Source organism: Pseudoalteromonas sp. SG45-5 (assembly GCF_014164085.1).
In the GTDB taxonomy this organism is placed as follows: domain Bacteria; phylum Pseudomonadota; class Gammaproteobacteria; order Enterobacterales; family Alteromonadaceae; genus Pseudoalteromonas; species Pseudoalteromonas aliena.
The window spans coordinates 1-57671 of record NZ_JACJEM010000003.1 but is presented as its reverse complement, the minus strand read 5'-3'; the positions used below and the strand labels follow the sequence as shown (position 1 = coordinate 57671).

Annotated in this window: 58 protein-coding genes, 1 other RNA gene and 1 pseudogene (1 of these 60 running past the window's edge); 40 read left to right on the top strand and 20 right to left on the bottom strand. The window is 38.6% G+C overall.

What is annotated here, in order from left to right; translation table 11 throughout:
* The 7 genes in view from H5119_RS01350 to H5119_RS01320 are tightly spaced (at most 24 nt apart) and all read left to right on the top strand, a layout consistent with a single transcriptional unit that may run on beyond the window.
* On the top strand, window positions 1–763 hold the 3' portion of the coding sequence (locus tag H5119_RS01350) for a chemotaxis response regulator protein-glutamate methylesterase (RefSeq protein ID WP_182700922.1). It extends 398 nt beyond the left edge of the window; only the last 763 of its 1161 coding nucleotides appear in the window; its start codon lies beyond the left edge, outside the window; the stop codon is at window positions 761–763.
* Window positions 756–1520 carry a flagellar motor protein gene (locus tag H5119_RS01345; protein WP_077537261.1) on the top strand — a complete coding sequence of 255 codons (765 nt, stop codon included), beginning with the start codon at window positions 756–758 and terminating at the stop codon, window positions 1518–1520. Before H5119_RS01350 ends, H5119_RS01345 begins: the two co-directional genes overlap by 8 nt.
* Before the next feature lie 5 nt (window positions 1521–1525).
* The gene (locus H5119_RS01340; protein WP_182700921.1) at window positions 1526–2479 is read left to right on the top strand and encodes a flagellar motor protein MotB; all 954 of its coding nucleotides are present in this window, start codon (window positions 1526–1528) and stop codon (window positions 2477–2479) included.
* Between the two features lie 12 nt (window positions 2480–2491).
* Window positions 2492–3262, top strand: a complete 771-nt coding sequence (locus H5119_RS01335; protein ID WP_182700920.1) for a ParA family protein — start codon at window positions 2492–2494, stop codon at window positions 3260–3262.
* 3 nt (window positions 3263–3265) lie between these two features.
* Window positions 3266–4039 (top strand): chemotaxis protein CheW, encoded by a 774-nt coding sequence (locus H5119_RS01330; protein ID WP_182700919.1) that lies wholly within the window; start codon window positions 3266–3268, stop codon window positions 4037–4039.
* A gap of 24 nt (window positions 4040–4063) precedes the next feature.
* Window positions 4064–4558, top strand: coding sequence for a chemotaxis protein CheW (locus H5119_RS01325; RefSeq protein WP_077537265.1), 495 nt, complete (start codon window positions 4064–4066; stop codon window positions 4556–4558).
* Between the two features lie 16 nt (window positions 4559–4574).
* Window positions 4575–4976: a DUF2802 domain-containing protein gene (locus H5119_RS01320; protein WP_077537266.1), complete on the top strand. Its 402-nt coding sequence runs from the start codon at window positions 4575–4577 to the stop codon at window positions 4974–4976.
* A 41-nt stretch (window positions 4977–5017) separates the two neighbouring features.
* Here the strand turns inward: H5119_RS01320 and H5119_RS01315 are convergent, their stop codons facing one another.
* Together H5119_RS01315 and H5119_RS01310 are read right to left on the bottom strand one after the other, a co-directional pair.
* The gene (locus tag H5119_RS01315; protein ID WP_077537267.1) at window positions 5018–5326 is read right to left on the bottom strand and encodes an EscU/YscU/HrcU family type III secretion system export apparatus switch protein; all 309 of its coding nucleotides are present in this window, start codon (window positions 5324–5326) and stop codon (window positions 5018–5020) included.
* Window positions 5327–5328: 2 nt separating this feature from the next.
* Window positions 5329–7602 (bottom strand): flagellar hook-length control protein FliK, encoded by a 2274-nt coding sequence (locus H5119_RS01310; RefSeq protein ID WP_182700918.1) that lies wholly within the window; start codon window positions 7600–7602, stop codon window positions 5329–5331.
* 113 nt (window positions 7603–7715) lie between these two features.
* On the opposite strand from H5119_RS01310, the gene ccmA reads away from it, so the two are divergent.
* The 10 genes from ccmA to H5119_RS01260 are packed head-to-tail and all read left to right on the top strand — an operon-like array spanning window position 7716 to window position 15436.
* Window positions 7716–8336 (top strand): cytochrome c biogenesis heme-transporting ATPase CcmA, encoded by a 621-nt coding sequence (gene ccmA, locus H5119_RS01305; protein WP_182700917.1) that lies wholly within the window; start codon window positions 7716–7718, stop codon window positions 8334–8336.
* Complete coding sequence (ccmB, locus tag H5119_RS01300; RefSeq protein ID WP_182700916.1) at window positions 8336–9022, top strand: heme exporter protein CcmB; 687 nt, start codon at window positions 8336–8338, stop codon at window positions 9020–9022. Before ccmA ends, ccmB begins: the two co-directional genes overlap by 1 nt.
* Window positions 9022–9759, top strand: a complete 738-nt coding sequence (locus H5119_RS01295; protein ID WP_077537270.1) for a heme ABC transporter permease — start codon at window positions 9022–9024, stop codon at window positions 9757–9759. The genes ccmB and H5119_RS01295 overlap by 1 nt, the downstream gene beginning before the upstream one ends.
* A gap of 2 nt (window positions 9760–9761) precedes the next feature.
* Entirely contained in the window at window positions 9762–9965 is a 204-nt protein-coding gene (gene ccmD / locus H5119_RS01290) for a heme exporter protein CcmD (protein WP_182700915.1), read from the top strand.
* Window positions 9962–10441 carry a cytochrome c maturation protein CcmE gene (ccmE, locus tag H5119_RS01285; protein WP_182700914.1) on the top strand — a complete coding sequence of 160 codons (480 nt, stop codon included), beginning with the start codon at window positions 9962–9964 and terminating at the stop codon, window positions 10439–10441. Before ccmD ends, ccmE begins: the two co-directional genes overlap by 4 nt.
* Before the next feature lie 2 nt (window positions 10442–10443).
* Window positions 10444–12414: a heme lyase CcmF/NrfE family subunit gene (locus H5119_RS01280; RefSeq protein ID WP_182700913.1), complete on the top strand. Its 1971-nt coding sequence runs from the start codon at window positions 10444–10446 to the stop codon at window positions 12412–12414.
* Entirely contained in the window at window positions 12411–12980 is a 570-nt protein-coding gene (locus H5119_RS01275; RefSeq protein WP_182700912.1) for a redoxin family protein, read from the top strand. The genes H5119_RS01280 and H5119_RS01275 overlap by 4 nt, the downstream gene beginning before the upstream one ends.
* The gene (locus H5119_RS01270; protein ID WP_182700911.1) at window positions 12980–13441 is read left to right on the top strand and encodes a cytochrome c-type biogenesis protein; all 462 of its coding nucleotides are present in this window, start codon (window positions 12980–12982) and stop codon (window positions 13439–13441) included. The genes H5119_RS01275 and H5119_RS01270 overlap by 1 nt, the downstream gene beginning before the upstream one ends.
* Window positions 13442–14695 carry a c-type cytochrome biogenesis protein CcmI gene (ccmI, locus tag H5119_RS01265; protein WP_182700910.1) on the top strand — a complete coding sequence of 418 codons (1254 nt, stop codon included), beginning with the start codon at window positions 13442–13444 and terminating at the stop codon, window positions 14693–14695. It abuts the gene before it with no gap.
* A 9-nt stretch (window positions 14696–14704) separates the two neighbouring features.
* A complete protein-coding gene (locus H5119_RS01260) occupies window positions 14705–15436 on the top strand; it encodes a VacJ family lipoprotein (protein WP_182700909.1) in 732 nt (243 codons plus the stop codon).
* Between the two features lie 62 nt (window positions 15437–15498).
* Here the strand turns inward: H5119_RS01260 and H5119_RS01255 are convergent, their stop codons facing one another.
* Window positions 15499–16725, bottom strand: a complete 1227-nt coding sequence (locus H5119_RS01255; RefSeq protein ID WP_182700908.1) for an EAL and HDOD domain-containing protein — start codon at window positions 16723–16725, stop codon at window positions 15499–15501.
* Window positions 16726–17269: 544 nt separating this feature from the next.
* On the opposite strand from H5119_RS01255, the gene putP reads away from it, so the two are divergent.
* Window positions 17270–18748: a sodium/proline symporter PutP gene (putP, locus tag H5119_RS01250; RefSeq protein WP_138585471.1), complete on the top strand. Its 1479-nt coding sequence runs from the start codon at window positions 17270–17272 to the stop codon at window positions 18746–18748.
* A 73-nt stretch (window positions 18749–18821) separates the two neighbouring features.
* Here the strand turns inward: putP and H5119_RS01245 are convergent, their stop codons facing one another.
* Window positions 18822–19139, bottom strand: coding sequence for a YebG family protein (locus H5119_RS01245; RefSeq protein ID WP_182700907.1), 318 nt, complete (start codon window positions 19137–19139; stop codon window positions 18822–18824).
* 313 nt (window positions 19140–19452) lie between these two features.
* Between H5119_RS01245 and H5119_RS01240 the strand changes: the two genes are divergently transcribed.
* A complete protein-coding gene (locus tag H5119_RS01240) occupies window positions 19453–19749 on the top strand; it encodes a helix-hairpin-helix domain-containing protein (RefSeq protein WP_138586988.1) in 297 nt (98 codons plus the stop codon).
* A 109-nt stretch (window positions 19750–19858) separates the two neighbouring features.
* On the opposite strand, the gene H5119_RS01235 is transcribed toward H5119_RS01240, so the two are convergent.
* Complete coding sequence (locus H5119_RS01235) at window positions 19859–20161, bottom strand: DUF6170 family protein (RefSeq protein ID WP_182700906.1); 303 nt, start codon at window positions 20159–20161, stop codon at window positions 19859–19861.
* Between the two features lie 5 nt (window positions 20162–20166).
* On the bottom strand, window positions 20167–20685 hold the full coding sequence (gene dsbB, locus H5119_RS01230; protein ID WP_182700905.1) for a disulfide bond formation protein DsbB: 519 nt from the start codon (window positions 20683–20685) through the stop codon (window positions 20167–20169).
* Window positions 20686–21445: 760 nt separating this feature from the next.
* On the opposite strand from dsbB, the gene fadR reads away from it, so the two are divergent.
* Window positions 21446–22159 (top strand): fatty acid metabolism transcriptional regulator FadR, encoded by a 714-nt coding sequence (gene fadR, locus H5119_RS01225; protein ID WP_182700904.1) that lies wholly within the window; start codon window positions 21446–21448, stop codon window positions 22157–22159.
* Between the two features lie 234 nt (window positions 22160–22393).
* On the top strand, window positions 22394–22999 hold the full coding sequence (locus tag H5119_RS01220) for a peroxiredoxin (protein WP_007378637.1): 606 nt from the start codon (window positions 22394–22396) through the stop codon (window positions 22997–22999).
* 59 nt (window positions 23000–23058) lie between these two features.
* Here H5119_RS01220 and H5119_RS01215 read toward each other — a convergent pair.
* Window positions 23059–23489, bottom strand: a pseudogene (locus H5119_RS01215) (TonB-dependent receptor domain-containing protein); the annotation flags it as partial.
* A 240-nt stretch (window positions 23490–23729) separates the two neighbouring features.
* On the bottom strand, window positions 23730–24209 hold the full coding sequence (gene smpB / locus H5119_RS01210; protein ID WP_138585169.1) for an SsrA-binding protein SmpB: 480 nt from the start codon (window positions 24207–24209) through the stop codon (window positions 23730–23732).
* A gap of 135 nt (window positions 24210–24344) precedes the next feature.
* On the opposite strand from smpB, the gene H5119_RS01205 reads away from it, so the two are divergent.
* Both H5119_RS01205 and H5119_RS01200 read left to right on the top strand, forming a co-directional pair.
* Entirely contained in the window at window positions 24345–24785 is a 441-nt protein-coding gene (locus tag H5119_RS01205; RefSeq protein WP_077537288.1) for a type II toxin-antitoxin system RatA family toxin, read from the top strand.
* A complete protein-coding gene (locus H5119_RS01200) occupies window positions 24782–25105 on the top strand; it encodes an RnfH family protein (protein ID WP_077537289.1) in 324 nt (107 codons plus the stop codon). The genes H5119_RS01205 and H5119_RS01200 overlap by 4 nt, the downstream gene beginning before the upstream one ends.
* Before the next feature lie 56 nt (window positions 25106–25161).
* On the opposite strand, the gene H5119_RS01195 is transcribed toward H5119_RS01200, so the two are convergent.
* On the bottom strand, window positions 25162–25521 hold the full coding sequence (locus tag H5119_RS01195) for an outer membrane protein assembly factor BamE (RefSeq protein WP_077537290.1): 360 nt from the start codon (window positions 25519–25521) through the stop codon (window positions 25162–25164).
* Window positions 25522–25627: 106 nt separating this feature from the next.
* Between H5119_RS01195 and H5119_RS01190 the strand changes: the two genes are divergently transcribed.
* Window positions 25628–25951, top strand: coding sequence for a GIY-YIG nuclease family protein (locus H5119_RS01190; protein ID WP_182700903.1), 324 nt, complete (start codon window positions 25628–25630; stop codon window positions 25949–25951).
* A gap of 187 nt (window positions 25952–26138) precedes the next feature.
* Here H5119_RS01190 and H5119_RS01185 read toward each other — a convergent pair whose 3' ends face one another.
* Entirely contained in the window at window positions 26139–28058 is a 1920-nt protein-coding gene (locus H5119_RS01185; protein WP_182700902.1) for a methyl-accepting chemotaxis protein, read from the bottom strand.
* 145 nt (window positions 28059–28203) lie between these two features.
* The gene (gene ilvC / locus H5119_RS01180) at window positions 28204–29676 is read right to left on the bottom strand and encodes a ketol-acid reductoisomerase (RefSeq protein ID WP_182700901.1); all 1473 of its coding nucleotides are present in this window, start codon (window positions 29674–29676) and stop codon (window positions 28204–28206) included.
* 138 nt (window positions 29677–29814) lie between these two features.
* Here ilvC and ilvY point away from each other — a divergent pair, with 138 nt between their 5' ends.
* From ilvY to H5119_RS01155, 5 genes are all read left to right on the top strand, one after another.
* Window positions 29815–30720, top strand: a complete 906-nt coding sequence (ilvY, locus tag H5119_RS01175; RefSeq protein WP_182700900.1) for an HTH-type transcriptional activator IlvY — start codon at window positions 29815–29817, stop codon at window positions 30718–30720.
* 247 nt (window positions 30721–30967) lie between these two features.
* On the top strand, window positions 30968–31846 hold the full coding sequence (locus tag H5119_RS01170) for a MipA/OmpV family protein (RefSeq protein WP_182700899.1): 879 nt from the start codon (window positions 30968–30970) through the stop codon (window positions 31844–31846).
* Between the two features lie 13 nt (window positions 31847–31859).
* Entirely contained in the window at window positions 31860–32228 is a 369-nt protein-coding gene (locus H5119_RS01165; RefSeq protein ID WP_077538960.1) for a DUF3019 domain-containing protein, read from the top strand.
* 14 nt (window positions 32229–32242) lie between these two features.
* Window positions 32243–32935, top strand: coding sequence for a response regulator (locus H5119_RS01160; RefSeq protein WP_077537297.1), 693 nt, complete (start codon window positions 32243–32245; stop codon window positions 32933–32935).
* A 26-nt stretch (window positions 32936–32961) separates the two neighbouring features.
* Window positions 32962–34203, top strand: coding sequence for an ATP-binding protein (locus tag H5119_RS01155; RefSeq protein ID WP_182700898.1), 1242 nt, complete (start codon window positions 32962–32964; stop codon window positions 34201–34203).
* Between the two features lie 110 nt (window positions 34204–34313).
* Here the strand turns inward: H5119_RS01155 and H5119_RS01150 are convergent, their stop codons facing one another.
* The gene (locus H5119_RS01150; RefSeq protein ID WP_077537299.1) at window positions 34314–34529 is read right to left on the bottom strand and encodes a DUF3820 family protein; all 216 of its coding nucleotides are present in this window, start codon (window positions 34527–34529) and stop codon (window positions 34314–34316) included.
* A gap of 486 nt (window positions 34530–35015) precedes the next feature.
* On the bottom strand, window positions 35016–36587 hold the full coding sequence (locus H5119_RS01145) for a cation:proton antiporter family protein (RefSeq protein WP_182700897.1): 1572 nt from the start codon (window positions 36585–36587) through the stop codon (window positions 35016–35018).
* Window positions 36588–36855: 268 nt separating this feature from the next.
* On the opposite strand from H5119_RS01145, the gene H5119_RS01140 reads away from it, so the two are divergent.
* Together H5119_RS01140 and H5119_RS01135 are read left to right on the top strand one after the other, a co-directional pair.
* Complete coding sequence (locus H5119_RS01140) at window positions 36856–37599, top strand: sporulation protein (protein WP_182700896.1); 744 nt, start codon at window positions 36856–36858, stop codon at window positions 37597–37599.
* A 50-nt stretch (window positions 37600–37649) separates the two neighbouring features.
* Entirely contained in the window at window positions 37650–38099 is a 450-nt protein-coding gene (locus tag H5119_RS01135; protein ID WP_182700895.1) for a GNAT family N-acetyltransferase, read from the top strand.
* Window positions 38100–38292: 193 nt separating this feature from the next.
* Here H5119_RS01135 and H5119_RS01130 read toward each other — a convergent pair whose 3' ends face one another.
* Window positions 38293–39060 carry an outer membrane protein assembly factor BamD gene (locus tag H5119_RS01130; protein ID WP_138585008.1) on the bottom strand — a complete coding sequence of 256 codons (768 nt, stop codon included), beginning with the start codon at window positions 39058–39060 and terminating at the stop codon, window positions 38293–38295.
* A gap of 141 nt (window positions 39061–39201) precedes the next feature.
* Here H5119_RS01130 and rluD point away from each other — a divergent pair, with 141 nt between their 5' ends.
* From rluD to clpB, 3 genes are all read left to right on the top strand, one after another.
* Window positions 39202–40179 (top strand): 23S rRNA pseudouridine(1911/1915/1917) synthase RluD, encoded by a 978-nt coding sequence (gene rluD / locus H5119_RS01125; RefSeq protein ID WP_077537304.1) that lies wholly within the window; start codon window positions 39202–39204, stop codon window positions 40177–40179.
* Window positions 40179–40910: a peptidoglycan editing factor PgeF gene (pgeF, locus tag H5119_RS01120; protein WP_182700894.1), complete on the top strand. Its 732-nt coding sequence runs from the start codon at window positions 40179–40181 to the stop codon at window positions 40908–40910. The genes rluD and pgeF overlap by 1 nt, the downstream gene beginning before the upstream one ends.
* Before the next feature lie 101 nt (window positions 40911–41011).
* Window positions 41012–43588, top strand: a complete 2577-nt coding sequence (clpB, locus tag H5119_RS01115) for an ATP-dependent chaperone ClpB (protein WP_077537306.1) — start codon at window positions 41012–41014, stop codon at window positions 43586–43588.
* Between the two features lie 117 nt (window positions 43589–43705).
* On the opposite strand, the gene H5119_RS01110 is transcribed toward clpB, so the two are convergent.
* Complete coding sequence (locus H5119_RS01110; protein WP_138585005.1) at window positions 43706–44113, bottom strand: phosphate ABC transporter substrate-binding protein; 408 nt, start codon at window positions 44111–44113, stop codon at window positions 43706–43708.
* Between the two features lie 12 nt (window positions 44114–44125).
* The gene (locus tag H5119_RS01105) at window positions 44126–45280 is read right to left on the bottom strand and encodes a porin (RefSeq protein ID WP_182700893.1); all 1155 of its coding nucleotides are present in this window, start codon (window positions 45278–45280) and stop codon (window positions 44126–44128) included.
* A gap of 318 nt (window positions 45281–45598) precedes the next feature.
* Between H5119_RS01105 and H5119_RS01100 the strand changes: the two genes are divergently transcribed.
* Complete coding sequence (locus H5119_RS01100) at window positions 45599–47821, top strand: TonB-dependent receptor (RefSeq protein WP_182700892.1); 2223 nt, start codon at window positions 45599–45601, stop codon at window positions 47819–47821.
* Between the two features lie 155 nt (window positions 47822–47976).
* Here the strand turns inward: H5119_RS01100 and H5119_RS01095 are convergent, their stop codons facing one another.
* Window positions 47977–48342 carry a hypothetical protein gene (locus tag H5119_RS01095; RefSeq protein ID WP_182700891.1) on the bottom strand — a complete coding sequence of 122 codons (366 nt, stop codon included), beginning with the start codon at window positions 48340–48342 and terminating at the stop codon, window positions 47977–47979.
* Window positions 48343–48393: 51 nt separating this feature from the next.
* Between H5119_RS01095 and H5119_RS01090 the strand changes: the two genes are divergently transcribed.
* Both H5119_RS01090 and ggt read left to right on the top strand, forming a co-directional pair.
* Window positions 48394–48831 carry a GNAT family N-acetyltransferase gene (locus H5119_RS01090; protein WP_077537311.1) on the top strand — a complete coding sequence of 146 codons (438 nt, stop codon included), beginning with the start codon at window positions 48394–48396 and terminating at the stop codon, window positions 48829–48831.
* A gap of 67 nt (window positions 48832–48898) precedes the next feature.
* The gene (gene ggt, locus H5119_RS01085; protein ID WP_182700890.1) at window positions 48899–50572 is read left to right on the top strand and encodes a gamma-glutamyltransferase; all 1674 of its coding nucleotides are present in this window, start codon (window positions 48899–48901) and stop codon (window positions 50570–50572) included.
* 128 nt (window positions 50573–50700) lie between these two features.
* Here ggt and H5119_RS01080 read toward each other — a convergent pair whose 3' ends face one another.
* Window positions 50701–51903, bottom strand: a complete 1203-nt coding sequence (locus H5119_RS01080; RefSeq protein WP_077537313.1) for an aromatic amino acid transport family protein — start codon at window positions 51901–51903, stop codon at window positions 50701–50703.
* A gap of 227 nt (window positions 51904–52130) precedes the next feature.
* Between H5119_RS01080 and H5119_RS01075 the strand changes: the two genes are divergently transcribed.
* A complete protein-coding gene (locus H5119_RS01075; RefSeq protein WP_138584998.1) occupies window positions 52131–53027 on the top strand; it encodes a DMT family transporter in 897 nt (298 codons plus the stop codon).
* A gap of 14 nt (window positions 53028–53041) precedes the next feature.
* Here the strand turns inward: H5119_RS01075 and H5119_RS01070 are convergent, their stop codons facing one another.
* Window positions 53042–53920 (bottom strand): OmpA family protein, encoded by an 879-nt coding sequence (locus tag H5119_RS01070; RefSeq protein ID WP_182700889.1) that lies wholly within the window; start codon window positions 53918–53920, stop codon window positions 53042–53044.
* 206 nt (window positions 53921–54126) lie between these two features.
* Here H5119_RS01070 and rnt point away from each other — a divergent pair, with 206 nt between their 5' ends.
* Window positions 54127–54822, top strand: a complete 696-nt coding sequence (gene rnt, locus H5119_RS01065) for a ribonuclease T (protein ID WP_182700888.1) — start codon at window positions 54127–54129, stop codon at window positions 54820–54822.
* On the opposite strand, the gene H5119_RS01060 is transcribed toward rnt, so the two are convergent.
* Window positions 54806–56431, bottom strand: a complete 1626-nt coding sequence (locus H5119_RS01060) for a DUF342 domain-containing protein (RefSeq protein WP_182700887.1) — start codon at window positions 56429–56431, stop codon at window positions 54806–54808. The genes rnt and H5119_RS01060 overlap by 17 nt on opposite strands.
* 264 nt (window positions 56432–56695) lie before the next feature.
* Here H5119_RS01060 and ssrA point away from each other — a divergent pair.
* Window positions 56696–57052, top strand: a transfer-messenger RNA (tmRNA) gene (gene ssrA / locus H5119_RS01055).
* The last annotated feature ends 619 nt before the right edge of the window (window positions 57053–57671 follow it).

Below are 57671 nucleotides of genomic sequence, written 5' to 3'. Positions count from 1 at the left end.
TATCCCTCGTTCATTTAAACCTTTAGTTCCAGCTAAGCTAGCACCAACATCCCCAGCGCCGAGTATAAAGCCATCAATAGTTGCTAAAGACACTAATATACGCCAGCCAGATAGAAGCTTTCAACGCTCAGCAGTGCAGCCTAAGTCATCAGTAAATGCTTCAACAATTCGCACTAGCGGTAAACATTATCAACTACTTGCGATTGGCACATCCACTGGTGGGCCTGTGGCACTGCAAACTATTTTAACTCAGTTACCAGCTAACTTCCCGCACCCTATTTTATTGATTCAACATATGCCTGCGGCATTTACACCGGCATTTGCGACGCGCTTAAATAGCTTATGCAAAATTAAAGTAAAAGAAGCACAACAAGGCGATCGTTTACAAGCTGGAACGGCTTATTTAGCACCCGGTGGTCAGCAAATGATGGTTGAGGGGCGTGGAGCTGCAAAAACGTTGAGAGTTTTTGAAGATCAAAGCGAGCGAATCACTTATAAACCAAGCGTCGATGTAACATTTGCAAGTGTAGCGAAAGCTTATCAAGGCGATGTGTTAGCAATAGTGTTGACTGGTATGGGAGCTGATGGGCGTGATGGAGCAAGAATGCTCAAACAAACGGGTGCAACGATTTGGGCACAAGATGAAAATAGTTGTGTCGTTTATGGTATGCCACAAGCATTAGTAAATGCAGGGCTAGCCAGTGAGATCTTAGCGCTTGATGACGTTGCTGCGAGAATAAAAAGAGAAACTGGCTGTGGATAAGCTTTCTATTCTAGGGCTACTTATTGCGCTAGGATCTATAGCAATTGGTTACTCTTTGGAAGGGGGCGTTGCATCTGCATTATTTAATGTCCCTGCGCTCGTTATAGTGCTTGGTGGCACATTGGGTGCTGTGATGTTACAAACATCTGCAAGCACCTTTAAAAAAATGCTAAAAATAAGCCATTGGGTTTTTTTCGCTCCACAATACGATATAGACGAAGCAATTGAGCAAGTTAAACGCTGGTCGCACAAAGCCCGTCAAGAAGGCTATTTGGCACTAGAAAACGAAGCGTTTATTCATCCTGATATTTATGCCGCCAAAGGGCTTGGTTTATTGGTTGATGGTTGTTCTGAGCAAAAATTACGAGACACACTCGAAATAGACTTATTACTTGAACGCGATAGATTATTAGAGGCAGGGCGTGTCTATGAAGCAATGGGAGGTTATAGCCCTACCATTGGTATTTTAGGTGCTGTGCTAGGGCTTATTCAAGCGATGTCTTTCATCACTGATCCGCAAAAGTTGGGTGAAGGTGTGGCAACTGCGTTTATTGCTACAATATATGGTGTAGGTCTCGCTAATATTATTTTTTTGCCGATGGCAAATAAGTTAAAACAACGGATTGAACAAAAAATGCTTTATCATGAAATGCTTGCTGAAGGTGTTATCGCGATAAGCTTAGGTGAAAGCCCGATAAATATTGAATTAAAGCTTGAAGCCTACCGTGTAGAACGTCCTAACTTAGCCCAAGAGTAATCGCTATGTTACGCCGCCGCTTACGCAATGTCTCTTCAAAAAGCCAACATACCGAACGCTGGTTAGTCTCTTATGCTGATTACATGACCATTATGTTTGCATTCTTTGTGGTTATGTATGCTATTGCAATCAGTAAAGAAGAAAATTTTCAAATATTGTCAGATTCACTTGAACATGTTTTTGATAAATCTGCACGCCAATATTCGCAAAATGGTGAAGGTGTAAACGGTAATGGTATTCTTACTGATAGAGTAACTCCTGAACAAGAAGTACTTTATGGCGAGAGCATTCAAAAACAAGAGCAAGGTCCTGAACTACTTGATGGACAAAGTGACACAAGCAATATACAGCAAAAGTATTTAGGAAAACCTTTAGATAGCTTGTTAACAAAATTACAATCAGCACTTATTGACGAAATTCGTGATGGTGAAGCAAATTTAGAGTTAAACCAAGATTGGCTAATTATTGAACTTAGCTCTGGAATGCTATTTTCAAGTGGCAGTTCAGTCGCTCATTTACGAGCTAAACAAGTCGTCAAACTCGTTAAAGATATTATTGCGCCTGTAGATAATTATATCAGAGTGCGTGGTTATACTGATAATGAAACTATTCGTAATGAAATATTTCGTTCTAATTGGGAGTTATCGGTAGCAAGAGCAACATCAATTTTAGTTGAACTAGAAGAGTTAGGAATAAACTCTGCGCGTATGGCAATAGAAGGTTATGGGCAATATTCTCCTTTTGCAGATAATAGTACAGAGCAAGGGCGAGCTGAAAATCGCAAAGTTGTCATAGCACTTTCTAAGTATGGATTACCACCTGTTATTGGCGTTGATAAATCAAAGCCAGAGAGTCAAAAAATAGAACCCGAAATTGAACTCCCTTCAGATGACGATACAATAAAAATAATTCGTTTACCTCATGGTGGTGTCCGCATCACTACTCGTAGCGAACAGTAACTAGGATGTAATGTGAAAATCTGGACTGTGGCAAATCAAAAAGGTGGTGTGGGTAAAACAACAACAGCAGTGAGTCTTGCCGGTATTCTTGCTTTGCGCGGCAAGCGTGTATTACTGATTGATACAGATCCACATGCATCATTAACCTATTATTTTGGTATCGATTCAGAAGATTTAGAAATTAGCGTATATGATATTTTTGCCCGTGGTACAGGCATGCAAAGTGAAGAAATACTTCAATCACTCTGTCCGTCAACGCTCGAGAATTTGGATATTTTACCCGCGACAATGGCAATTGCCACACTCGATAGGAGTATGGGTAATAAATCGGGTATGGGGTTAATATTAAAAAAAACGCTTGCAAAAATTAGTGACCATTATGATTATGCAATTCTTGATTGCCCACCCGTGTTAGGCGTGTTAATGGTTAATGCACTTGCGGCAAGCGAGCGTATTTTAGTTCCCGTACAAACTGAATTCTTGGCTTTAAAAGGACTTGATAGAATGATGCGTACGATGGAGTTAATGCAAACCTCGCAAGCGAAAAATTATGAATATACTATAATTCCTACTATGTACGATAAACGGACTAAAGCATCTTTAGAAGCTTATAAAACTTTGCAAGATACCTATAAAGATAAGGTGTGGCCAGGAGTTATTCCCGTAGATACAAAGCTAAGGGATGCGAGCTTTGCGCAAAAAGTACCCATTGAGTTTTGTCCTCGATCTCGAGGTGTGTTTGCTTATAAAGCACTATTAGACTATTTAATTGAACAAGGTTGATAAATGAGTAAGCAATTATTTGCTAATGAAAAAGTTATGACTCAATATTTAGGTGCATTGTTACGTGACGATGGGCCTATAGATAACCTAGAGCCAGTCGCAAAACTGCTTGAAAAAATACCCAATGGGACTGATCAAGAACAGTTACAGACTAAAGAGAGCAATATAACTGAAAAGACTGATGAACAAATTCAATCAGTAGTAGCACCCAAGCCTTTACCGAGTGAAAAGGTTGTTACAGATAAAGTTATTGATGTAACAGATAATACCGCAGCGCAATTATCAGAAAAGCCTTCACAGGCACTGAAAACGCAAAGCCAAGAAGATTATTTTGAAGGCGAATTTCAGGCATTGTTTTTTGAAGTTGCAGGGTTAACGCTTGCTGTGCCATTAAAGTCACTTGGTGGAATTCATCAGTTAAGTGAAGTAAATCATCTGTTTGGTAAGCCAAAATGGTTTAAAGGAGTTATGCTTAACAGAGATGAGAAGCTAAATGTTGTTGATACTGCTCGTTGGGTCATGCCTGAAAAGTATGATGACAAGTTAGAAGCATCTCTTAACTATCAATATTTAATCACGCTAGGCGATAGCCAGTGGGGATTATTGGCTGAAAAGTTAATAAATAACATTACATTGAGTAAAGAAGATGTAAAATGGAATACTAATAAAGGTAAGCGTCCATGGCTTGCCGGTGTTATTAAAGAAAAAATGTGTGCTTTAATAGATGTCGATAATTTAAATGCATTATTAGAAAAAGGCTTAGATAGTCGTCAGTAATAATGACCATTACGGGGAAATAGCATGAATCAAGATAAATTACTGTCAGCAAATAAAAATGCAGATAATGATGAAATATTACAGTGGGTTACATTTAAGCTAGAAGAAGAGACTTATGGCGTAAATGTAATGCAAGTGCAAGAAATATTGCGCTACACTGAAATTGCTCCAGTGCCTGGTGCGCCTTCTTACGTAATTGGTATTATTAATTTACGTGGTAATGTTGTAACCGTTATAGATACACGCTCTCGCTTTGGTTTAGATGCTGCAGATGCAACTGATAACTCTCGTATCTTAATCATTGAAGCTGAAGAACAAGTTATAGGTATTTTAGCCGATAGTGTCTCTGAAGTGGTTTATCTACGTAGTTCTGAAATAGACAGTGCACCAAATGTTGGTACTGAAGAAAGTGCTAAATTCATTCAAGGTGTGTGTAATCGTGATGATGAATTGCTGATTTTAGTCGATTTAAACAAATTGCTCAGCGATGATGAATGGGATGAGTTAAGCGATATATAAGCTTTACCACTAAAATATGTTGTTACTTAGTATCGCAATTGCAGCGCTGGCGATTGGACTTATATCGTTAGCGCTAATTGCTGCATTAAAAAGCAAACAAGCAACTGAGCTTGATTCTGCTATGCAGCAACTTAAAGACACTTCAGAGCAAACTCATATTCTGCGAAGTGAAGTATCTGAATTACGAACCGGATTATTGAGTATTGGTAAACGGGTGCTTGAGGTTGAACAACAAAACCAAGAGTTAGTTTTACAACAAGCGGCTCAGAAATACGACGATCCAGATGCTAAAATTTATTCTCGTGCTGTAAAAATGGTTGGCTTAGGTGCCGATTTAGACGAGGTTATACGCGAATGTGAACTGCCTAGAGCTGAAGCCGAATTACTGTTTTCTCTGCATAAGCAAAAAGGCGCTTAGCGCCTTTTTAGTTTAATTGGTATTTTAAGCCAACATTTTGTTTATGCTTTTATATTTAGCTTACCTTGAAAGTCCTTCCAACCTGGCGGGAATTGCCCCCTTAATACATAGGAAAAGGCAATTAGCTCCGCAATTACATAGTAAAGCTCTCTAGGGATTTCTTCTCCTAATGCCAAGTGTGATAATGTTTTAGCAAGCGCAGCATCTTCGTGGATCATAATTCCTTTCTTTTTGGCCGCAGCGACTATTTCGTCAGCTAATTCACCAAAACCTTTCGCACTTATTGTGGGTGTACTACCCGTTTCGTATAAAAGCCCGATAGCTGATTTATTATTAAGCACATCACTCATAATTAAACCTTAATATTAATAATTGCATGTGAATTATCAAATGCTTGATGATTAGTATCACCGCGCTTTAAATTAAGTTCGCCTACTTGCAAACCATGCTTTGCAAGCTTTGATCTTAAGTTATCTAGGTGCGGATGAGCAATCGCTGTAATTTCTTGGCTAGATGCGAGTAGCTGGCAATCAAGTGCTTTATCCATCAACTCCGCAGTGATTTGTAACTGACCCAATTCAGCATAGTCAAAATTTAATCTGACAAACCATACATTTTTACTCTCTAGTTTATCGCTACTCAATTTTTTATATTGCCCTAGTGTTATTTCTGTTTGAGCCGCCTCAGGGGGAAGTTTCATGGGCAATAAAAATTGCACTAAAGGGTTTGAATCAGGATGTTGATTTGGCATTGAAACTTGCACCTGGTTTAACGTGTTTTTTACTTGTATCAGCTCGTTTGCAAGGGCTTGAACTTGAGGTTGCTGTAGTTGCTCAAGCAGCTTAGCACTCGTGTTACCTGTTTTAAAAGTAGGTAGCAATACTTGCAATAATGCATCTATGCCAGTGTGATTATTCAAGCTAACAGGGATGATTGACTGATTGATAGCGGGTGCCGCTAAAATGCTTACCGCCATTTGTTCTAGCCCTTTAGTAAAACTGCTTTGCAGCGTGTCATTAGCAAGTATAGAGGGTTGAATGTTTGTTAGTATCTCACGCTGAATAGTCACGGGATGCACATTAGTACTTGAGACCATACGGTTAAAAGCTTGATTAATAAGGCGTGTTAAATCTGGTGAATCCTTTTCTATTTTGCTTGTTATGTTATTTATTTGGCTGTTTAAAATTGATTTGCTGTTCACTGGTTTTTCAGTGGCAGCAATTGAGTCAGGTAGCTTTAAAAGAGGGCTAAGCAGCTTTGCTTCTATCGGTTGTAACATTTGGCTGCGAGAAATACTTTCTGGTGAAATTATATTTTTGAAGTGATGAGCATCAGTATTATTGGCGTTACTGACTGGTAATGTTTGATTATGCTGAGGTAATGCCTGCCATATATTAACACTGGCTTTTAGGAGCTGAGTTAATTGTGCTAAAGGAGGTAGTTGATTAAAGTGCTTTGGCAAAATATTTGTTGCGTTAGTCAAGGTTTTACCGTCAATGCCTTTGATTAGCATATCTAGGTTTTGTGTCATATTTATTTTTTTTAATTGCTGATTAATAACAGCGCTAGGAGTGTCACTTTTAGATAATTCAGGTGCCAATGCAATTGTTTGTTTTGACTCTGTTGCGAACGGCTTGTGTTCAAAATATTTTACTGCGTCATTAATCCGTGTTTTTAAATCACTAAAACTATGTAGCAGCCATGATTTTATTGGGCTGCTTTGTGTAAGTAGTGGACTCATTTTTTTATTGGACGAGGTTGAGAGCGATATTTCAGGGTCACTATTTTTTTGCGCTAAAAGCAGTTCGTTAAACGGTTTGGAGAATGAATTATTAAGCGTCACGTTTATATTATTAGTATCGGTTTTAATAAATAACTTATCGGCCTGATTTACTAAGTTTACTTTAATCGGTATGTTAGGTAGTTCACTAACTTGTTTATTATTTATAGGCGTTGTAAACGAACCCGACTTTTGTGGGTGAGTTAAAATAGCTAGTTTAGGTGTTGCTTGTAGTTGTGCATTAGGTAGCAGCGCTGCAAGTAATTTAGTGAGCCTTGCTTGACTTAGTGGTTGCGAATGAACTGTATCAGCAAAGCTATTAATAACATTTAGCTGCGCGCCTTTGTTGTTAGTACTCACAATTACTTTTAAAGGTTGCTCGGTTATGAGTAGCTGCGCTACCTCTTTATTTATTGCAATACTGGCGTTGAGTTTATCAATAACTAATTTTGGGGTTGGGGATAACACCACTTGCACAGCCATTGGTTTGCTTTCTACCTCGGCGCCTGTGCTCACATAATTTAATAAGCGTTGCAACTGAGCTGGTTGGTTTATGGTCAGTGTTGTACTGTTTGGCGTAATGTTGAGCTGTTTGCCATCGGGGCTGAGCTGTATGTTGGCACTGGCTATTTTTTGTAAGTTTTGAGGCGCGTTAGTAGTGCCAAGCCTTAATGTTTGCCAATGCTTATCAATAAATACATCAAGCGTAATCGAATCTTTCGAAAATTGTATGTTTTTAGCGGCAAGTACCTCATCAGGTAATTGCGATAATTCATTCGTTTGAGCGTTGCTCGATTGATTGATAACCAATGAATTAGATAATGTGATTTGCGTTGGCGTATTCATTATTTTAAATCAAGTTTTCTCTATTTTAAGTGAATCGATTTTAAAGCAATATTCGTATTACCCTATCATTATGGTAGACTAACGCCTAATTTTTGGCAGAGAGAATCGTCATCTTGTTACACATTAAGTCCGTCACCTGCATCAAGCAAGAACGTTGTTTGTTTGCGGATCTTAATTTTAGCCTTAATAGCGGTCAAATCATGCAATTAGCGGGTCCTAATGGGGCTGGTAAAACGTCGCTGTTGCGTATTATCGCAGGTTTTTCTGTGCCTGACGAAGGTGTTATTTTATACCAAGAACAACCGATATCTAAGTACTATGAAGAGTATGCCAGAGAGTTATTATTTATAGGCCATAAAACGGGTGTAAACACCCAGCTTAGCGCGGTTGAAAATGTTCGTCATTGGTTACATATAAATGGCTACATAAATGAGCCTGACTTATATCCTATTTTAGCGAAACTGGGTCTTGTTGGGCTTGAAGATGTACCTGTTAGAACGTTATCAGCAGGGCAACAAAGACGTGTTGCTTTAGTGAGGCTTTGGTTAAGCGATGCTAAATTATGGGTACTTGATGAGCCATTTACTGCACTTGATAAAAGCGGTGTCGCCTTTTTACAACAAAGATTTACTGAGCACTTGCAAAGCGGTGGTGCTATTTTGTTAACGACTCACCAAGACTTAACGACCCACTTTAGTAACTTACAAACGGTTACATTGGAGTATCGCCACTAATGACTCGTCAACACTCTTATTGGTTGCTCTTTAGTGCGGTATTTAGCAAAGATGTAAAGCTTGCATTTCGTCAGCGCGCCGAAATTGTAAACCCTATTTTGTTTTTCTTAATTGTAATTTCATTATTTCCGTTAGCAATAGGGCCTGAGCCAGGTCTATTAGCGAGAATGGCGCCAGGTATCATTTGGGTCGCTGCACTACTTTCTACTATGTTGAGTTTAGATAAGTTATTTAGAGATGATTTTAATGATGGATCTCTTGAACAATTGATAGCGTCTTCTTATCCGTTATCACTCACTGTGCTTGCCAAAGTTGCCGCACACTGGGTAGTGACAGGTTTACCGCTGGTATTAATGACGCCGCTGTTTGCATTGTTGTTAAACCTAGAGAGTACGGCACTAACCGCGACTGTTTTAACATTATTATTAGGCACACCACTGTTGAGCTTTATTGGCGCAATAGGCGCTGGGCTTACTGTGGGGCTACAAAAAGGGGGTATTTTGATGAGTTTACTCGTACTGCCTTTGTATATTCCTGTTTTGATTTTTGCAACGTCGGCTATCGATACCAGCTCTATGTCGCTGGATTATAGCGGGCAGCTTGCCATCCTTGGTGCTATGTTACTTATTGCTATTATTAGCGCACCAATTGCCATATCGTCAGCTTTAAAAGTGAGTGTAAGTTAATGTGGAAATGGTTACATCCCTATGCTAAAGCAGAGCGTGCATACCAGTTATGCAATACGTTACTGCCTTATTTCGCCGTAGTTACTGTAGTTAGTATGATTGTTGGATGGGTGTGGGGGCTTGGTTTTGCACCTGCCGATTACCAACAAAAAGACAGCTACCGTATCATCTTTATTCATGTTCCTTCTGCCATTTTATCAATGGGTGCTTACTCATCAATGGCTATTGCCGCTATTGTTGCACTTGTATGGCAATTACGAAATGCTGAACTTGCGGTTATTGCTATAGCACCAGTAGGTGCTTGCGTGACTGCAATAGCGCTCATTACTGGCGCTGCTTGGGGTAAACCTATGTGGGGTGCTTGGTGGGTGTGGGATGCACGTTTAACCTCTGAGCTTATTTTGCTATTTTTATACTTGGGTGTGCTTTCGCTATACCACGCATTTGAAGATAAAAAATCAGCAGGACGTGCCGCGTCTATTTTAGCCATTGTTGGGGTGATCAACTTACCAATCATTCACTTTTCGGTTGAATGGTGGAATACATTGCACCAAGGCGCAAGCATTACAAAGTTCAATACAAATGCAGTTGACCCAAGTATGTTTTGGCCGCTTATGGTTAATATTTTAGCCTTTGCTGCTTTTGTAGGAACAGTGACTTTAATTCGTCTTAAAAATGAAATTTTACAACGCGAAAAGCATCGACCGTGGGTGCGTACGTTGTTAAATAAGGGGTAATTATGCAGTTTGACTCTTTTTCTGATTTTATTGCAATGGGGGGCTATGGGTTTTATGTATGGCTTTCTTTTGGTACATGCGCACTTATTTTGCTTGGTATTTTAGTCAACTCTTTAAGAGATACCAAACGTATTATGGCTTCTGTAGAGCAACAAATAATACGTGAAGCGCGAATTAAAAAAGCTAAACAGGAACAAATCTTATGAATCCAAGACGTAAAAAGCGCTTATTGGTAATCATTGCCGTACTGTTTAGTATTGGTGGCTCAATTGGTTTAGTGCTCTACGCACTTCAAGAAAATATAAACTTATTTTATACGCCAAGTGAACTTATTGACGGTAAAGGCCCTAACAAAGAAAAGCCATATATAGGTCAAAAGTTACGTATTGGCGGCATGGTTGTTCCAGGTACTGTTGAGCGTAATGAACAAAGTTTACGAGTAAGCTTTAAGTTAATTGATACTGGCCCACTGGTAACAGTACGTTATCAAGGTATTTTGCCTGATTTATTTCGTGAAGGGCAAGGCATTGTAGCGCAAGGCGTATTAATTGAGCCTAACGTAATAGAAGCATTTGAAGTGCTTGCAAAGCATGATGAAGAATATATGCCTGCAGAAGTTGCAGAGGCAGTTAAAGGTATTAAGCACGAAAAACCAAAATACAACTTAGATAGTGGTAATTAGCTATGATCCCAGAAATTGGTTATTTTTCTTTAACGCTTGCCATGGTGCTAAGCGTTTTGCTGTGTATTTTTCCTCTTTGGGGCGCGCATACCGGTAATCTTCGATTGATGCGTGCGGCCCCATCTTTAGCAATAGGGCAATTTGCTTTTGTTTTAATCTCTTTTGCTGCACTTATTTATGCCAGTTTAACGGATGATTTTACCGTATCTTACGTAGCCTACCATTCAAGTAGTACATTGCCTTGGTATTATAAAATCACCTCTACGTGGGGCGGTCATGAAGGCGCTATTTTACTATGGCTTGTAATGCAAGCGGGTTGGACAGCGGTAGTTGCTGCACGCTCCAAATCATTACCTTGGGTATTACGTGCGCGCGTATTGGGTGTGCTTGGCTTTTTAGGTGTGGGTTTTATGATGTACACCTTGCTACTTTCAAGCCCATTTGAGCGTTTACTGCCTTATTTTCCGGTCGAAGGACGTGACTTAAACCCGTTACTTCAAGATCCCGGTATGATTATTCATCCGCCATTACTGTACATGGGTTATGTAGGGCTGTCGGTTGCTTTCTCTTTTGCTATTGCGGCATTGTTAACAGGTAAACTTGATAACACATGGGCTAAATGGTCACGCCCGTGGACAATGACTGCATGGGGCTTTTTAACGCTAGGAATAACAATTGGTAGCTGGTGGGCGTATTCAGAACTTGGCTGGGGCGGCTGGTGGTTTTGGGATCCGGTTGAAAACGCCTCGCTTATGCCATGGCTTGTTGCAACCGCATTACTGCACTCATTAAGCGTAACTGAAAAACGCGGTGTGTTTAAATCGTGGACGGTATTACTCGCAATTGCTGCATTCTCTTTAAGTTTGCTGGGTACGTTTATTGTGCGCTCGGGTATTATTGTATCAGTGCATGCTTTTGCAACAGACCCTGATAGAGGTTTATTTATTCTCGCCTTTTTCGGCATCGTTGTAGGCGGTGGCTTAGCATTGTATGCGCTACGAGTATCGCAAGTGCACAGCGAAGGTCGATACAAGCTTGTATCTCGCGAAGTGGCATTATGGCTCAATAATATATTTTTAGTGGTTGCTACATTAATCGTACTACTGGGTACGCTATTACCTATGGTTCATAAAGAAATGGGTTTAGGCAGTATTTCTATTGGCGAACCGTTTTTTAATAAAATGTTTGCAATAATTTTAGTGCCGTTCGCTATTTTGATGGGTATAGGACCATTTTTACGCTGGAAGCAAAACAAATGGGCCTTTTTGCAAAATAAAATATTAATGGGTGTCGTGTCGAGTGTCGTGATCACCTGTGCTTGGTTATTCTCTAGTTACGATTTAGTAAAACCACTTACGCTCTTAGCTACAACGCTTGCAGTTTGGATTGCTATATCAACAGGGATTGATATTTACACCAAAGCAGCTGTGCACGATACCTTAAAAGAAGGCTTAAAACGCTTAGGTGTAAGTTACTGGGCCATGGTGCTTGGTCATATTGGTATTGCGTTTGTTATTGCGGGCGTAACGCTTACATCTGCTTACTCAGTTGAGCGTGATGTATCAATGAAGCAAGGTGATACGGTACAGCTTAATCAATACGAATATCGCTTTGATGGTGTTAAAACTATTCGAGGGCCAAATTACAGCGGACATGCGGGTGTTGTCTCAGTGCTTAAAAATAATGAACTTGTAACCCAATTACATGCTGAAAAACGCAAGTACGATATAGGTATGCAGTTTATGACTGAGGCAGCAATAGATGCTGGCTTTACACGTGATTTATACTTAGCGCTGGGTGAGCAATTAAGCCAAGGTGCATGGTCACTTAGAATTTATCATAAGCCATTTGTTCGTTGGATGTGGATTGGTGGTGTACTTGTATCGTTAGCAGGATTTATGATCTTGTTTGATAAGCGGTATCGTACATCGACGAAAACAGCTCGAAGAGCAGCTGCGGAGAGTGTTTTATGAACCGCAAAATTTTAGCTATTGCGCCGCTTTTGGTGTTTGCTTTTGTCTGCGTATTTTTATACCAGGGACTTTTTGCCAATCCTCGTGAAATTCAAACAGGGCGATTAGGACAAGAAATGCCTGCATTTAATTTACCTGATTTAATGCAAGATAATAAACAGTGGACTAACGAGTCGTTAAAAGGTGAAGTTTACTTATTAAATGTATGGGGTACTTGGTGCCCAACCTGTTTAGCTGAACTTGGCTATTTAACTAAGTTACGTGAGCAAGGCGTTAAAATTGTCGGCCTTTATTACGTACAAGGTTATGACGCAGATTTTGATGGCCCGTTTAATATGCAATCGCTTCGCACTGAAGTAAGCGATATGCTAGAGCGTGCAGGCGACCCGTATCAATTTAATATTTTAGATTTGCACCGTACTTTGTCGTTGGATTTAGGGGTGTCGGGTGCGCCTGAAACATTTTTAGTCGATAAAAACGGCACTATTTTGTTGCATCACACGGGTGATATAAACCCGCGAGTATGGCGAGCTAAATTTGCGCCAATTATGCAGGAGCTTAAATAATGAAGTGGTTATTACTTATTCTTAGCCTTTTTGTAAGCTTGGGAGTGTTTGCACAGCAAGATCGCTACCAATTTGATAATAACGAACAAGCAATATTGTTTGAAGAGTTGAACAAAGAGCTGCGTTGCCCTAAGTGTCAAAATCAGAATATTGCTGACTCAGACGCTGTTGTTGCTAAAGATTTACGCGATAAAGTACTTGTGTTGGTTAAAGAAGGTAAAAGCAAAGACGAAGTAATTGATTACATGATCGATCGCTTTGGTTATTTTGTTCATTACGACCCACCAGTTACACCAGCTACGTTAGTGTTGTGGGTGTTACCTGTATTAATCGTAATTATCGGCTTTGGTTTTATTGTTATTCGCCAGCGAAAAGCATCAGTAAAACAAACGTGGAGCAGTGACGACGAAATGCTGCTAGCGAAGCTAATCGATGAAAATAAACGTCAGGAGCAATGCTAAATGATTTTAATGTGGGCGTGTTTTGCTTTACTCACACTAGTTGCGCTTGGTTTTGTTATGCTACCTTTTTTAAAAAAAGAGCGTGTTCAAACAATTACTCATAACGCCAATGCTGAATTAATTAGTATTTATGAGCAGCGTTTAGTCGATTTGCAAACTGATTTAGATAATCAACGCATTGATAGCATAAACCATGCAGAATCAATCGTTGAATTAAAACGCCGTTTGTTGAACGAGCTATCACCAGAAAAATCACTAAACAGCAAAGGTAATAATCGTATTTTTGCTTTAACGGGTGGTGCATTTGTTCTTGCGCTCACAGGGATTTTTTATAGCTTTACGGGAAGTCAGCAGCAAATTTCGGCTTGGCATGACGCAATGGATAATCTAGCTGATTACGGTGAGCGTGCTGTAATGCAAAAAGGTGAGCCACTTAGTCAAAATGAGCTACAAGCTTTTGCACTGGCCCTTCGTACAAAGCTTAGCCGTTCGGGTGATGACGAAATTGCTTGGATGCTACTTGGCCGAGTGGCTATGTCGCTAAATGAGTTTGATATGGCGCAGCAATCATTTGATAAAGCATTGCGTATGAATCCTGATAATATGCAGGTACTTATTAGCTACAGCCAAGTTTTATTACTTGAAGGTAGCGAAGCTAATATGACCCGCGCGGCAGGCATGCTCTCAAAAGTATTAAAAGTTGAACCTACAAATTTAGATGCAATTTCATTACTCGCGCTGATTGCTTATGAACGTAAAGACTGGCCGCAAGCTAAAGCTGCATTTGAAGTTCTACTTGCGAGTATGGAAAAAAGTGATTCGCGCTATAGTATGATCTCCAAACGTATTGCTGATATTGAGCAGCAAATGCAAAGTGAAGGTTCTGTTATACCTGTAACAAACGGTGTGAGCACTATTACTGTTACCGTCGATATTGCAAAAGAGCTTATTGATAAACAACCAAAAAACGGCATTTTGTTTATATTTGCAAAAGCTGCAACTGGCTCTCCTATGCCGCTAGCTGCTGTTAAGCTAACTACCTATTCATTTCCAGTTACGGTTGAGTTGAGCGATAGTAGTGCTATGGTTGCAGGGCTTAACTTATCTAGTGCAGAGAATATTGTTATATCGGCTCGTATTTCTATAGATGACTCGGTTATGCCAAGTTCTGGCGAGCTTGAAGGGCATTCAGAGCCGTTAAAGCGTGAAAGTGTAAGTGACTACCAACTTCAAATTAATACATTAATACCTTAAGGACGTTAGATGTTAAAACATAGTTTCACATTTTTATGTTTATTGGTACTGGCCGGTTGTGCTCAGGTACCACAAAGCAAAGTAGATGATAGAGATCCGCTGCAAAGTATTAATCGCCCGCTATATGACTTTAATATGGATGTGCTAGATGCATACATATTACGTCCAGCCGCAGTCGGTTATATAACAGTAACGCCAGCACCTGTTCGACAGGGTGTTGTACATTTCACTGATAATATTACAGCACCAGTGGATATGATAAATGCTGGTTTACAGGGTAAAGCCGGAAATGCAGGCGTGAGCTTAGCGCGTTTTTTAGTTAACTCGACGGTGGGTATATTTGGTATTTTTGATGTTGCGAGCTCATTAGGTCTTGAAGTTGTAGATGAAGACTTTGGCCAAACTCTGGGTGTATGGGGCGTCGGTGATGGTGCTTATTTAATGCTCCCAGGTATGGGACCAACGACTGCCCGTAATCTAACAGGTGATGTTGTTGATAATATCGCCTTGCCTAAAATAGCTCTGACCACACCACAAACAATTTTAGTCTTTGTTTTAAAAGCCGTTGAAGCACGAGCATCATTAATTCCTCAAGAAGGTTTGCTAAATGATTCGCTCGACCCATATTTATTTGTTAAAGATATTTACTTTCAACGTCAAATATATGAACTATATGATGGTAACCCGCCTGTTAAAGAAGAGCCTACGGATTTTGATGAAGACTTTCTAGAAAGTCTGTAATTAAAAAGTCACTCACAAAAACGCCAGCTAAATGCTGGCGTTTTTGCTTGTTGTTTATATATTTATTTTTCGTTAACTATTAACTGCATTTGCTCGCTCACCCAACCAAGCGCTTCGTGATAGGCATCGGGCACTTTGCCTCCTAGATTTAGCTCCTTAGTCATTTCGTTTGCTGCTGACCAATTAGCTTGCTCGTAATATTTTACTAGGTTTAAGTATTTAGCGAGTAGCCCTTCATTTTTGAGCAACGCCGCTTTTATTTCATCAGACAACGGTAACTTACTCATTACGCTTTCCATGCTTTGATCTAAAATAGCATCCATTAATGACATCATACCAGTCAAAAAGGCCATGCCAGTATCTTTAAACTGTCCATGAGATATTGCGAGCAACTCGGCGAAGCGAGCACGAGTAAGTGATAATCGAAGCAGCTCAACGGGTTTATCAGCAGAGACTTGTGCTGCAAATAATAAGCAGAGCAGTTTTTTTATTTCATTTGCACCGAGTATGATAAGTGCTTGCTTAATAGTGCTTACTTCAGCGCGTTTTGCAAATGCAGCTGAATTGGAATAACGCAGCAATTTATATGATAAATTTACGTCGCGTTCAAATACATCCGTAATCTTTTGTAAATTGATTTCAACGCTTGAGGTTTCATAAAGTAACTCAGCTAATGCCATTTCAGATGGCGGCAATGCTTTACTTTGAACCATTTCAGGCTTTGAAAAGAAAAACCCTTGAAAATAATCAAACCCGAGCTCTAAAGCTAAATTATACATTTCATGGGTTTCTACTTTTTCAGCAAGTAATTTGATATGCGGATATTGTTTTAAGTCAGCAATAATGTCTTGAATATTGTCGGTATCTAACGTTAAAAAGTCGATTTTAATAATATCGATAAATGGATAAAAATGCCGCCAAACTGGTTGGTGAGTATAATCGTCCAATGCCAGAGTGTAGCCTTTGCCTTTTAAATCTTTAACAATAGCGAGTAGGCGCTTACCAGGCTGGATTGTTTCTAAAATTTCAACAACGATAGCATCTTTACCCAGTATTGTTGGGTAACCTTTTAGCAGTGTTTCTAAAGTGAAATTTATATATGCTGGTTTATTGTCTGTTAAATCTTCTAGACCAAAGTTAAATTGGCTGCCTTCGATTAAGCGTGTTGTTGCTTCATCTCCATCTATGTTGGGAAATACGTTGTCTACACCATCACGAAATAAAAGCTCGTAACCAATAAGCTCTTTGTTGCGGTTTAAAATAGGCTGGCGTGCAGCATAAAAATACATAAACATTCCGTATGAGTAGAGATAGTAATTAGTGTAATAATATATGGTAAAACATTCAAAATAGCATTATGTAAATGTTTACTATTAGTAAATTATACTTATAAACCAAGTGAATTATTAGGATAAATTGGGCTTTAAAATTATTTTCAATTTAAAAAAGCGAAGTTTATAAATTCATGTGTTGAATCAGGTGTAGCGAAGTTTAAGCGTTATGTTTACATTTTATTTATCACACCCTTGTGGTTAAACACGTTTATCACTCCTTGAAGCGTTTTTGCTGCGCGTTACACATTGCTCTTTATTTTATAACGAGTGGTAACTTTGTAATACGCTTTTCAAAAATTAACGGGATCTAATGGTTTGATTTAAAAGCGTACAACGTGAATGTTTTTAAATCAGAAAAGGCAACAAGTTGGAGATTTGCGTATTAGGCATGTTATAGTCATTACAAATAGCTTTTATCCTAATACTGTCTTTATTATAAAATATTAAGAGTCAATATTCGGATCAAAAGCCTGTTATTAATAATAGTGCGGAGGCTAATTTGGAAACAGGAATGATTATTTCACTGACGTTATACTTTGTTGTAATGTTGGGTATAGGACTATATGCATATAAACAATCTACGAGCGATGTTTCCGGCTATATGCTAGGAGGCAGGAATTTATCACCAAGTGTAGCTGCGCTTTCAGCTGGTGCTTCAGACATGAGTGGTTGGATATTAATGGGCCTACCTGGTGCAATGTTCGTAACTGGGTTTAGTAGTACGTGGATAGCAATTGGCTTAATTGCAGGTGCTTGGTTAAACTACTTTCTGGTCGCCCCTCGACTAAGAGTTTATACCGAAAAAGCAAATGACTCGATTACCATTCCAGATTACTTTTCTAATCGCTTTAATGATAAATCAAACTTATTACGTGTTGTTTCTGCTGTTGTGATTATTGTGTTCTTCACACTTTATACTTCTTCGGGAGTTGTTGCTGGCGGTAAATTATTTGAAAGCTCATTTGGCCTAAGCTATGAAATGGGGTTATACGTCACCACGGGTGTTGTTGTTTTGTATACTTTGTTTGGTGGATTTTTAGCTGTGAGCCTAACTGATTTTGTGCAAGGCTGTATCATGTTTATTGCGCTTATCTTAGTGCCTACTGTTGCCTACTCATTGCTAGAACAACCACTAGAATCGACCCTAAACAGTGTTAATCCAGATATGCTTAGTTGGATTGGTGCAGGCTCAACACTAGGTATTATTTCAGCAATGGCATGGGGATTAGGTTATTTTGGACAACCTCATATTATTGTCCGTTTTATGTCAGTACGCAGTGTTAAAGACATGCCAACGGCTCGTCGTATTGGTATGACATGGATGATTGTTGCCGCCGTTGGTGCTGTTGCTACAGGTATATTTGGTGCCGCATATACTTATGAAAATAACATTGTAGTGAAAGATCCTGAAACTATTTTCTTAATTCTTTCAGAGCTACTATTTCACCCTTTGATTGCTGGCTTTTTATTAGCTGCAATTTTAGCGGCTATTATGAGTACAATTTCTTCACAGCTATTAGTTAGTTCAAGCTCTTTGACAGAAGATTTATATAAAACATTTTTACGTAAAGATGCTAGCGATTTTGAATTGGTAACCGTTGGCCGGATCAGTGTAGCTATTGTGGCACTGTTTGCTATCTACTTAGCCTATGATCGAGATAGCTCTATTTTAGACTTGGTTAGTAATGCATGGGCAGGGTTTGGAGCTGCATTTGGTCCATTGGTGTTGTTTAGTCTTTATTGGAAACGTATGAACTTTGCTGGTGCTTTAGCCGGTATGCTGGTGGGTGCATTTACAGTACTTATTTGGATCTACGGTCCATTTACTATTGATGGCAAGAGCTTAAGTAGCTTTATGTATGAAATAGTACCTGGCTTTATTTTATCGAGTATTGCTATTGTCGCTGTAAGTTTAGTAACAAGTGAGCCTGCAGAAGATATAACAATATTATTTGATGAGGTAGAAAAAGAGCTTTAAATAGCTAATTTAAGTTGGATTAAGCAATAAAAAGGGAGCAACTTAGTTGCTCCCTTTTTTATTTAATGCTTTTTTAGCTTACTTGTTTTTCGTCGCTATTTTTGATCGAAGCAACATTATCTGTTTTTTTACTTTTTTCTGAGACTTTAGCCGGCACAGGATCTTTTGCGCCTTTCAATACAGCCATAAAGTCATCTTTGCTCTTTGCTATTTCCAGGGCCAGTGACTCTATTTGTTGCTCACTTAACGGTACATCTACTTTTTCGAGCATTAGCTCAAGTGACTCTGCTATATCGAGCATTTTGTCATAGGCATCAGCTTCTTTTTTGGTAGTAAACGTCATGCGCTCAACTCCGTTTCGTTCTACAACATATTTAACAACAACAGCCATGATTTCTCCTGCAAGCTTGCGTGGCAATGTGGTTTATAAAAACCATTAGTTTACTGTTTTTATGTACAGTAATGGTTTGTGATGTAATTTGCAAGTTTCTCTTATTATTTTCAGTTCGTTCTAAATTTGACAAAAAACGGTAATTTTACTTTAGTTAAGCAATCACTTGTTTTACCCGCTGCATTACAGGATTTCGGATAGTAGTGATAATGCGCTTAATTATTCTTTAAGTAACTAATTTTAGCACTTTATTTATTGAATGTTTCCTAAGCAAAATTTAAACAATGTTCGAACAAAATTCAAGGAAGCCAAAATGAAAATATTTAACAGCTTATTGCTTGTAAGTTTATTGTGTTTACTCCCTGCAACTAATATTTATGCTCAGTTATCTGAAATTACTCAACAGATACCGCAATTTGAAGCCATTAGTATAAATAAAGCAGATGCGAGTTTACTAACGAAATTACCAGGAATTGGCAATAAGAAAGCCGAGGCAATCGTTGAGTATAGAGATAAAAATGGTGAATTCACTTCTATAGATGATTTAACTAAAGTTAAGGGGATTGGTAAAAAGCTAATGACTAAGTTGGAGGGAAAAGTTAAGCTTTAAGTCCTATTAAACCGTATTGGCCTTTGACTAAATATATTTAATAATGTGTTAGTCATGTTTGAGCTGTAAATAGGTTTTTTATTGTTAAACTGATAAGCATAAAGGGCGCTTAAGCGCCCTTATCATAATGTTTTAATGCTTCACTGAGATTTTTTTTAGCGAAGTTAATTTCTATTGGTGTTGTTAATAACGGGTAGCAAAGTCCGCCAAGGATTAAAAATGGTATTAGGATCCAACCTTTAAATACGGTAAATATTAAAAATAGTGGGCTGAGTAACAACAATTTTATAATACGAAGCAATACGCGTTCAGAAGGTGAAAGCATCGTTAATGAATCAGCGATAACAGCTTGCCTGTCGCGTATTTTTAAATGCTTTAGTTCTGTAAGTTGACTAGAAAAAAAAGTAAACATAATGACTAAACCGTTCTTTTTAACATTAGGCGACCTGTTATTACGATAAAAAATGTAATAGCAAATAATCCAAATATAATTTCCATCCAAGCAGGCATACTCAAACCCGCAAACTGCCAATCTATGTTTCCGCAATCACCCGTCGCTTGAAAAAAGTGAGGGATCCATTCATGCAAAGGCATAAACGACGGGAAGTTTGGCTCAAACTCGCAGCTAAATGCAAAAGGATCTGTGGTTGTTTGCATATCGATATGTTCGCGTGCGATTAAATAGCCCCAAATACTTGATACTCCCCAGATTGAATAGGCAATAACACGCGTTACTTTACTGTTTGGATTAATTGAGCCAACAATACCAGCTGCAAGCAATCCTAACACCGCAGTACGTTGATAAATACACATTATGCATGGCGCCAGCCCCATTTGGTATTGAAAGAATAGGGCAGTAACTTCAAGTAAAAAAACAATAGCGGTGAATAAAAGCCAGGGTGTACGTTGGGTAGGTAATTGCGCAAGCCAGTTCATAAAAATTCCACGTTTAAATAAAGCATTAGATTATGACTTAGGATAAAGTCTGCGGCAACAAAAAGGGAAAAAGCGACCGAAGTAACTTTTTAAAACAAAATTAATGATCACTTGATACAGCCCCAATTGACGCGGTGTGGTGTTCTACCAAGCCCCATTGGTAACATGAGTTCTGCTATATCGCTTAAGCCTATATTGGTACAGCTAAGGCCCACTATAGCTAGCGCATGATATACGGTAGTAGGATTAGGATGACACCCATTCTAATTATTAAAAATGAAATCAAGGCTGCAGAGACATTGGGGAATAGGTGTCTGGTTGCTTTTTATAATAAGAGAACATCTGAAATATTAATGATAAGTGTATCAGAAGTCATTAACAGCGCTAAATCATCAACTTGGCAGGTTTCAGTTCAGTTGAAGTCCCTGCCTAACAAGAACCTAAACCAAGCGGCTAACACTGTCGCACTTGTCACAAAATAGACGCAAAAACACCGCTGACTTGCGGTATTCATACATAGTTGTTCAGTGATGAGTCAGATTCTAATTTGATATGTTCTAATAGTTTGTTCAATTAAAAGTTATTATCAATTCCTTTTATTGAGCCAAAAATCTTATGCTCTGCAGCAATCTTACCTTTGGTGTGTATGGTCACTTTGACTAATGTATATTACTTTACTTGTTAGTTGTGCATCGTCTGGTACAATCAGTCGGCTATTCATGTGAACAATAAGTTGTAGATTAATTCGAGTGGGAATTGAATGAGAATTTTTAAAGCCAAAAGTCCAGCAGGATTTGCTGAAGAATATATAGTTGAGTCTATTTGGAATGGTGATTTCCCTCCAGGTTCAATTCTACCTGCAGAACGGGAACTCTCAGAGTTAATTGGCGTAACAAGAACAACTTTACGTGAAGTATTACAACGTTTAGCACGTGATGGCTGGTTGACTATTCAACATGGTAAACCTACCAAAGTTAATAATTTTTGGGAAACATCTGGCTTAAATATTCTTGAGACCTTAGCGCGTTTAGATGAAGATAAAATGCCTGAGCTGACCGATCAACTTCTATCGGCAAGAACAAATATTAGTGCAATTTATACGCGTGCTGCGATTAAATTAAACCCAGAACGTGTGATTGAAATTTTATCACAAAGTGATGAATTAGAAGATACCGCTCAAGCCTTCTCTGATTACGATTACAAAGTGCATCACGAGCTGGCTGTTGCCGGTAACAATCGTATTTATGTATTAATACTAAATGGCTTTAGAGGCTTTTATTCAAAAATTGGTTGTCATTACTTTTCAGATGCAGGCACACGTGAACTTGCTCGCCAGTTTTATAAAGACCTAACGGTACTAGCGGAAAATAGAGAGCACGATGGTGCGATTTCGATGATGCGTAAATATGGACATCAAACGGGCGAAATTTGGCAGAGAATTCGTGGTGATATGCCATCGGATATAATGGACTAAACGCTTGAAAAAAACCTGCATTTGCAGGTTTTTTTGCATTTTCGATGTTTTAAATTGTTGTTCGGTATTATCGATTGCACTCATCGTAAAATACGATTATCTTTTTTAAATATTTATATCTAATATACAGAATAATTATATATGGGTGCTATTGGTTTTTAACTTTTAGCGCCCATATATGTACCAGCATTGCAAAAGCAATTGATAACAAACTCAAAATATTTGGAGAATAAAATGGGTGTATTAGTAGGCCGCCAGGCACCAGACTTTACCGCTGCAGCTGTTCTTGGTAATGGTGAAATCGTAGATAGCTACAACCTTCATGAAACAATTAAAGGTAAAAAAGCAGTTATCTTCTTTTACCCACTAGATTTCACGTTTGTATGTCCTTCTGAACTTATTGCATTTGATAAGCGTTTTGAAGAGTTTCAAAAGCGTGGCGTAGAAGTAATTGGTGTTTCTATCGATTCACAATTCTCACATAACGCATGGCGTAACACGGCTGTTGCAGACGGCGGTATTGGTAAAGTTCAATACGCACTAGTTGCAGACGTTAAGCACGAGATTTGTAAAGCATACGACGTTGAGCATCCAGAAGCGGGTGTTGCATTTCGTGGTTCATTCTTAATCGACGAAGAAGGCAACGTACGTCACCAAGTAGTGAATGATTTACCACTAGGTCGTAACATCGACGAAATGCTTCGCATGGTTGACGCACTAGCGTTCCACACTGAGCACGGTGAAGTATGTCCTGCTGGTTGGACTGAAGGTAAAAAAGGTATGGACGCAAGCCCTGAAGGCGTTGCTAAGTTCTTATCTGAAAACGAAGGCGAGCTATAATTTAGCCCTTAGTTTTAAATAAAAAACCGCCAATTGGCGGTTTTTTTATGTGTCTTTATTTAGAAAGAAAAGCTTACTTTAGTGTACAAGTAGCGGCCACGAGGATTATGTACAGCTGATGCATAACCGTATAAATCGCCATCTCCATCACCAATTGCAAATGGTGGTTCTTCATCAAATAAATTGTTAACACCGAGCGATATTTAGCCGATTCAGTTATACGATATGAGGTTTGTAAATCAACCAATGTTTGTGAATCAATCATGCGCGATGTATTACTGTCAAAATCTAAATTACCGTCAAAGTCGATATCTGGCGTATCTTCAAATTCACCTACATAACTGATATTTACGTTGGTGTTAAACTCACCAATTTCCCAGTTAGTTGAGAAAATGAAGCGGTGTTCTGGGTAACCATATTCACCAGTGTAATCACGGCCATCTTTTTCAAACTTATCTTGATATGCCCACTCTAAATTAAATTTAAGTACACTGTACTGCTATATGTAATTTAATTGTTGGGGGAGGGAGGATTTAAGTACTGATTAGAAGCTTTTTTATCTGCCTAGAGGCTGTTGAATTTTTAGATTAAGCGGGACCGAGGGAGCTTGATGGTTATCGTACAACTCAATAAAGCTATGCCTGACACAACCTGAGGTTTAAATAACTTTTTTATGCTTTAATTTTTATATCGATGAAGTAAAAATGCCTAACAAGGTTAGGCATTAAAGTTATACTTTGTGTTTCATTAAGCGTTCTTTTTCACGAGACCAATCTTTGTTTTTCCCGTCGTCACGTTTGTCATGTAGCTTTTTACCTTTAGCTAAATGAAACTCAAGTTTTACCCAGCACTTTTTCCAGTACATAGCGGTGGCAATTAAAGAGTAGCCATCACGCTCTGTAGCGCCGAGTAAACGGTCAAGTTCGCGTCTACCTAATAGTAATTTACGATAACGTAACGGGTCGCAAATAACATGGGTCGATGCACTATTAAGTGGCTGAATTTGAGCGCCAAGTAAAAATGCTTCGCCATTTTTAAGATGAATATAAGTTTCTGTGATATTTACTTTACCAGCTCGAATACTTTTAACTTCCCAGCCTTGTAGTTCAACACCCGCTTCAAACTTATCGTGTAAAAAATACTCATGTCGCGCTTTTTTGTTTAGCGCGATGGTATTACTTGTCGATTTTGATGAATTTTTCTTAGCCATAGTGACCTATAATATACGTAATGTGAGATGTTTTACATCGATTTCTTTAATAATATTTTTAAAATTTAAGCCGTATGAAAATTTGGGGAAACGCGCAAAGCTTGCTAAAATTCGCCCACACAGTTGGGAGCGAGTATGCCACAAATAGAAAAAAGTGCGCTGGTTATGTACAGCACTAAAGAGATGTTTGATCTAGTTAATGATGTAGAGGCTTATTCACAGTTTTTACCAAATTGCTCAGACTCAAAAATTGTTTCACAGCACGATAATAACATGACCGCGAGTTTAGAAATATCCAAGGCGGGTATAAAAAAATGGTTTACCACAGAAAATACCTTTGTTGATGAGCAAACTGTATTGCTACGCCTTGTTGATGGCCCGTTTAAAATGCTAAAAGGGCGTTGGCACTTCCAAGAGCTTGATATTAAAGCATGCAAAGTTCATTTAGAGCTAGAATTTGAATTTTCAAACAAATTAATCGAGCTTGCTTTTGGTAAAATATTTAATGATGTAGCCAAAAATATGGTGAGTGCATTTACTAATCGTGCAAAGCAAGTTTATGGGGTACGAGTATGATTAATGTTGAGGTGGTATTTGCGTTACCAACGACGGCAACGTGTTTATCAATTGACGTTATAGAAGGGACAACGGCAGAGCAGGCTGTTATCCAATCGGGCATTATAGAAAAATGTCCAGAAATAGAGGCTACTTCATTAACTCTAGGTGTTTGGAATAGAACAGTTAAATTAAATCAAGAGCTTAAAAATGGTGATAGAGTTGAAATTTATCGTCCATTAATTGCAGATCCTAAAGATGCCCGCAGAAAACGCGCTGAAAAAGCAAAAGAAGAGGGGCGAGCAAATAAAGTGACTGGTGGGCGACCATTAGAACGCTAGTCTATAAATAAAAAAGTGAGCATGGCTCACTTTTTTATTAACGCATAACTGGAGTATTATTGCTCCAGTGGCGTATTGAAATTTTCTGGTTGATCGTAATCACCCGCAAGAGATACTAGTCTTTCGTTTTCAAACTTAATAACTAATGATTTTTGTTGCTCGTTTTTACGCCCTTTGTTGAAGCTGTAAACATAACGCCATGTATTTTTGTCAAAGGCGTCTTCGGCAATCGGTTTACCTAGTACATAAATAACTTGCTCTCGAGTCATACTAACACGAAGTTTTTCAACATCAGATTGCTCTAAAAAGTTACCTTGAGGGATGTTGATTCTGTACACCCAGCTTGAGCAGCCAGCAGCTGTACTAAGAGTTAGAGCAACGATAAGCCAAAGAGAAAAAGTTTTTAACGACTGCATTGTTAGTTGTGATCCTTATTTTTTATAATCTGTATGATACCGATTAGTCACTGAAGGTAAAACCCTTTTAGCAATTGTTTTTTGTTAAGGGTGTAAAGGTAATGTTTTGACCATTGATAATGAAAAAAGTTTACAGTCAATTGACGATAATAACGTTAAAAGTACTCCTACTTGGTACTTATACATAGTGCAAACACGTTTTGGGCATTGGTATACAGGAATTACCACAAATGTAGATAAGCGTATGATTACTCATCAAGTGGGTAAAGGTGCTAAAAACCTTAGAGGAAAAGGGCCATTATTGCTGGTCCATCAACAAAAAGTAGGCAGTAAAAGTGAAGCAAGTAAGTTGGAATATCAGATAAAGAAACTGACAAGAGCTAAAAAAGAAGCCTACGTTATTAATTTTAAAAATATTGTCAAGGTATAGGATCAGCAGTTCCTAGACATTTCAACAGTGTTAGTTTTGGGCGTATCTAATAATAATTTATATAAGCTTTGAAAAATAAAACGAATTAAATCAATTTGCTCACCTAAAATGATTCAGCAGGAATTCAATTATGGGAGCTGAAAATATTAGCCCCCATAATTAAGCTTTTTAGTTGTGTTTACGGCGTTTAACGATTTCTCTCAAAGGTGGCAACTAAGGTGTCAAGCGTTTGAGCACTGTTTGCTAAATCTCGGATTGCTTGCTCTGTGTTAATTTGCTCGCTCATTGCTTTGTCGCTAATTTCGCTAATTTGTTCAATATTACGGCCCACACCAGCAACCACATTACTTTGTTGCTCAGTGGCTGTTGCAATTAGAGTTGCCATGTCATTCACTTGATTCGCTGTTTCAGTTATGGTTTCAAGCAACTCAACCGAGCTCTGCATTGCACCTACACTTTGCTGAGCTTTATCTTTAGATTGACTTATATCGTTAACGACATCATCAGAAATTCTTGTTAACTCTTCAATCATTGATTGAATTTCAGTCGTTGATTGTGAGGTGCGATTTGCAAGCGCGCGTACTTCATCAGCAACAACGGCAAAACCACGGCCATGTTCACCTGCACGGGCCGATTCAATAGCTGCATTAAGCGCTAATAAGTTTGTTTGCTCGGAGATCGCCCTAATAGAGTCAACAATACTTGCAATATCTACGGTTTTCTTAGAAAGCAGGGTAACTTGCTCGGTTATTCCATCAATATCGCTGGCAAGTGCTGAAATAGTCGTCTGGCTCTGCAATACTTGTTGATGGCTCTGCTCTGTGTTTTCACGACTGTTATCGGTTAGTTTTGCAGCTTTTGCAGCACTCTGGGCTATTTCTTGAACGGTCGCACCCATTTCGTTTATTGCAGCAGCAACAGAAATTGTTTGCTCTTTTTGGTTATCAATTGCTAATGAGTTTCGTTGAGCCTGCTCAAACACATGGTCAGAGCTTGTTCTGATATCCCGACTTTCATTCGCAACTTGCTTAATGGCGGTTTCTATTTTATTGATAAATTGATTAAAACCGTCGCTTAAATAATTTAGTTCTGGTTGGCTTGATTCAGGGAGTCTATACGCTAAATTAGCGTCGCCAGAACCTAAGCGAGAAAAAAGTTCAGCCATTTTAGATAAAGGGGATGAAAGTGAACGCGCAAGTAAGTAACTTATTATACTGGCAACGAGCGCAGTAATAAGTGTAAAAGTAAAAATTTGCCACTGTAGTTTGTTAACGCTTGAAAATACTTCACTTTTAGGAACTTGAGCAACCACATATAAATCAGTGTTTTTGATAGGCGTTGCAGCAACAAGCGTCGGTTGCCCATTTAAGTTTATTTCTTCTAGCGCAAAGCTGGCACTACTTAGCAACTTACGATGCATATCAGATGCGTATAAGTCATCAATATTAACTTTAGCAACTTTACTGGCATCTTTGTGTAGTTGTATTAAACCGTGCTTATCTGCTATGAAAACATAGCCAGTTTTTTCTATTTTGAATTTCTGCAGCAGCTTTTGCATTTCGGTAATACTTTTTGCAAGGCCCGCTAAGCCAGTACCATTAGGCTGCTGATGATTAATGAACATTTTCACATCGTTGGCTGACTCTTGATAGATGCTAATAGAATAAGGTAGCTTTGATTGCTTAAACGCAAAAAACCAGCCATCGGCTGCATCGTTTTGTAAAACGCGTAAAAAGCCATTTTGATTCCAATATTGCGCAGTGTTTCTATTAGCCCAAGATGCAGTCGCTAAATCGTATTGATTAACTAAGCGATTTAACTCTTTAAGTAATAGAGCGTCGTTCTTGCTATCTGTTTGCGCCCATTGCAAAATAAATTCGTTTGATGAAAGTTGCTCGGCGGCTCCGATAAGAGTGTTTATTTCACCTCCAACATGATTACTTATAGTTTGTAATTTACTTGGTAGTTCAGACTCAATCATACGCTGTTCAATGATATCTTTAGAACTGTATACAGAGGTCAAGCCGATAAGTGCCGCAACGCAAATAGCAATGCTACTGCCTAAAACGGTGATTTTTTGAGTAATAGAAAGGTTTTGTAACATCATTATAGTAATTTATTTTTACAACTAAATAGATTGATATATTAGCACAATATTTGCTTTGGGCTAATCTGTGGCTAGGTAAATAAAAAAGCCCATATGTAAAACACATGGGCTTGGTTTCTAACAAGCGAAATTTTAAAGTTTAGGGTTATACAATTTTTTTCATTGCTGACATGTAACCACGTAATTTAGCACCTACTTTTTCAACAGGGTGTTCACGCAGTGCTGCGTTGATTTTAATTAATGTTTGGTTATCAACTTGGTTGCTGTGCTCGCCAAGGCCTTTACCAATAATGTCGGTATCAACGCTTTTCATAAAATCTGCAAGTAATGGTAAACATGCATGGTTATATAGGTAACAGCCGTATTCAGCAGTATCAGAAATTGTACGATTCATTTCGAAAAGTTTTTTACGCGCAATAGTGTTGGCGATTAATGGCGTTTCGTGTAATGACTCGTAGTAAGCTGACTCTTCGATAATACCGGCTGCTGTCATGGTTTCAAATGCAAGTTCAACACCTGCCTTAACCATAGCGACCATTAAAATACCGTTATCAAAAAATTCTTGTTCAGAGATTTCTACATCGCCAGCAGGGGTCTTTTCAAAGTTAGTTTCTGCTGTTTCTGCGCGCCATTTAAGTAAGTTTACGTCATCATTATTCCAGTCTTCCATCATAGTGCGTGAGAAAGTGCCGTCGATGATGTCATCTTGATGCTTATTATAAAGCGGGCGCATAATCAGTTTTAGCTCTTCACTTAATTCAAACGCTTTTACTTTTGCAGGGTTTGAAAGACGGTCAAGCATGTTAGTAACACCGCCATATTTAAGTGCTTCAGTGATTACTTCCCAGCCGTATTGTATTAGTTTTGATGCATAACCTGCATCAATGCCTTTTTCTATCATTTTATCAAAACATAAAATAGAGCCTGTTTGTAACATGCCACATAAAATGGTTTGCTCGCCCATTAAGTCAGACTTAACTTCAGCAATAAATGATGATTTAAGTACACCAGCACGATGTCCGCCAGTACCCGCTGCATACGCTTTAGCTTGTGCTAGGCCATGACCTTGAGGATCATTTTCTGGGTGAACAGCAATTAGAGTTGGAACCCCAAAACCGCGTTTATACTCTTCGCGTACTTCACTGCCTGGGCACTTAGGCGCAACCATAATTACAGTAATATCTTTACGTACTTGCATGCCTTCTTCAACAATATTAAAGCCATGAGAGTAGGCAAGTGTTGAGTCTTTTTTCATCAATGGCATAATTGCACTTACTACAGCGGTATGTTGTTTGTCTGGTGTTAAGTTAAGTACGACGTCAGCTGTGGGAATTAATTCTTCATAAGTACCAACAGTAAAACCGTTCTCAGATGCATTTAAAAATGATTGGCGACGCTCAGAAATAGCTGATGCGCGTAATGTGTAAGAAACATCCAAACCAGAGTCGCGTAAGTTTAAACCTTGATTTAAACCTTGTGCGCCACAACCGACAATAACGAGCTTCTTACCTTTAAGTACGTCAACGCCATCGGCAAATTCGCCTGCGTCCATAAATTCACATTGCGCTAATTGCGCTAATTGCTCGCGTAAAGGTAGGGTATTGAAATAATTCGCCATTGTTAATGTCCTATAAAGTCATGTTTGTTAGATGCGCAATGTTTACTGCGCTTACAAACACCATATGCAAAATCGTTACTTGCGTAAAATGATATATTTGAATTAAAGTGTTTCATAATATGAAATACAGGGTCTGGTATGGATCATAAACATTTAAACTACTTTTTAGCATTAGCTAAAACACTCCACTTTGCACGCGCAAGTGAGCTTTGCCACATAAGTGCACCTACGCTGAGTCGCAACATCAAGTACTTGGAGCAAGAGGTGGGGGTGGCATTATTTATCCGTGATAACCGCAGTGTAAAATTAACGCGAGAAGGGGAGTTGTTCATTGATTACGCCACAGCAACGCTCGCTAATTGGCAGCGCTTTAAAGCAAATATAAAAGACCCTCAGCAGCATATTTATGGCAATGTGAGTATTTATTGCTCGGTTACCGCGTCTTATAGCTTTTTGCATCAAATATTGGAACAACTTCGTGCACAGCATCAGTATATAGAAATAACATTGAATACTGGCGATCCTGCTTTGGCTATCAATCGGGTACTTGATGGACATGAGTCAATGGCAATTGCCGCTAAACCAAGTAAATTACCAGCACAAATAGCCTTTGTAGAAATAGGTTATTCTCCATTATTATTTATCGGGCCGAAAATTCAGTGTCCAATTACCGAAAAATTAACACAAAGCAATGATGATATTAATTGGTCTGAACTTGAGTTTATCGTTCCCGAGCAAGGCTTTTCTCGCCAAAGGTTGGAGCATTGGTGGCGCAAAAATAATATTCACGGAAAAATTTATGCGCACGTTGCAGGGCATGAAGCAATGGTATCTATGGTGAGTCTAGGGCTCGGTGTTGCGATGGTTCCTAAAATAGTACTCGATAACAGCCCACTACAAGATAAAGTGCAAATATTAACACCAAAAATGCAAGCACCTGATGGATTTGACATAGGTTTGGCCGTGTTAAAAAAGGAACTAAATGATCCTGCAATCAGTGCTTTATGGAATATTGCCCAGACGTTAGCTGCAAAAGCAATATGATACATCATGAATAAATAGGGCCAATAAATGGCTTTAGCCCAAGCCGTGTAATATTGTCTAATGTTAAATATTTACTTATCAATTGTGCTGTATTGCTTACGTATTTTTCTCATCTTTAAAAGTAAATGAAATGAAAAGTTAATAAATACGTATACAAATTGTGAATGATTGTAACCAACTACAGCTAGTTCAAAACGAGTTTGCTATTATAGACAGCCTAATAACTTCAATCTTTGACATATTGCTGATGCGGTTTAATTCTTTGATATTAAAAATCATACTTTATGCAACTCTGGTTGCTTGCTTTTCTGCCTGTTCGCAGCAAAGCGATAGCCCCGAGGATGGTTTTAAAGATCAACATATAGCTACCGAGCAATGGCATTTAAGTTTGAGCGCTGGGATCGGGGTTATTACAAACCCTTTACGCGGTGGTGATAACATTCCTTTAGTACTAATCCCGCAAGTTGCTTTTTATGCAGAGCAATGGTTTTTTGATAATGGTCGACTCGGGTATTCATTCGTACAAACTCCAAAGCATCAGTTTAACTTTGTAAGTGAGTTAAATACAGAGTCTCGTTTTTTTATTAACTGGCACCCTAGAAATATATTTTCTTTGTCTAGTAGTTCATTAAGTAGTCAAGTCGTAGATGAAGACAATTCTTCACCGGCAAGATACGCTAATATAAACGATGTACAAAAACGCCATATTGCATTTGATGTTGGTGCTGCTTATCACTATGTAAAAAATGATGCGAATGTATTTTCTATTCAAACATTACACGACATAACGAGTGTTTATAATGGAATACATGCTGCAATGCAGTGGCAATATCATACGCAAATAGGTCAACTTAAATTAAAACAGACGATGGGTATTAATTATAAATCGGCTGAGCTAAATAACTATTTTTATGGGTTAAAAGCAGGTGAAACTCAGTTTGGTAAAATAGACGTTGGTAGTAGTTGGCGGCCTTATGCTAAAATCGACGCCCGTTGGCCATTGAGTAAGGCTAACTCTCTTCGTTTTCATTTAGCCTATTATGACTATTCAGCTATGGATAGCAGTCCGCTCTTTGAACGTACTTATTCGATGACTGCCTTTATAGGATTAGATCATACTTTTTAATATGAAGTATTTAATGTTTATTGTGTTTACTGCGCTTGTGTTTAGTGGTCTTAGTACGACGCAGGCTGCGCCCTTTAGCGTTTCTCCTAAAGTATGTGTGGTTTCTGAGCAGCAAGAGTTTTGCGACCTTGATTTACAATTTAATTGGCGTTTAGATGAGATTGTTGATGTTTGTTTGTATCAGCAAAATGAGAAAATACATTGCTGGCAACAGCAGCGTTCAGGGCAATTTAATTATAAAGCGCGTGTTCATGTAGAGACCATATACTCCTTAATCAATTCTCAGACGGGTGTGCTATTAGCAAAAACACAAGTTGAAGTGCAAAGCGCTCATGCTAAAAAAAATAAGCGCAGGCTTCGCTCACCGTGGAGCTTTTTTTAAATTAGGAGCAACCAATGCCAAAAATTCTACTTGTTGAAGATGATCTAGGCTTACAACAATTAACAAAAGATTATCTTGAACATAATAGTTTAGAGGTTGCTGTGTTAGATCGCGGTGATGAAGTATTGAATTACCTTGAAAATAATACAGTAGATTTAATTATTTTAGACGTTATGTTGCCAGGCAAAGATGGCTTTAGTGTATGTCGTCAAGTTCGTGATAAATATACTTTACCGATTCTGATGCTTACAGCCAAAGGAGAGGATTTTGACCAAGTTCTTGGCTTGGAACTCGGCGCTGATGACTACGTCATAAAGCCGGCAGAGCCGCGTGTACTGCTTGCCAGAATCAATGCATTATTACGCAGAGGGAAACCCATAGAAAGAGTAAATGACGAGTTGCAGTTTGGCGATTTAATAATTGATAAAACAAGTCGTATAGTTAAATTAAGTGATACCGAAATTACTCTTACATCCCATGAGTTTGAATTACTTTGGTTACTTGCATCAAATGCTGGTGAAGTACTCAGTAGAGAGCATGTACATCAACATATGATAGGTCGTCAATACGATGGGCTTGATCGGACAGTTGACGTACGAGTATCTCGGATCCGCAAAAAGTTAGGTGATAACAGCGATAAGCCGTATCGTATTAAAACGGTGTGGGGACAAGGCTATTTGTTTGTTTCTGATGCATGGGATTTATAATTAATGTTTAGGGTTAATCGTCTTTAATGGGAAAATTGTTTGCAAGCTTGTATGTTTACATCATTGTTTCTTTATTCGTAGTCAGTGGTGTTATTGAACAATTGTGGCCATACGACGAATCGCAACAACAAGTACTATTAGATGACGAGTTTGGCCAATCGCTTTTATTGCTTTCTCAAACACCAAATGGCTTGAAAAAACTAAAAGATAATTTTAAAAGCCATATTATTGCCGAGCACGATTTAATGCTACCTCAGCAGCAGCAAACGCAACTAACTAACAATCATTATCTCTACTTATATGATAAACAGCAACGCATTGTTTGGTATATACAATTAAATTCAACGGAGTTGCTACAAGTTGGTCCTATTGATGTTATCACGTCTGAACCTCCCTCTGTTTGGCCATATCTGTTATTACTTATAGTTGTTGGTATTCCAGTCGGACTTTGGAGTTTTTTACTCTGGCGCGATTTTTCGAAGTTACGACAATCGTGTGAGGCAGTGGAAGGTTTACAGGATTTTCAATTAACTAACACGTCTAAATCATTTTTTTTGCCTGTTACCGATACTTTAAAAGTAATGCAGCAGCGCATAACGTTTTTATTAACAGCGCAGCAAGAGCTCACTTCATCTGTTTCTCACGAATTTAGAACGCCACTGGCACGTTTAAAATTTGCCGTCGCTATACTACAAGACCAGCTCCTAGATGAAAAAAATGATCAATACTTAACTAATATGCAAATGGATATTAGTGAATTAGAGTTGTTAGTTTCTGAAATGCTTGACTATGCGAGACTAGACTCCCAGCAACCGAGTTTACAACCGGCTGATTGTGACTTAGTCAAATTGGTTAAAACAAGTGTGGAAAAGTTGAATTTTGACACACGAGTGGATCTTATTTATAACCTACCAAATGAATTAAACTATAAATGCGATTGTCATTTTATGGCCAGAGCATTTCAAAATTTAATCGGTAATGCGCTTAAATATGCAACAAATCAAATAAAAATAACATTGCGAGCTGAGCAGCACGCTATCGTCTTTATTGTTGAAGATGATGGAATGGGGATTGCTAAAACAGATCGGGAAAATGTATTTAAGCCTTTCACACGTTTAGATAAGAGTAGAGGTAAACAAACAGGGGGTTTTGGCCTTGGGCTTGCCATTGTATCGAAAATAGTCTCATGGCATCAAGGTGGATGCTGTGTTGAGGATTCGGCTCTTAACGGGGCTAAGTTTATTATTAGCTTACCTATAAAAAAATAGGCTCTAATAAAAAGATAAAACGCCCGAAGGCGTTTTTTTATGGTTGGAAACCAAAATCAACAAGTAGCAAAGTAATAGACCGTATACTTTTAAAAAAGTTTCTAATTATTTTATTTTTTGTCTAATAAGGGCATTAGCATTTGCTCTAGCCCATTGAGCTTTACTTCATACATCATCGCTAATTGACTCCCAAGCTTAGAGTCAGGAAATCCTTGTTGTTTAAACCAAACTAAATAAGGCTCGGGTAACATTAATAATGGCCGACCTGCGTATTTACCAAAGGGCATTTTTGTATTTATAGCAATTTTTAGTTGTTTTGGATCCATTGACTTATCTAAACATATAAAAGGAGCTTTAGTGTATGGCATTTAGAAGAGATAAAATAGGCTGTGACGGGCAAGAAACAGCCTATTGTATAAGGAGTAGGTCCTTACATTTAGGAGTTTATATTGATTAATATGATCATGTGGAACATTAATTAGTCGATTGAAAATTAATTTATTGTTGGAACATAGATTCTTATTTAATCAATGTTAACAGTGTACCTGTTTTTTTTAGGGTTGTTTACTTGGCTTGTAAAGGAATGTAAATAGAATTGCTTTTTTTGTTTTTATTAATACTAAAGCCCTAGGATGAATTTATAGGGCTGTGCATGTTTGGTATTTATGCAGCCACTTTATTGCCCCATTTATGGGGAGCAACCACATTGTATAGGCTCTGCCTTGCCTAAATACCAAACAGTCTACTGTAAATTCAACACAGTTGGCACTGAAACTAGCTACTTGAAATGGATTTATTATCCAGAGCTCAGGTTACTTAAATAGTTTCTGTTTTACATGCTCTGCAAAGCCGCTACCTGCCTCTAAGTAAAAGTTATAGGTTGAATGTACGCCCATATCTTCTAGTTCTTTTTGCTGATCGGGATAGTTTGCGATTGCTGTCACTTGACCGCTATATCCAGAAGCTTGTAGCTGCTCTAAAGCAAATATATTTTGCATATGTTTAGGCATTGCTAACATCACCATTTCTACGTGCGAATGGTTTACACGTTGCCAAAAATCCGGATCTGTCGCGTCTGCGATTAATACTTTGCGACCTTTATTTATATGTTTATCGACAACTTCTGGCTTTATGTCGATACCAGCGACCAAATTTGGGTGCGTCGCATTAATTGTTTCATAAGCACCTGTACCTATTCTTCCCATTCCAAAAATAACAATTTTTGTATCATTTAGATTTACTGGTAACTCTTCGGCTAAGCGGGTCTGGCTTTCAAACTTTAATAACCAATGTTCCACTTTCACATATAACTCGTTTGATCGTTTATTCAAAGGTGAGGCAATAACAAAAGTAATAGAAACAGCAATAGCCAATACAGCTAGCCACTCAGACGTAATCATTCCTGTTGTTGCTGCAACAGCGCAAACAATTAGGCCAAATTCACTGTAGTTAGCAAGGCTGAAAGCAGTAAGCAAGGATGTTCGTGCACGCAGCTTAAATATATTTGTAAACACGTAGTACAAGAGTGTTTTAATTGGCATTAATAAAACGAGGAGTAAAGCTATAAACAACGAGTTAGCAGTCAGCTCTGCATTGAGTCCAATACTTAAGAAAAACCCAACAAGGAGCACATCTTTTAAGTTAAGTAGTGATTTAGAAAGTTCGCTTGCTTTTTTATGCGGAGCGAACATCATCCCAACAATAAGGGCACCTAAGTCGCCTTTAAGTCCTGCAAATTCAAACGCGTTATAGCCAAGTACAAGTGCGAAGAAAAAACCGAATAATGGCAGTAGCTCACCGTGTTTAGAGCGATTTAGCACCCAATACATCACAGGGCGCAGTAATGGTAATGCAATAATGAGAGCCAATGCCCAAATATTTGGAACTTTACCTGTACTAATCGCTAAAAACATCACAGCAAAAATATCCTGCATAACTAAAATGCCAATAGCAATTTTACCGTGTAGACTTGCCATTTCACCACGTTCTTCAAGTACTTTTACTGCAAATACGGTACTTGAAAAACTAAGTGCAAAGCCAATCAGTAATGCACTTTGCCAACTTAAATCAACAAATAATGGTAGTGCAAATACCCCTAGGAGTAACATAAAGCCACTAAATAAAGCGCTGCTAAAAATGATATGCAGTGTAGCAGGGGCCCAAACTTGCGGTTTGATTAAGCTGCTTACTTTAAGTTTTAAACCGATACTAAACAGTAAAAGGGTGACGCCCAATGCAGCAATTGTATTAAGCAATTCGGTGCTTTTATAACCGGCTAAGTTAAGCGCAAATCCTGCTAGCAAAAAGCCAATAAGAGGAGGTAGTTTTAATTGATAAACGCCAAAACCACAAGCAAATGCGGTAGCAAAATAAATTAGTTCCATAATTCTTAATTATCACTTCGTTTGGTATTGCAGTGTAGCGAATAATTTATCTCAATGAAAAGAAATATCGATATTAAAACAGGGGAAAGCTAAGTAATAAGTCACTTAACTGCGTATAAAAAATACACATCTAACGTGAATTTAACCGTAAATAGCGTTTAAATCACACTTTTTCACTGACAAGCGCTTTTAAATATGGTTAAGATGCGATAACGAAGACGTTTAAGTTAGGGCAAACAACACATCAGCTCAACTTAAGGAGAAGCACATGTTTAAAAGAATTTTAGCATCGGTTGGTATCGGTGCCGCAAAAGTAGATACTATTTTAGAAACTGAGCACTTACAACCGGGTCAACTATTTAATGCACAAATAGTGATCAGCGCTGGCGATGTTAGCCAAGAAATATCGGGCTTAGATTTACTGCTGATGACTCGTGTAAAAGTAGCAGCAGAGGATGGCGATTACTTTACTAACCATGTAATCGATCAATGGCGAATTACAGATATTGGTATAATTGAACCTGGTGAAGTAAAAAACATTCCTTTTGAAGCACGCCTTCATTCAGAAACACCTATTACTGAAATTAACGCTGGCTATAACCAATCTCATGTATGGCTAGAAACAGGCCTTGATATTGATTTAGCGCTAGATCCTACTGATAAAGACCATTTACATGTATATCCAAATGAAGCGGTTAAGACATGTATGCAAGCAATGGAAAAACTAGGTTTTAGTTTGACCAAAGCGGATGTTGAAAAAGGTCACTTACGGGCATCAACCTTTCAGTCAGTATCTGGGTGCTATCAAGAGCTTGAATACAAACCTAATAGCCGAAGCCTATTTGGTATTCAAGAAATTGAATTATCGTTTGTGCCAGAAGCGCATAAAACACATGTATTGATTGAGTTAGATCGAGCTTTTAGGGGCGATGGTTATATTGATTTAACAATAGAGCATGACCACGTAAACCTTTCGCAGTTATGTGATCAGCTAGAGCGTTTATTTAATTAAGTGCTAAATGAACCCAGCTTAGGCTGGGTTTTTTGTCTGCAGGGATCATGATGGAATTTAAATGTGAATCTTTTATAGCGCTTAATACGCATACTTTATTTACTATTGTGCGAGGACGTATTGAGGTATTTGTAGTAGAGCAAATGTGCCCTTATCCTGAACTTGATGATAATGATACAGCAAATACAACCGTCCATATTTATCAAATGGATAAAAATAACTTATTAGCTTATGCACGTTGCTACGAAAAAAATGCTCAGTACAGTGCAATAGGAAGAGTGTTAGTCGCTAAAAGCGAACGTGGTAAAGGCGTTGCTAAAATACTTGTCAACGAGGCTATAAATTGCTGCAAAGCAAATTGGCCTGAACGCAATATATACATAGGCGCACAAACTTACTTACTTGATTTTTATCAATCACTGGGTTTTGAGAGTGTAAACGATGAATATTTAGAAGACGGTATTGCACATCAAGACATGATTCTAAAACTGACTGATTAATACTAATTTTATTAAAAACATGCTTATTTTAGCGAATTAAATAACTTACTAACTTCGTTAAAAATTATTTATATACGACTGCATGGATGCAGATCAAGGCAGGGAGCAATTGGTATAACTCACTAAAAAGCCCGTAATTAAAAAAATTAATTACGGGCTTTTTAGTACAAATTTTAACAATAAATAATCGGTGTTATTTATTTTTTCTAGTGTTTAGTCTACGCGTTTGTTTTGCGTGATCGCTAAGTTCAGTTAAACCTAACTTGTCGTAGCTTTTTTCCATTATTTCAAGTGCTGGCTCTAAGTAACTACTTTGTGAGTAATGCTCAACAACAAACTTACCACGATTCGCCGCAGCCAAATAGGCTTCACGCTCGAAGTAATAAGTCGCTACTTTTAACTCATAGCGTGCCATACGATTTAAAAGCCATACTAAACGTCGTTTAGCCTCCGGTGCATAATCACTTTTTGGAAAGCGCTTCACTAGTGTCGATAAATCGGTAAATGCAACACGTGTACGGTTTGCATCTCTATCAGCTCTATCTACACCAAAGTATTCTTGGAATGCATTTTTGTCGGCTTTGATGTTGATTAAACCACGCATGTAATACATGTAGTCAAGATCTTTATGATTTGGGTTTAAGCGTATAAAGCGATCGACTGTCGCTAATGCTTGTTCAGTATTACCTGATTGGTAATGAGCATAAACTAAATCCATTTGTACTTGTTTAGAAAACGGGCCAAACGGATAACGTGAATCTATTGCACTTAAAAGCTCTATTGCACGCGCGTACAAACCAGAATCTAGCGTTTCTTTTGCATCTTCATACAAAGCTTGTGCCGATCTATTTGGTACACGTTGAATATCTTCTTGGTCAGGAGCAGACGAACAAGCACCTAAACTAAGTACAGAAACTGAAAAAACAATGGCAAATGCACGTTTCCCTATTTTATTTATCATTTTATTTGTTACCTTCGATGTCTTCGGCTAGGCCAAGTCGGTAAAACCGAGTAAACTATGCGTATTATATTATGCTTTTATTAAAAGCGATTCTAACCCAGTCGAGCAAAGCTTGCACTGGTAAATTGGGTAAAGTTACTAATGTCAGAGCAAATTTCTCTTCAAGCCGAGGTTCCAACCGACTTAGGTGGTAAACGTCTAGACCAAGTATTAGCACAATTGTTCCCTGATTATTCACGTTCTCGTATAAAAACATGGATTTTGGATGATAAAATAACCGTTGATGGTGAAATGTTAAACACTCCGCGTACTAAGTTACTCGGTGGTGAGCTTCTTAATATCGAAACAACCATTGAAGCACCACGCGAATACGAAGCACAAAATATTAAATTAAACATCGTTTATGAAGACGATCATATTTTAGTAATCAATAAGCCAATGGGCCTTGTTGTTCACCCCGGTGCAGGTAATCCAGATGGAACTGTGCTAAATGCGCTTTTACATCACCATCCTGAAATTATTAATGTGCCACGTGCAGGTATAGTGCATCGATTAGATAAAGATACGACCGGACTTATGGTTGTAGCAAAAACGATTCCAGCGCAAACACATTTAGTAACAGCACTGCAAAAGCGTGAAAACTTTACGCGTGAATATGAAGCATTGTGTAATGGCACAATGACTGCGGGTGGTATGGTTGAAAAACCAATAGGCCGCCATGCGACGCAAAGAACGCACATGGCTGTTCACGAACTTGGCAAACCGGCTATTACACATTACCGTGTTGCCGAAAAATTCCGTGCTCATACTCGTTTACGTCTGCGCCTAGAAACAGGTCGTACACATCAAATTCGTGTACACATGGCTCACTTAAATCACCCACTAATTGGCGATCAGTCTTATGGCGGCCGTCCGCGCCCACCAAAAGGTGCAACACCGCAATTGTTTGAGTTACTTCGCAGCTTTAGACGCCAAGCTTTACATGCAGTAAAGCTAAGCATTGCTCACCCTATTACTGGTGAAATGATGACATGGCAAGCGCCTATCCCTGATGATATGGTTGCCATGACACACGCTCTACGCGAAGATACTAAAGCAAACCCGGACATCGATAGATAATGAATGTGTTATCAGCACCATGGAAAAACCTTCATACTGTAGGAACGTTGAGTACTACACGTGAAGGTGGTGTATCAAAAGCTCCCTTTAAAAGTTTAAATGTAGGGCTCCATGTTGGTGATAATAAAGAGCATGTATTAGAAAATCGTTCATTATTAAATGAACACATACCTAAATCGGCTGTGTGGCTAAATCAAGTGCATAGCGCCGATGTTGTTATTGTTGATAAGCACTTTGACGTTAATGAGCGACGTGATGCGGATGCACTTTATACTCAGCTATTAAACCAGCCGTTAGCGATAATGACAGCCGACTGTTTACCTATTTTGCTAACAAGCAGCGATGGTAGGGAAGTCGCCGCCATTCATGGTGGCTGGCGAGGGTTGGAGCAGGGCATTGTTAAAAACGTACTAGAGTGCTTTAGCACAAAATATGAAAATATACATGCGTGGCTAGGACCTGCTATTGGTCCCAGTCAATTTGAAGTGGGGGTTGAGGTGTTAGAACTGTTTGAAAAACGCTCCCCATTGCTTACTAGCGCGTTTACATTGCAAGCGAATAATAAGTACCTTGCTGATATTTATGCAATCGCACGTACTTTGCTCTCGCAATGCGGCATCAAAAATATCACTGGTGGTGAGTACTGTACAGTGACCCAGCATGATTTATTTTTTTCTTATCGACGCGATTCAAAAACAGGGCGTATGGCAAGTTTGATCTGGCGCAAATAATTACTTGTTATAATGATTATATTTTCCTCAACACCTTGAACAAACCGCACCGCATACCCATTAATTAGGTAATTCGTTATTTATTTAATAGGTAAACCCTGATGCGTTTAGATCGATTCACTAGTAAATTTCAATCAGCGCTTTCTGATGCGCAATCGCTAGCCCTTGGCCGCGATCATCAATTTATTGAACCTGTACATCTAATGTATTCGCTACTACAGCAAAGTGGTTCTAGTGTGCGTGCATTATTTGCACAAACAGGTGTTAGTGCCGACGAACTAAATACTAAACTTTCCCAAGAAATAGAAAAATTATTTAAAGTAGAAGGCGTAGGAGGCGACGTACAGCTATCAAACAATATGGCTTCACTTATTAACCTATGTGATAAGTACGCGCAAAAACGCAAAGACAAATATATTTCAAGTGAGTTATTTGTGCTTGCGGCATGTGATGATAAAGGTCCGCTTGGCGATATATTCAGATCGTTAAATATTACGTCTACTAAAATTGAAAGTGCCATTAAAGCGATTCGCGGTGGTCAAAAAGTTGACGATCCAAATGCAGAAGAAACACGTCAAGCACTTGAAAAATACACTATTGATTTAACCGAACGAGCAGAGCAAGGTAAGCTCGATCCTGTTATTGGTCGTGATGATGAAATTCGCCGGACAATTCAGGTACTGCAGCGTAGAACAAAAAACAATCCCGTATTAATCGGTGAGCCCGGTGTTGGTAAAACAGCAATAGCCGAAGGCTTAGCACAGCGCATAATTAATGGTGAAGTGCCTGAAGGGTTAAAAAATAAACGTGTATTGTCGCTAGATTTAGGTTCGCTGGTGGCTGGTGCTAAGTATCGTGGTGAATTTGAAGAGCGTTTAAAATCAGTACTGAATGAGTTGGCAAAAGAAGAAGGCCAAGTCATTTTATTTATTGATGAAATTCATACTATTGTAGGCGCAGGTAAAAGTGACGGTGCAATGGATGCGGGCAATATGTTAAAACCAGCATTAGCGCGCGGTGAGTTACATTGCGTGGGAGCAACGACCCTTGATGAGTATCGTAAATACATAGAAAAAGACGCAGCCCTTGAACGTCGTTTTCAAAAAGTACTTATTGAAGAGCCATCGGTAGAAGATACCATTGCAATATTGCGAGGCTTAAAAGAGCGCTATGAGCTACATCACTCAGTAGAGATCACCGATCCAGCGATTGTGGCAGCAGCGCAGCTATCTCATCGTTATATTAGTGACCGTCAGTTACCAGATAAAGCCATTGATTTAATAGATGAAGCCGGCTCTTCAATCCGACTACAAATTGATTCAAAACCAGAGTCGTTAGATAAGCTTGAGCGCCGTATCATCCAACTAAAGCTAGAAGATAATGCACTAGCTAAAGAAAAAGACGAAGCAAGCCAAAAGCGCCGCAGTGAAATGCAAGAGTTGATCACAGATCTTGACGCACAATATCGCGAGTTAGATGAAATATGGAATGCTGAAAAAGCATCACTTCAAGGCACGCAAGTAATTAAAGCAGAGCTTGAACAAGCTAGATTAGATTTAGATGTAGCGCGAAGGGCAAGTGATTTACAGCGTATGTCTGAGCTGCAATATGGACGCATTCCAGAGCTTGAGCGAAAGCTCGACTTAGCATCGCAAGCAGAGATGCAAGAAATGACTCTGCTTAAAAATCAGGTTGGCGAGGACGAAATAGCAGAAATACTATCGCGTTGGACCGGTATTCCTGTTGCAAGAATGCTTCAAGGTGAGCGTGAAAAACTACTGCAAATGGAAGAAAAACTGCACAGTAAAGTGATAGGGCAAGATGAAGCGGTGGTTGCTGTTTCTAACGCAATACGTCGCTCTCGTGCAGGGCTTGCTGATCCTAATCGTCCTATTGGTTCTTTCTTGTTTTTAGGCCCAACAGGTGTGGGTAAAACAGAGCTGACAAAAGCACTGGCTGGTTTTATGTTTGATACCGAAGATGCCATGGTGCGTATCGACATGTCTGAGTTTATGGAAAAACATTCAGTTGCTCGTTTAGTCGGGGCACCTCCAGGTTATGTGGGATACGAAGAGGGGGGTTATTTAACAGAAGCCGTTCGCCGTAAACCTTACTCAGTGATACTGTTGGATGAAATTGAAAAAGCACATCCGGATGTATTTAATATTTTACTACAAGTATTAGATGACGGTCGCCTAACCGACGGACAAGGTAGAACTGTTGATTTTAAAAATACCGTTATTATTATGACCTCAAATTTAGGCTCAGATATTATTCAAGAACAAGCGGGTAACAATGATTATACAACGCTTAAATCTAAAGTGATGGAGGTATTAATTAATGAGTTTAGACCTGAGTTTATTAACCGTATAGACGAAACAGTCGTGTTCCATCCGTTAGCTAACGAACACATTAAAGAAATAGCAGACATTCAGTTGATGAAATTACGTGAACGTTTAACGGAAATGGGCTACTTGCTAGAAATAAGTGATTCAGCACTTGAGCGTATTGCTGCAAGTGGTTTTGATCCTGTGTATGGTGCGCGACCACTGAAACGTGCTATTCAGCAAACAATCGAAAATCCGCTAGCCCAAAAGTTACTAAATGGGGATTATGTCCCAGGCAGTATTATTGTCATTGATTCTGATGAAAGTGGACTTGTTTTTTCTAATCGGTAATTAATACCAATCGGTATAAGTATTTGAAGAATTTAAGCCGATTAGCGTAAAAAATCCGGATAGTGCCGTAATTCTATAAATTTAGAATCGCACTATCCGGCTTTTATCTAAGAATGATCAAAAGGTAGCAATAACTTTTACTTTATCGCTCACTTTAGCACTATCTATATAACCAATTGCATCTTTGTTAGCTGCAACGAAGTCAATAACAGCTTGATCACTGTCTAATTTTCCTGGAGGAGTACCCTTACCAGTAAATACAAGCTTAGACCAATACGCATTAATCTGGCTACTTGATTTACCAACGACCTTATCATTGAACTCATCAGCAACAGCAGTACCATTTTGATCAACAGGGCTAACTTTTGTACCATTGTCGAAAGATTTATTTTTACCTAAATAAATTTTCTTTATAGCATCAATATCAATTGTGCTCGTATTACTTGGATTAATAATAACCGCGACTTCTGCAAATACACTTACAGAGCACAGTGATAATACACCTGCTAACATTAATTTTTTCATTATTCGCTCCAATTAAAATACTAAATCAACACCAAATGCAATTACATCAGTGTCTGTATTGGTTAAATCATTTTCATAGCGACTTAAATCAATTTTAAATGCTGCTGAAGGGTGAAAATCATAACGCGTACCAATTGTATACACATTACTTTTTGATTTAATTCTATCCAAAACACCGTTTAGAGCACTGTTTAGAGGAGGGATAGATTGAATTTGATTGTAACGAGATGACTCATGTTCATCGTCATTATTTTCATAAGTGAAATGTACAATTACATCATCCATTCTGTAGCCAACAGAAGCGTAATACTGAGTCTGTTTTGCTAACAGGCTGTTTTCAACTTCAAATTGAGTATACTCGGCATCAAATAATACGTTGTTATAATCAATAGAAAAACCAACGCCAATAAACGTGCCATCGTCTTCATTAATATCAAGATCATCAGCTAGTTCTGTAAGCCCACTTTGACGTAGTACGTTTTCAAGCGCATTAATTTGAGCACCAGATAAATCATCTGGATCATTTTGACCAAGCGCTATTGAGGTATCTGCAATTAAATAAGCTGCACGTGCACTAAACCAGTCATAAGATAACGTCCAGTTGATACCAGCGATATCATTTAACTCTGCTTTGTCATGGTAAGTGACGGTCTCAATTTCACCATCAAAGCTACCATAAATGACTTGTAGTGTTGAATCCCAGTCACCAATTTGCGAATTATAAAGTAAGTTTAATCCTTCATAAGTAGAAAATGGGATGCTGTATACTGACTCAGGTGGACGTACCCAGCGGTATGCATAACCTACATCAATAAAGTCAGAATAACGGTAAAAAGGCAATCGCATTTTACCAGCGCTTAATTGTAACTCATCATTAAATTCATAAGTTAAGTAAGCCCACTCAAATTCGGCATCAAAATCATTATTACCGCGAGCAACAATTTGCGCTGTTGCACTTAGTTTTTCTTGTAAATCGGCTGATAACTGCAGTGCAAACACACTTTCATTTTTAAATGAAATGTCATCATCATAGCCATAACGACCTCGATCATCTTCTAGACTTTTTCCGCCAACTATTGATGCAAAGCCATTAATTCTTACTTCAGCATTAGCATAACTCGTTGCTAGTGCTGCACATATTGCTACTGCTACAGATAGCTTTTTCATATGTAGTTCCTATTTATTATTAAGTGTTGATTCCTTATGCATTATAGAGTTAAAACAATAATTATCTAATAAATAAGCTAATTTATTTTTTAGTACTATGGAAATAAATGGATAATCACTGAGCAAATAAGTGAAAACGTATGTGTGCATTTTAAGTTTTTGTACGCCAATTGAAATTATTAATACATTTATTCACAATAATGTCATACAATACCCTTCCAGAGGAAAGATGCTTTTAGCGTCTTTTTTTATGCCTGAAATTTATATTATCTAAATATAAACGCATAACCAATCACACGGTATCCTTTGGAGAACATTTTGAAATTACGCAACCTCTCACAGTTAAGTCTTGCAATACTTGCTGCACTAACAGCCTCTGTAAATGCTGAAGAAACCAAAACAACAGCAAAACAAGATGCATTTGAAAAAATCGAAGTAACAGCTCGTAAACGTACTGAAAGCTTATTTGAATCTCCAACCGCTATTACATCAATTGGTGCAAACCTAATAGATAAAGCCAATATGAGTAACCTAGAAGATATTGGCAAATATGTACCTAACTTAAATATCACACGTTACGGCGTGGGTAATTCCGCTCATGCTTCTGTATTTATTCGTGGTATTGGTCTGCAAGATCACATTATTACAACGGATCCTGGTGTAGGTGTTTATTTAGATGGCGTTTATTTAGGTCGCCAGATGGGCTCTAACTTATCGTTACCGAACGTTGAACGTGTTGAAATTTTACGTGGACCGCAAGGTACGCTATACGGGCGAAATACACTCGGTGGTGCTGTAAACGTAATAACAAAACAACCAGGTGATGAGGGGATTATTACCACAACCGCAAAAGTAGGTAGCCGTGGTCGTATTGCTGGTGATGTATATTTTAATAACACATTGACAGATGATTTAAGTATGTCTGCAAGTGCAGCTTACAAAACACGTGATGGTGTAGGTAAAGCGGTGAACCTTGCTAATCCAGAAAAAGAAATAGGTGAAGAAGAAGAGCTGAGTGGCCGCGTTGCACTTAAGTGGCAAGCAAATAGCGACTTGGCATTTACATTCTCTTTAGATGGCGTTGATAACGAATCAGGCCAATCGCCATATACAATTGAATTAACTGAGCCACTGGACCCTAATAATGTTTCCAATGGTGACTTTCCATTACTAACGCAAGATTTAATTCCATCAAACCCTGATGATTTAGGCACAACGGTTGCCGGTATTGAATCAACATCTTACTCGGGTTGGGGCACATCATTCACGGCTGATTGGGCTATTAATGATACATACACGGCAAAATTTATCTCAAGTTACCGTACTTCAGAATACGAAGGTGGACTTGATGATGACGCTTCACCACTTAATTTATCAGAGTTTCCTGAAGAAGGCGGCGCAGATCAGTATTCTTTTGAAGTACAGTTAAACGCGACGTTTGATAATATGGATTTTGTATCAGGTCTTTATTTCTTTAATGAAGACGGCTTTACACGTTCTGGTCCATTTGTATTTAGCCCATTCAATACACCAAATGGTTTATTAAATGATGGCGTAACACCATCATTTGGTGGTTACGGTAGTTTTGAAATAAACCAAGAAACTAACTCTTACGCAGCTTATATCAATGCAAGCTACGACTTAACTGATGACTTAACGCTTGGTGGTGGTTTACGTTACTCTCAGGATGAGAAAGATGCGAATGCTATCTTCCCATCATTTCCTGCACGTAAATACGTAACTGCAGATTTTGACGCTATAACATGGGATATCAACGCATCATATCAGCTCAGTAGTAATATGAACGTGTATGGTCAAATTCAAAAAGGCTATCAAACTGGTGGTTTCCCACCGCGTCCATTTAGTGGCCCAGATCAATTTACTTCTTTTGATGAAACGAAAGCAGTTAACTACGAAATTGGTTTAAAAGGGCAAGTGCATGAAAATGTATCTATGATGCTTGCTGTATTTGTTACTGATTACACTGATTTAGCACTGCCATTCTCAGATCCTACCGCGGGTGGCGGCTTTGTAACTATTGTAGAAAATGCCGGCCAATCTAAAGCGCAAGGTATTGAGCTTGAAACAACGGTTGCTATCACAGATGACTTCACTATTCGCAGCGCTGTAGGCTATCTTGATTCTGAAATTACTGACGTTGCACAAGGTGTACAAGGTATTGGTAAAGGCGATTCACCAGCTCTAACTCCACGCTGGACTGTAATGGTTGCTCCATCTTACTTCATGGATTTAAGCAATGGCGGCACTTTGGCGTTAAATGCTAACTACTCATACCGTAGTGATATGCAAGGGCAGTCGGTTTATAACCAAAGTGAAACAATCGATTCACGTGAATTAGTGGGTTTTAATATCTCTTACACTAACCCGTATGGCGATATGGAAGTAACGCTTTATGGTGAGAACGTATTAAATGAAGTTTACGACGTAGGCCGTTTACAGCAATCAGGTTTTGTTGGTGTAATGCGCAGTAATGACCGAAGTGAATTTGGCTTAAAATTCAAAAAAGATTTTGAGTTATAAATAATATCAATAGCGTTAAATTAGAGGTTTTTAGCTTTTTATAAAAGCCTCATTAAGCGCTATTTTAGTCGTTAAAATCGAAGTACTTTAATAGCGCTGCGATTAAACAAAAAAAGGTAAGCCTAGGCTTACCTTTTTTATTAAAAGTAGGAAGATTAACCTTCTTTGTGAGCTTGACGAGCTTGTTCAATTTCGTCAGCAATTTCTTGTGCTTTTTGCTTTGTTTTTTCAGTTAATTCGCCAGCGGCTTCTTTACTTTTTACCCATGCCTCAACAGCAATTTCTTTGCCATCATCGTACATGTCTAGGCCCATAGCTTTACTTTGTTCTAATAGTTCATTTAACGACTCATCATTTTTAAAATCGTTTGTAGTCTCTTTTACATCATCCCACGCATCACCAAGCTTTTCTTGCATTTGCGCGCTTTTTTCTTTTGCATCTTCTTTTACTTCATTGGCGTCTTCACAACCCGTTAACGTAATTAAGGTGCCCAATAAAGCTAAACCTGCTAATTTGTTCATGTGTTATTCCCTTTAAAGACTAATTATTAATTCAGGGCTAATTGTAAAACAATGAAAATGAACGTACTCGGAACAGAACGATTAAATTTAAAATTAATGCATGAAGGCGCGGCCCCACAGCTATACGAACAAACATGTTGGGGGCTATGGGAGATAACAATAAAACAAAGTAATGTTTTTATTGGCTACATACTTGTAAAGCCAATGGACTTATTTAGTGAATTACCTGATTTTAGTGATATTGAAATTGGTTGGCGTTTAAAGCAAGAAAGCTGGGGAAACGGCTATGCCACAGAGGCTGCCAGCCTCATGTTTAATGAAATAGCGAAGCAGCCAGATATAAAAAAAATTAGTGCGACAGCGAATAAAAACAATCAAGCTTCTATTAAGGTGATGGAGAAACTAGGCATGCAATTTATTAAAAATTATATACAAAAAGAAGAAAGTGGCGATGTGCCTTCAGTGCATTATTCAAAATGTATAAATTAACAAATTGTGTGATGATTACTTGGTATTTAAAAGCAGATTGCTATAAACAATAATTTAAGGATGTTCGATGGGACTATTTTTATCTAGAAGTACGCTTATCGCTAAAAGCGTATTTATTTTACAACTCAGTGTGTTTAATCTCGCAGCAAAGCCATTATCTCAAAGTGCTGTAGCAATGCCTGATGCATTTAGTGCAGATGCCGCTAAGAGTATTTTAGATCAAGGTGGTAATGCTATTGATGCGGCTATAACGGCGCAATTTGTACTTGCGGTAACGTTACCTGAGGCAGGTAATATTGGCGGTGGTGGTTTTATGCTTATCCAAAAAGGTGGGCAGGGCGATTTTATCGACTACAGAGAAACTGCACCAAAGGCATCTTATCGTGATATGTATTTAAACGATAAAGGTGATGTAATTACTAATAAATCTATTTATGGCATTAGCGCCAGTGGTGTACCTGGTAGTGTTGCCGGTATGTGGCTTGCACATAAGCGCCACGGCACACTGCCTTGGAAAACATTAGTGCAGCCAGCAGTGGCTTTAGCTGAACAAGGTTTTGTCGTGCCTCCTAAATTAGCAAAAGGTGTTAGCCATTATATAGCCCATCTAAAAGAGCAAAAAATAAATGTAAACTTTGAAAAATATTTTATTGATGTAAAAGCGAATAAAGTATTTAAACAACCAGAGCTTGCGACCACTCTCAAGCGTATCCGCGATAACGGACAAGATGGTTTTTATAAAGGTGAAACAGCCAATATTATTGCAAAATTTATGCATCAACATGGTGGTATTATTGATCAGGATGATTTAAAAAATTACACCGCTAAGTCTCGAGTGCCTATAAAAGTAAAGTGGAATGGTTATGAAGTACTTACTTCTCCACCGCCAAGTTCGGGCGGTATTGCTATTTTGCAATGGCTTAAAATGTACGAGTTGAAAAAGCCAAATTATGGTCTTGCACACAACTCAACGCAGTACGTTCATTTACTCGCAGAAATAGGTAAACGCGTGTTTGCCGATAGGGCTGAATACTTAGGTGATCCTGACTTTTTTAATGTGCCAGTAACAGCGCTAACAGATATAAATTACCTTAAAAACCGTAGTAACGATATTTCGTTAACGGCCATTTCAAACACAGAAAGCATTAAGCCAGGCCTTAAAGAAAGCGAGCAGACTACGCATTTTTCAATTGTTGATAAAATGGGCAATGCAGTTGCCAATACAACCACAATTAACTTAGGTTTTGGTAGCGGAGTTGTGGTTGAAGGTGCTGGGTTTATTTTAAATAATGAAATGGACGATTTTAGTGCAAAACCTGGGGTAATGAATGTGTTTGGTGCTATTGGAGGTAAAGCAAACGAAATTCAGCCGCATAAGCGTATGCTTAGCTCTATGACGCCTACAATATTACTTAAAAATAATACGGTTAAAATGGTAACCGGTTCGCCTGGTGGTACAACAATTATTAGCTCTGTATATGAATCAATATTAAACGCCGTTGAGTTTGATATGAACGCAGCAGATGTTGTTAACAGCGCAAGGTTTCATCATCAATTGTGGCCTAAAAACGTGATTAGAATGCATGCGGGTTTAAGCGCGAAGGTAAAAGCTGAGCTTGTAAAAATGGGCTATGTTATTGATGAACGCCACTTTGGTGATCTAAACGTCATTATTAATAAAAACGGTAAGCTAGATGCGGCGTCTGAGGTGTCAGGTCGAGGAAAGTCGATTGTTTTTTGATCCATGTTAAACATGGGCAACCTTTATTTGGGATTTATGCGTTGTATTTAACAACGCGTAAATACCAAACAGTCTGCTTAAAATTTAACCTCGAAAGGTCAACACGACCCAGTTATTAGAATGCAGTGTTACCCAATTGCAGGAATAACACCTGCCATTTGCATAAACTGCGCTGCTATAATTGTTATCCCGCATACGGCCGCTATTCCAAGGCCTATATTACCGCTCCTTACTTTATAACCTGTTTTATCTGATGACATGCGTTGTTTATACACCATCGCTACAGGTAAAAATACGGCGAGCACCACTAATGCAATTGCAGCGTAACCGAGTGCCATAATAAATCCTTGAGGATAAAATAATGCAAATCCTAAGGGAGGAATAAAGGTAATAAATGCTGTTTTAATGCGATCTGTTTTATTATCCCCTTTTTTAAATGCATCAGCAAAAAAGTCGAATAAACCTAAGCTTACGCCTAAAAATGAAGTGGCAAGGGCTAGATCAGCAAATAATTTAACAGCAATTGCTACATTGGGGTTATGAGCAATGCCTGCCACACTTTCTACAAAGCCACTGAGCCCTTCGCTGTTAAGCAAGTTTGCTTGACTCATAATACCTTGGCTTAATAATTGCCAAAAAATATAAATAACCAACGGAAGTGCTGCACCTGCAATCATAACTTTACGCAGCACTTTTATGTCAAGCCCGACATATTTAACAATTGAAGGTATCGAACCATGAAACCCAAATGAGGTAAATATAACGGGAATAGCAGAAAGGAGTAAGCCTTGCTCTACAGGCATTTCTAATAGGTGTTTACCTTGCACGTAAGGTGAAAGCATATAAAACAAGCTACCTAATACAATAATTTTTATTGTAAACAATACCCTATTAAATTTATCGACTTTACTCGTTCCCAGCGTCACTACGCTTGCAATAATAATTGCCAATATGACAGAGCCAAGTTGTGGTGCAATATTTGTGTTAAATCCTGAATTTATACGATCTTGCAGCTGCGCCCCACCTCCTGCTATATACGCAGCACACAAAGCATAAAATAAAAATATCATTGAAAAGTTAGCAATATATTGGCCTTTTTTACCAAGCCATAATTTAGCCAACGTATTTAAAGTTGCGTCTCGTGGTGCGTACTGATGTAGTTCTAACATGAGCAATGCGGTGTAGGTCATAAGCAACCAACTACACACAATGAGCGCAAGCGCAGTGGTAAAACCTAAACCAGCTGAAGCGATTGGAAGCGCCAGCATTCCGGCTCCAATGGTTGTTCCTGCAACAATTAACATGCTACCTATTGTTTTATTTTTAAGCACTTAATAACCCTGATAATTCGAGAGAGGTATGCACGATATAACTAGTTGCTCAAAACTGAAATAGTTTTGTGGTAAAAGGCTGCAATTAAAATGTAACTTTCAATTTACAACTGTATTTTTAAGCGTGTTTTAACTGATGAAACACAATTAAATACGTTAAAGTGCAACAGTTTAACGGTATAATTTGTTGTTTATCATTTATGCTAATTCATAACTCAGGAATAAACGTGCCAATTAAAGCATCGTACTTTTTAATGGTTCTAATATGGTCTACTACACCACTTGGTATTGTATGGAGTAGCGAAACTGTGTCGCCTACACTTGCGGTGCTAATGCGTATGCTGGTGGGCTTATTTTTAGGTGGTTTAATTGTTGCTGTTACCAATATTAGAGTGCCTTGGAGTAAAAATGCGTGCTTACTTTATTTTTATTCGAGCATCGGTATTTTTGGTGGCATGTTATTGAGTTATATGGCGGCTAAAACAGTTCCTTCGGGCATTATTTCACTCATGTTTGGCTTAGCACCTATTTTGTCGGGATTACTTGCACAACAATTGCTAAATGAAGCTAGGTTTAGCCCTATTAAGCTAATGGCATTGGCATGTGCATTAATTGGTTTATATTTTGTCAGTTATAACCAAATTCAACATTCTCAAACACAAGGACTTGGGTTGTTGTATGTATTTATGGCTGTGTGCTTTTTTAGTTTAAGTGGTGTGATGATAAAGCGTGTACAAATAGCCATTCACCCAATGGCGACCACGTTTGGCGCATTGGTGTTTGTAACACCGTTATTTTTTATCGCTTGGTGGTTAGTTGATGGTGAGTTACAGATAGATAATTGGAGTGCAAAGTCGCTTTGGTCTATTGGTTATTTAGGTATATTTGGCTCGCTTATTGGGGCACTTGCTTACTTTCATGTATTACAAAACTTAAATGCCAGTACGGTTGCTTTAACAACGCTCATTACACCGAGTTTTGCACTGGGGCTTGGTGCATGGCTTAACAATGAAGCACTTAGTACAGAGCTTATTATTGGTGCTGTTATTATTTTAATAAGCCTAGGCGTGTTTCAATTTGGTGATAAATATTTAAAGCGTAATAAGCAACACGCTAAAAGCTAAAGTGCTGTTAGCGACTACATTTTAGCTATTTGAATAATTAAACGACGGTTTTTATCACGTCCTAAAATGTTGTCGTTGCTCTCTACAAAACGTTTTTCGCCCAAACCCGTTGTTTTTACTTTGGCTTCATCAACACCTAAACTCACCATATAATCTTTTATTGTTTTTGCACGTTTACGCGAAAGATCTAAGTTATTCCAACGTCCGCCATAGCTATCTGTATACGAATCAATACTAATAGATTCAATTGTTGCGTCATTTTTTAAATACTCAGCAATTTGATCTAGGCGTTGTTGCGATGATTTCGTTAATTTACTGCTGTTTGATTTATAGTTCATAACTGTAAATGAAATATCTTCAAAACTGTAAGGAAGCAATTCATCACGGCATTGTAGAAATGCCCAGTACGCTTGTTTAAAGTTTACACTTGATAAGCCAACGGCAATTTTATCGGCACTGTTTTGCCAGTCTTGGTAGTAAAAAGTAGGGTAGAAGCCTTTCTCAAGCTCGGTGAGCATTTCCCACGAAATACTATTATCAAGTTCGCCATCAAACTTTTTAAGTAACTTCATGTTGGTAATATCACGAGCCGGTAAACCAGAACGCCAAGAAGGGGGAACCGCTTTTAACCCTGCAATTGAATAATTGTCTGGGCGTACAACCATGTCTAAATTAAAGGTTAGATTTTTGTTTTTGCTAGCGGATGCTTTAAATACAGCCTCGCCATAATATGGAACTTCATGATTTAATTGGCATTGTAAGCGAGTTGTTTTAACTACATTCCAATTCGAATTATCTTGGTTTGCAGTATATTGGCGCATAGCAGCATCGGCACTATTGTTTAACAGTACCTCACAAATACACAGGCTAATAAATAACAACTTAAACTTCATGGGGTATTCTCCAGTAAATCGGGCATGCCAATAATTTGGCAAAATGCAGTGCCATTACAGTTAAAGTAAATAACACTCAGCTAGCTATAACTTTAAAGCAAATTGCATGCCTATAATTTAAGGCATAATTAATCGAGTAAGTGACTAGCCGAAAGGCCCTCACTTTTGACATAATAGAGGGCTTATACCTACAAACCAAGAATACTATGGCAAATACTGAGCAAACACTTTTCGCAAAACGCTTTCGCGGCTTTTTCCCAGTGGTTATTGATGTTGAAACAGCAGGGTTTAACAAAAATACCGACGCTTTATTAGAAATAGCTGTTTCTGTTTTAAAAATGGATGACGAAGGATTGCTTAGCATAGATCATACAGTGCATTTTCATGTTGAGCCTTTTGAAGGCGCTAATATAGAACAAGCTGCTATAGAATTTAACGGTATTGATCCATTCTCACCGCTGCGTGGTGCTGTCGCTGAAGACGAAGTAATAAAAGAAATTTGTAAAGTTGTGCGCAAAGCACAAAAAGCAGCAGGGTGCCAGCGCTCAGTAATAGTGGCGCATAACGCCGCGTTTGATCATGGTTTTTTAAATGCAGCAATAGAGCGTAATAATATTAAACGTACGCCGTTTCATCCGTTTGTCAGTTTTGATACAACAACACTTGCAGGATTAGCCCTAGGGCAAACTGTACTGGCTAAAGCATGCCGTGCTGCAGGTATTGAGTTTGATAATAGTCAAGCGCATTCAGCACTTTACGATACAGAGCGTACTGCTGAACTATATTGCTTTATCGTAAATCGTTGGCAGCAGCTGGGTGGTTGGCCATTAGCAGAAGCTCAGTATAACGATGACGAGCCACAAGCAGATGATACTAATGAGAGCACTAAAACGACAGAGTAATTTTGCCTTCGCTTAGGTGAATCAAATGGGGCGGATAAATACGGGCAAACTGCATAGTCTCTTTCGCTATTTTAAGCTCTACGCCTGGGTACATTAGCTCATTAACCTTTAAGCGGCTTGTTGCTAATAGCCGAGCTATCTTTTGTTTAATAAGCTTTTTTTGTCGCTGAACATTTGCTGCACGGGCTTGTATTTGCTGCTCATTGGCCGTTATTTTATCTAAAAATAATTGCCGTTGGGCAGCCGATGGTATTTTTTTTGCTTTGTCTCGCGCTTGTTCTAATGACGCGGATTTACTCGCCAGTATTTTTTCAAAGTCAGCAATTTGGATTTGTTTATCACGAAGTTCGAACCAGTTTTGCGCTAATAAAACGCGCGTTTTTATACCCGCAGGAGCGCCTAATTCACCAGTTTCAACGCGAATTGCATCTAAAATATTGCCGCCTATAATCTTCCCTTGAGGATCATCTGCTTTACCAACACGTATTAACCGCCTAGCACTTAAATCGCAATGAAGAGCTTGGCGTTCAATAAATAAATCTTGCTCTGTTTTTATATCGCAGTACTGTGCATAAGTAATCGAAATTGTTCGCTGGGCTATAATTTGGCATGTAAAAGCATCATCGTTTTCACGTTTTCGGCCAATCGCACCTTGCATAATTGTTACAGCACTTTTACTTTCAACGATGCCAGACTCAACAAATCCTAAGACAGTAATATCGCCATTTGCTTTTACGCGCATGCCATCTTTAATATCACCACTAATAATAACACTGCCATCAAAGTCAACATGTCCAGTGCTAACATCCACATTATCAAAACATAAAACATCATCAACACGCATACCATGGGGAAGGGCAACAGGCACACCTTTGCTATCTGCAATTAACATGTTTGGATTGTTGGGATCAATTTTCGTGCCTTCAAAAGGCTGTAGTTGGTATTCGTTTCCAGGGTTTGCTGGAATTAAATCCCCAAACACCGTGTAGCCATCTTCACCATAAGTTGCAGCTACGCGCTGCATTAACGCCATGCCCGGTTTAACGGTGATAATAGCACCGAGATCTTTCATATCAACTTTGCCGCCTTCTGTAGCCTGTGGGCTAAGAACACGGTCTTGAGCTGTTGAGCATAAGCGAACAAATTTTGCGTCACTGCCTTTTTTAGGGTTTCGTCCGTGGGCAACTATGGCGCTATACACGCTCCCAGCCGGTTGCTCAAGTTGTTGACCTAAAAATGTATCAAGCGCTCTGGGGCTAACCCCTTTTTTTACACCAACATCGGCAAGCGCTTTTTGTGCGTCTTCCATAGATAGTAAAGCTCCCCCTTTTGCTGTCGTGATAGTCGCCTCTGCAAGCATATTTTTTTCATCAATATTAATAACAATAGACGCGTTAATAGCCTTAGCAATAACTAACGACTCTTCTTGATAATTTTCACTTTGCGCAAAAAGCTTGCCTATGTTGGCTGAAATAACCTCGAAATCACAATATGAAGATTGTTCAAATAACTCGATTAGCTCTGTGCCACTGGTCGGAAAACCACTATCGACAGGGTGCTTTATTAAAGACAAACTCCCTGTTTTTTCATCAAATGAAAAAACCGACATTCATTTATTCCCCACTCAATATGTGTATTATTTTTATAGTATTCAACGCGTTTATTTTTTATTACACTAAATAGCTCTCTATTTGAGCATAACAGCGTTGTTATGTTAAGCAAATGTTGTTTAAGCACTTTGTGATATAAGGCGAGAATGTGTGTTTAATACGCAGTTTCTATAATAACTAAAATAAAAGTGTGTTACCCCTTGAGTATCAGCACTTTACTCAGTTATACTGCTCGCACGCTCTGAATTGAGTTTACTAATTCAGGGGCTGATTAGGATTCGACGGAATTCAAGACGCCCAAGGTGCATGTCGAGGTGCGGTTTGCCTCGTTAAACAGCCGCAACCTAAAGTAATCGCAAACGACGATAACTACTCTCTAGCAGCTTAGGCTAGCTAGCGCTCCTTCCATGTATTCTTGTGGACTGGATTTTGGAGTGTCACCCTAACACCTGATCGCGACGGAAACCCTGGCCGGGGTTGAAGCGCTAAAACTAAGCGGCCTCGCCTTTATTTATCGTGTTCGTCCGAGATCTAAAGGTTAATTAAATGACGATACTAAACATGTAGTACCGACGGTCGAGGCTTTTCGGACGGGGGTTCAAATCCCCCCAGCTCCACCAATAATGGTTTTTAGATTCGTTATCTAAAAACCATAAAAAACCCGCAACTTGAGCAATCAAGTTGCGGGTTTTTTTATGGGAGCAATTTAAATTGGTTCAGGCCGTCAATTACACATAGCAATTATACAGTCAGCCATCTCAAATTTTCCCTTGAAAACTGGTTAAAACTCACCACACAATTTACACCTGTGTTTCATGGCTTGGTAGGCAGGCCATCCTCACAAAAATGTTACGCTGGAAACTTAAACCAAAAGCGGCGAGCGAATATCAGTAACTGTAAAAAGCTACTCGCATAATTTTTAAACTACTCAGTAAAAAGTCAAAACTGCAATTATGCAGTCATTTTTATGTGCGTGATTTAAGTTCAAGAATAATAATCGCTTATTTAATATGTCACACGCGGTAACTACAAAAAGAGATAAACGCTTAGCCAAAAAAGTAAATTTAATAGCACAATATTATTTGTACAATTTAAAGTGGCTGTCTAGTTTAATTTAGGGGCTGTTGATCTTTGTTTGAATTTTGTGCGTAAGCGGTAATCTCGTATAATTTACTTCGCCAAAAACAAACCTTACGAGATTACCATGCCCCGATTAATGCTCACTGATAAGTTGTGGTC

Bases quoted from the DNA above. Each gene is read 5' to 3' on its own strand.
- H5119_RS01340 (WP_182700921.1), top strand. From the start codon at position 1,526: ATGTTACGCCGCCGCTTACGCAATGTCTCTTCAAAAAGCCAACATACC.
- H5119_RS01330 (WP_182700919.1), top strand. From the start codon at position 3,266: ATGAGTAAGCAATTATTTGCTAATGAAAAAGTTATGACTCAATATTTA.
- H5119_RS01325 (WP_077537265.1), top strand. From the start codon at position 4,064: ATGAATCAAGATAAATTACTGTCAGCAAATAAAAATGCAGATAATGAT.
- H5119_RS01320 (WP_077537266.1), top strand. From the start codon at position 4,575: ATGTTGTTACTTAGTATCGCAATTGCAGCGCTGGCGATTGGACTTATA.
- H5119_RS01315 (WP_077537267.1), bottom strand. From the start codon at position 5,326: ATGAGTGATGTGCTTAATAATAAATCAGCTATCGGGCTTTTATACGAA.
- H5119_RS01310 (WP_182700918.1), bottom strand. From the start codon at position 7,602: ATGAATACGCCAACGCAAATCACATTATCTAATTCATTGGTTATCAAT.
- ccmB (WP_182700916.1), top strand. From the start codon at position 8,336: ATGACTCGTCAACACTCTTATTGGTTGCTCTTTAGTGCGGTATTTAGC.
- H5119_RS01295 (WP_077537270.1), top strand. From the start codon at position 9,022: ATGTGGAAATGGTTACATCCCTATGCTAAAGCAGAGCGTGCATACCAG.
- ccmD (WP_182700915.1), top strand. From the start codon at position 9,762: ATGCAGTTTGACTCTTTTTCTGATTTTATTGCAATGGGGGGCTATGGG.
- ccmE (WP_182700914.1), top strand. From the start codon at position 9,962: ATGAATCCAAGACGTAAAAAGCGCTTATTGGTAATCATTGCCGTACTG.
- H5119_RS01280 (WP_182700913.1), top strand. From the start codon at position 10,444: ATGATCCCAGAAATTGGTTATTTTTCTTTAACGCTTGCCATGGTGCTA.
- H5119_RS01275 (WP_182700912.1), top strand. From the start codon at position 12,411: ATGAACCGCAAAATTTTAGCTATTGCGCCGCTTTTGGTGTTTGCTTTT.
- H5119_RS01270 (WP_182700911.1), top strand. From the start codon at position 12,980: ATGAAGTGGTTATTACTTATTCTTAGCCTTTTTGTAAGCTTGGGAGTG.
- ccmI (WP_182700910.1), top strand. From the start codon at position 13,442: ATGATTTTAATGTGGGCGTGTTTTGCTTTACTCACACTAGTTGCGCTT.
- H5119_RS01260 (WP_182700909.1), top strand. From the start codon at position 14,705: ATGTTAAAACATAGTTTCACATTTTTATGTTTATTGGTACTGGCCGGT.
- H5119_RS01255 (WP_182700908.1), bottom strand. From the start codon at position 16,725: ATGTATTTTTATGCTGCACGCCAGCCTATTTTAAACCGCAACAAAGAG.
- H5119_RS01245 (WP_182700907.1), bottom strand. From the start codon at position 19,139: ATGGCTGTTGTTGTTAAATATGTTGTAGAACGAAACGGAGTTGAGCGC.
- H5119_RS01240 (WP_138586988.1), top strand. From the start codon at position 19,453: ATGAAAATATTTAACAGCTTATTGCTTGTAAGTTTATTGTGTTTACTC.
- H5119_RS01235 (WP_182700906.1), bottom strand. From the start codon at position 20,161: ATGTTTACTTTTTTTTCTAGTCAACTTACAGAACTAAAGCATTTAAAA.
- dsbB (WP_182700905.1), bottom strand. From the start codon at position 20,685: ATGAACTGGCTTGCGCAATTACCTACCCAACGTACACCCTGGCTTTTA.
- fadR (WP_182700904.1), top strand. From the start codon at position 21,446: ATGAGAATTTTTAAAGCCAAAAGTCCAGCAGGATTTGCTGAAGAATAT.
- H5119_RS01220 (WP_007378637.1), top strand. From the start codon at position 22,394: ATGGGTGTATTAGTAGGCCGCCAGGCACCAGACTTTACCGCTGCAGCT.
- smpB (WP_138585169.1), bottom strand. From the start codon at position 24,209: ATGGCTAAGAAAAATTCATCAAAATCGACAAGTAATACCATCGCGCTA.
- H5119_RS01205 (WP_077537288.1), top strand. From the start codon at position 24,345: ATGCCACAAATAGAAAAAAGTGCGCTGGTTATGTACAGCACTAAAGAG.
- H5119_RS01200 (WP_077537289.1), top strand. From the start codon at position 24,782: ATGATTAATGTTGAGGTGGTATTTGCGTTACCAACGACGGCAACGTGT.
- H5119_RS01195 (WP_077537290.1), bottom strand. From the start codon at position 25,521: ATGCAGTCGTTAAAAACTTTTTCTCTTTGGCTTATCGTTGCTCTAACT.
- H5119_RS01185 (WP_182700902.1), bottom strand. From the start codon at position 28,058: ATGATGTTACAAAACCTTTCTATTACTCAAAAAATCACCGTTTTAGGC.
- ilvC (WP_182700901.1), bottom strand. From the start codon at position 29,676: ATGGCGAATTATTTCAATACCCTACCTTTACGCGAGCAATTAGCGCAA.
- ilvY (WP_182700900.1), top strand. From the start codon at position 29,815: ATGGATCATAAACATTTAAACTACTTTTTAGCATTAGCTAAAACACTC.
- H5119_RS01170 (WP_182700899.1), top strand. From the start codon at position 30,968: ATGCGGTTTAATTCTTTGATATTAAAAATCATACTTTATGCAACTCTG.
- H5119_RS01165 (WP_077538960.1), top strand. From the start codon at position 31,860: ATGTTTATTGTGTTTACTGCGCTTGTGTTTAGTGGTCTTAGTACGACG.
- H5119_RS01160 (WP_077537297.1), top strand. From the start codon at position 32,243: ATGCCAAAAATTCTACTTGTTGAAGATGATCTAGGCTTACAACAATTA.
- H5119_RS01155 (WP_182700898.1), top strand. From the start codon at position 32,962: ATGGGAAAATTGTTTGCAAGCTTGTATGTTTACATCATTGTTTCTTTA.
- H5119_RS01150 (WP_077537299.1), bottom strand. From the start codon at position 34,529: ATGGATCCAAAACAACTAAAAATTGCTATAAATACAAAAATGCCCTTT.
- H5119_RS01145 (WP_182700897.1), bottom strand. From the start codon at position 36,587: ATGGAACTAATTTATTTTGCTACCGCATTTGCTTGTGGTTTTGGCGTT.
- H5119_RS01140 (WP_182700896.1), top strand. From the start codon at position 36,856: ATGTTTAAAAGAATTTTAGCATCGGTTGGTATCGGTGCCGCAAAAGTA.
- H5119_RS01135 (WP_182700895.1), top strand. From the start codon at position 37,650: ATGGAATTTAAATGTGAATCTTTTATAGCGCTTAATACGCATACTTTA.
- H5119_RS01130 (WP_138585008.1), bottom strand. From the start codon at position 39,060: ATGATAAATAAAATAGGGAAACGTGCATTTGCCATTGTTTTTTCAGTT.
- rluD (WP_077537304.1), top strand. From the start codon at position 39,202: ATGTCAGAGCAAATTTCTCTTCAAGCCGAGGTTCCAACCGACTTAGGT.
- pgeF (WP_182700894.1), top strand. From the start codon at position 40,179: ATGAATGTGTTATCAGCACCATGGAAAAACCTTCATACTGTAGGAACG.
- clpB (WP_077537306.1), top strand. From the start codon at position 41,012: ATGCGTTTAGATCGATTCACTAGTAAATTTCAATCAGCGCTTTCTGAT.
- H5119_RS01110 (WP_138585005.1), bottom strand. From the start codon at position 44,113: ATGAAAAAATTAATGTTAGCAGGTGTATTATCACTGTGCTCTGTAAGT.
- H5119_RS01105 (WP_182700893.1), bottom strand. From the start codon at position 45,280: ATGAAAAAGCTATCTGTAGCAGTAGCAATATGTGCAGCACTAGCAACG.
- H5119_RS01095 (WP_182700891.1), bottom strand. From the start codon at position 48,342: ATGAACAAATTAGCAGGTTTAGCTTTATTGGGCACCTTAATTACGTTA.
- H5119_RS01090 (WP_077537311.1), top strand. From the start codon at position 48,394: ATGAAAATGAACGTACTCGGAACAGAACGATTAAATTTAAAATTAATG.
- ggt (WP_182700890.1), top strand. From the start codon at position 48,899: ATGGGACTATTTTTATCTAGAAGTACGCTTATCGCTAAAAGCGTATTT.
- H5119_RS01070 (WP_182700889.1), bottom strand. From the start codon at position 53,920: ATGAAGTTTAAGTTGTTATTTATTAGCCTGTGTATTTGTGAGGTACTG.
- rnt (WP_182700888.1), top strand. From the start codon at position 54,127: ATGGCAAATACTGAGCAAACACTTTTCGCAAAACGCTTTCGCGGCTTT.
- H5119_RS01060 (WP_182700887.1), bottom strand. From the start codon at position 56,431: ATGTCGGTTTTTTCATTTGATGAAAAAACAGGGAGTTTGTCTTTAATA.